Consider the following 57,671-nt stretch of genomic DNA (forward strand, 5'->3'; position numbering starts at 1 on the left):
GGAAGTATGCGTCCAGGTTACCCACACTTTATACTTTCCTTTTATGATAATCGGCGTGGTAAAGGTGATACTGGCTATTGATCCGGTACCGATGGTATTCCTGAAATTATGCATTGTGATCACATCGTTCCACCAATAATATGTGCCGTTACCTGTTGGCTGGCAGTCGTAAGTTACGGTACCCGCCGGGTCGGAGAACGTGATATTGGTCATCGGGCTATTCAAACCGACGCTGCTTTTACCAGCTACACGGAAAATGGATGTTTGCTTGCGGAACTCAGGCTGGTCGGCCAAATCCCAGTCAACTTCTGTTGGCGGGAATATTTTGATGTAGATATCGCCCAGCAATGAATGCAATACGCCGTTGGTCGACGGTATATTACTGTGCGGCCTGTCGACAGAGGCGCCGGGGTATTGTACCCCATTGATCAAATCATAATCCAATTGAATAGTGAGCCCCTGCAGCACGTCGGATATTACGTCTTGCCCCGGCGATATGGAAATATGCGATGGTTTACTAACGATATCGGTAAGGTAACTGTTCTCAGCCAGTATGTGGTAAGCCACGTAATCGTACAATCCGTCAGCTGGGTTGTGCAGCGGGTTGCTGCCCGGAGTTGAGTATTTGAGCTGCAAAGCGGCAAAATTGGGGATGCCTATGCTTTGATACACCGAGTCGGGTTCGGCAAATACGGTAAAATAGGCCCTGTTAGGGTTGGTGGCCACGTTAGCCGGTACGTTCAGGGTATCGTAAAAACCGGTGGCCTTTAGCGCCTGGTCAAAAATCGTATATTTCGCGTTCAAATCTATCAACTGGGCAATTGTGCTTGTGGCTGGCTGCAGTACATGATCTATCACGTGCATAACGCCGTTGCCCAACGATATGTTCGATTGCAAGATCAAGGCCTGCCCGTTGATTATATAACTGGACGTACCGTTAACGTTTATCACACCGCTTGTAAGGTACTGGCTAAACATTGTAGGGGTGCGCAGTTTACCGTCAATAAAATAGGTGGTATTGATGGTATCGTTTTGGATTACATGGTAACGCACGAGGTTTTTTAACGAATCGATATTGAACTGTGAAATAGCGGTTTTGCCCTTGCTTTTCATATACAAGGTTACGGCACTGTTATTGGGCACAAAGATGGTGTACTCGCCATAGGCTTGCAAAAAGCCGTCATAGCCCGTTGCTTGCAATATCTGATCGAAAAGCGAAAAATCATTAGGGTCGCTCTCAATATAGCTGGTAATATTGAGTTGCCCGTTTACCAACGCCGGGTAAACTGTTTTTTTGCAGCCTGTTAAATATAAACCGGCTGCAAAACACAAGGCAATAATCCACACCCACTTGTTTTTCGTCAACATCTTCTTCATAATTTGATATTCTATTTCTTTAATTGGCTCAAGTCTTTTTTCTAAAAATTCAATGCCGCATGACATAGGAACCATAGAACTGATGTAAAAAAAGCTCAGCTATGTACGCAAATTTTCATCGCTGTTAAAAAAAGTAACTATTGGTATTATATTGGTTTATAATGGCTGTACAATACTATAAAAATAAATTGTTTTAGTAAAAAAACTGTCCTGTACTGTCTATACATTGTCGTTAATAATTGTCAAATTGATAATTATTATTACATTTTTAAACAAAAATACTCAAATAAACATCCGTAAATTAAAAAAAAAGCAATTCAATTTTTCCTTTAATAGTTATGACTGACGGCAACTATTATAAAAAAAAACACTAAAAAACTATTTTTCATATCAGAAAGACTGTTGCGCTCATTAAAAATCTATAATATCCAAAAAAGTCATCCATTACTAATAGTATGTGTCATTCCTTTTAAATTCAATTTTTATCAAGCGCTTTTACCACAAAAAAAGCCCGTATAAAGCAAATTGCTTTATACGGGCTTTTGATTATGTTATTTATAAATTACCAGTTAAATGGCAAATACCAATTGCCTGCCATCAAGTTGGCTTGGGCTGTTGCTGCACCACCGTAACCATCTTTGGTTAGTTTAGCGCCTACAGCATTGGCCAATATGCCGTTATTGCCTTCGCGGATAGCTATACGCAACAGGTCTTCCCAGCGGTGTCCTTCATAAGCTGCGTCCAGGCCACCCTCCAACAACAATTCTTGTTCTTGTATATTGGGATCGGTAACGGTAAACGGCGCTTCGTTTGGCGAGTTGATCACACTATGCGGATAAGATGTTAGCCAGGCACGCCCACGTATACCCGGTGTTTGGTACCAACCATTACGGAAACGTGGCGTATCGCCGCTACGCGCGTCAATATCGTACGGAGGCGGGTAAAATGTTTGCTCAATATTAGTATAATCCGAATTTGGAGGTGTTGAGCTTGTACTTGGCGGCAATGGAGCCGGTCCGTTACCATTTTGCTGCGGATTGGTTGCGCTAAAAGTATAAGGGTTAAAGCTACTATTTAAACCATTGTTTAAAATAGCATAGGTCAACAAGCCGTAACCATCGCGGTTGGCGCATTCGGCATAGCGCAGGTTTAGCGTTACGTCGCGGTATAAAAACCAGCGCCCGTATTTATTAGTTTGCGAAACAGTAGCATCCTGATAGGTGTACAGGTACTTCATGATCACGTTTTGATTGTTAAACGCGTTGTAGTTACCTGTAGGGTCGTAAAAAGTTAAGCGCATACGGGCATCCGAGTGGAAAGTGGTCGTAAAGTTGGTGTTACCGTTACCGCCATTCGCCTGTATTTGCACTTGTGAGTTCCAGTTATCGATAGCTGTTTGCGATGGTTGCACCAGGTAACGGCCACCTTGTTGCGAAAACAAATCAACAAAGGGATCCACAGGGTTTGTAGCCTGCGGGAAAAACATTTGCCATATCCATACGGCATCGAGCTTGGTATCGTAGGTAGGATAAACAGTTCTGCCAAACATGGAGCGCCAACCGTGGTTGTTATCGCTGATGAGCGAGTTGATATTTTGCTCCGTGTACCTTACATAGTCGATGGCAAAATCGTTAAAACTTGCCGCTACTGTACTTTGCAATATAGAAGTTGTTTCCATACGGTAAGTATTGTTGGTAGCACCATCCTGTACGTACTCCAATACTTTACGGTATTGTGTTGCTGCCAGGGTATAATCCTCGGGGTGGCTATAAGCTGCTTGCCACAAATACAAATCGCCCAATACGAGGTGTTTGTCAACAAATTGGTGTGTAATTGGGAAACCGCTTATGGTAGCCGGTGTTGGGGTCGTTATGGTAGTAGATCCGTTGATCAGTGTGATAACACTTGGATATGGATCTAACCATGGCAAAGCAGCAGTAAAGGTGATCAGGTTCTGCAATAAAGTTGGGAAGTCGACTTTTTGGAATTTAGACGGGTCCTTCAAATCGTTGATGTTAGATAACGGCGAGGTAACATAAGGTACGCTACCAAAATGTATACCCAATTGCAGGTACAACCACGAGCGCAAAGCGCCAATATCCGAGTAGCGGTAGTTATAATCGGCCACGGTGATCTTGTTTTGGGCCAGCATGATGTTCAAATTGTACAAAACATCGTTACAGTTTAGTATAACTTTATAAAACGGCCGCGGATCGGCCCATGGGTTACCAATGGTAACATGGTGTTGGCTTATTTCCTGCAGGTACTTATCGGCATTTGGGGTTACGTCCATCAGGTCGGCCCGTAGTTCGTTCAACACTACATATTGTTCGGCAAGGCCCATAAACTGGCCGTATATGCCCAATATGGCCGAGTTAACATCGGTTACGTTGTTGTAGTTTTGAGTTATATCAACTTCCGACTGTGGTTTTATGTCCAAAGCTTTTTTGCACGAAAACAGCATGAAAAAACATGTCATCATCAGTGCTAACGTAAACTTCCTTTGCAAATTCCTTTTCATATTTGTATAAAATTTAAATATCCTTTTCTATTATAATCCCAAGCGCACGCCCAACTGAACCGACCTGAATTCAGGCTCCAAACCTGTATCGATACCCTGTGTCAACACGCCTTGTGTGGCGGCAAATTCGGGGTCGTAGCCTAAATATTTTGTTAAAGTGAATATGTTGTTGCCGGTTAGGTAAACTTTTAACGAGCGTATGCCTGTTTTAGCCTTTACCGGAACGTTATACACTAAGTTGGCTGTACGCAACCTAAAGTATGAGCCGTCTTCTATCCAACGGTCGGAGAAGCGTGAGTTTTTGATGGGATCGCCATACGATATTTGCGGAACGTTGGTAACTTGTCCGGGTGCCCTCCATCTGTTGAGCACTGCATCAGTTTGGTTGATAAACCCTGACTCGGCTTCTAATTGCTGCCTTACATAGTCAAATATCTGGTTGCCTTTGCTAAATGTAAACAAAGTACTTAACGAGAATCTTTTGTACGAAACCGATGACGATATGCCGCCTGTAAAATCGGGGTTAGGATTGCCAATCACCTGTTGGTCGTTGGCATCAACAACGCCATCATTGTTCACGTCAACAAACCTTACATCGCCGCCATGTGGCTGCAATAAAGTACCATTACTCAACGCGTATTTAACACCCGATGCCAAAGCTTCGGCATCCGAGGTATAAACGCCGTTGGTTTTGTAGCCATAAAACAAATTAGCTGCCGACCCTACCTGAGTAATAATTGTTGCCCCTGCGTACTGGGTAGTTATAGGGGTACCGTTTGGCAATTGGGTTACCTTGTTGCGGTATTTTGCGATGTTAAAGCCCATATCCCATTTCCATTTAACGGTATTGATGATACGACCGTTAACTGCAAGTTCGATACCTTGTGTGCGCATTGCACCGCTATTGTTTACCACATAGGTAAAACCTGTGGCGGCAGCCTGCGGCTGGTTGATGAGCATTTGCGAGGTAGAGTTTTGATAAACATCAACGGCAAATGTCAACCGTTCTTTCAACAAGGATGCATCAAGGCCAAGGTTTATTTTTTGGTTTTGCTCCCATTGCAAATTAGGGTTTCCAAAATCACCACGTACCAAACCTTCACTACCTAAGAAATTTTGCGTTACATAAAACTGCCTGGCGTTATAATTGCCGATATCGTCGTTACCGGTAAGGCCAAAGCTGGCGCGTAGTTTCAACAGGTCAACAAAATTAACATCCGACATGAATTTCTCCGACGATATCAGCCATCCTGCCGATATTGATGGTAACACAGCGTATTCCACACCGCCTATGCCCAAGGCACCCGCAATTTGGGTACCAAAACGCGACGATGCATCAATACCCATATTGTATGATAAAAAGTATTTGTTCAGCAACTGATAGTCGACACCTATATAATTGTTTATCCATAACCAGTTGCCCAATTCGCCGCCTGTACTTACGCCGGTATGGCCTTGGTCAACGCTCAAAAACTGATCGGTAGGCGAGTTATAGCTTCTGGCAAAATCATCCTGACTTTGGCTGCTTATCACGCGTGAACCCACCGTGGCAGAAACATGATGAATACGGCCGAAAACCCTGTCATAAGTAAAGTGAGTATCTTCGGACAAACTGTATAGCCTTTGTACCTGGCTACCCAAGCGGCTGTAAACAATCGAGTTTGTGGTACCACTTATGTATGGGTTCCTAATGGTATCGGGTTGGGTACCAGAGCGTGGTATAAAATAACTTTCCCTCACCTTATCGTATGTTACACCTAACAAGGTTTGCAATGAAGCATATTTGTTAAACTGGTATTTAAAGTTTAGCGCACCAAAAAAACGGTAGGCCTGGGCCAATTCTTTTGCAGTATCCAATATGGTTACAGGGTTGCCTATGTTAAAAATATCGAGGTTGGTAAAGTTTGGCGATTGTTGCCCCTGAGCGCCAACCTGATGTAATTGTATCAAAGGAGATTTTTCCTGCGCCAGAAATATGGGGTTTGTTTTTGGCGATACACCCTGATCAAACAATGTTTGTTGATTGTATGAGAAGGATAAATTGGCGTTGATGGTAAACTTTGGCGACAAGTTCAGGTCGGCATTAAAACGCGTATTATATTTCTTCGCATCCTCGTTTACCGTAACCGAGCCATTGTCGGCATAACCCATCGATAGCGTATATTTTGCAATGTTATCACCACCGGATACCCTTAAGTAATAGTTTTGGTTAACACTGTTATGAAAAACCTGGTTTTGCCAATCGGTATTATTATGGTAGGTATAGTATTGATTGGTGGCGCTGCTTGGGTTGTTCACGTCGTTCATATAGGGCTGGGCCTGTACTTGCGCATCGGTCAAACCGCTCGATTTCAACATATCTGACATGTACGACCTAAAATCGGATGCCCCAAGAACCGGCAACTCTTTAGGCTTGATATTATAACCTACATAAGCACCAAAATCAATTTTTGTTGCCAAATCGTTGGTATGGCCTGTTGTAATCAATATTACTCCATTGGCGGCTTTGGTACCATACATCGATGCCCCATCCTTAACAACGGTAATGTTGTCGATGTCGTTCATATCGATGTTGGCGAGCGGGTTGTTAAAGTGTCCGCCTATTAACGAACTGCCGTAGTGCGAATTATCGTATATCAACCCGTCAACTACAATTAAAGGCTGGTTGGTAGCGGTTATCGAAGAAAAGCCCCTTAAGCCAAGTTCGGCGCCTATAAGCGGCGTGCCCGAAAGCCGGATGGCATTTAAGCCGGCAACCTTACCCTGCACATAAGAATCAGGTGTTTCAGAGTTTGTTTCCCAAGCGCCACCAACGTTAATCGTTGAAACCGCGTTCGATACCGTATTGAGCGCTGCTTTGCCAAAAGGCATTTGTGCAACACTGTAAAACGAGTTGAATGTATCTTCGTATAAAGATGAAGTAACCGATTTACGGCCTTTCAACGGTATTTCTTTCGTTTCGTAGCCTGGTCCCGAAACCAATAACACGGCCGAATAGGAAGGTACGCTAACCGTAAAACTACCCTTATCGTCGGTAATGGCCGCCGAAAATTCGAAAACGCTGATACTGATACCAGATATTGGTTTACCGGTTGCCGCATCGGTTATCGTACCCGTTACCGGAACGCCCGCATCGCCCTTTTGGGCGGCATTCAATGAATCGGGCTGTTTAGCAGCTGTGGCTGTTTTTTGCGCCCAAACCACCATTGTAGCCAGCACAAATACAGTAACAAGCGACAATCCTCTCAATAATTTAGTAAATATATGCATGGTTAGGTTTTATATCTTTTTATTGTAATACAGGAACAAGTTTAATATAATCGAAAGTAATACTGTTTGTACCCGATGTTGTACTATTGGCCCCCACTACAAACATGGAGTTGTAGCCATAACTGGTATTGGTATAGCTGCCCACATACATCTCGGCAAAATTGTTGAGTGGTATGGTGTAGTAAGGTATATTGCCTAAAGTTTGCTTATTCCCCGTTAAAGGCGTGCAAAAACTAATCTCATCACTAAATACAGTTTTCGAATCGTTTATGGCCCTTACGTATACTTTATAGGTAACTGTATTTACATTTTGCAACGGATAGCCCACCCAATATTGTGCAGGCAGGCCAACACCGTTTTGTGAATTGGTTTCGATATAAATATCTTTCCATTGTACACCGTTAGGGTCGTTCTTTATCCTGTAGTAAACATTGTTTGCCCGCCCGCTATTGTCGGTAAGGTACCAGGCGCCGCTTGTGCCGTACACAGGTTCGCTTTCACCCTGGATAATAATGGTCGGTATTTTGGCAGCCAGTTTAAAAAACACATCTTTCATTACATATACCCTACCGTTACTGGCGTTGTATGAGCGTATCGTATCGTTCATGTTAATTGGAATTTTAACACCAAACAGCGATGGTATGGAATCGGGCATGGCTATGGTACCGGGCTCACCTTTAGTTGAGTATACTCCCGGCACTACCAAATCCTTAATGGTGTTAAAAGTAGAAAGCTTGCTTATACTGTCGGCCGTGCTTGCGTTAAAATACTTACTTACCTTGCTTATCTCGTTGTTTAAACCGGCATCGGACATTACAAAAAACGTATACTGTGCGCTCTCGTTAGATACATAAGCGGTTTGGTCTTCAAAATAATTTTGATGTACAATACCTGTCCCTTTTTTCAGTATCGGTTTACCATTGATTGGGTTAACTGCGGAATCGACAGCTAAAGCCGTATCGATAAAGCTATAATTTTGACCAACCAGATAAGCTTGTTCCAAAGCGCCATCGGTGGTTAAGCCGGGGCCTTGGGTATTGCCCGCGGCTGCCCCTGTATTGGTTACATAATCCCAAATATTTAACTTAGGCATGATAGCCTTGTTTATAATATGGAATATACCGTTAGAGCCATACTGATCGGCTGTTACAATGGTAGCCCGTTCTATTGTTGTGCTCGTAAATGTTTCGTATTTACCATTAATCATGGGCACCCTGAGTGTAGGCTGGGGTAAATTGGTAGTATAGCTTTGATAACTGATGTGATTGCCCACAAACTCATTCAACCTACCTGTATCGGTCAATATGGTCGCATCAACACTGGCCATTGCGGCATTGTTAGGTGCCCAAACGGTAAATGTTTTTGACGTAGCCAACGTATTACTGTATTTGCTTTTTGCCAAATACTGGTTAAACTTGCTCAAATTGGGGTTACTGCTTATTTGCTGCAGCAAGGTAACACCCAATGACGGATCATTTGTCAAGTCGTGCTGCGCCCATTGATCTTTACATGATGCAAAAACCGATGCTATCAGCATAAACACTATTAAATATTTATTACGTTGGTTACTCATTACCATACTTTTTTATTTACTACTTTTTAAACTTACTCGGTGTTCGATTATTATTGGCCTATCGAGCCGTCTCTTCTAAAATACCTTGGTTCTTCCTGGTTTTGTGCAAAAGGTAAAAACTGCACCATATCAAAAACAGTTGCGTTACCATTGGCCGCACCAATTGCCAACAATTCAAAATCGTGATGGTCTGTTGTTGGTATAACTACTACACCGCAATAAAACAAGCAAACCGTGTTGTAAAAATTATTGCTGGTTGCACTGTATGGCGCTTCGGTATAGCGTTTCCAACCTGCCGCTTCTTCTACCGGGCCCGACGCGTTGATAAGCGACGCGGTGGCGCCAAGGTATGTAGAGTTTAAATTTGGAATCACATTTTGCAAAGGATTGCCATCAACTAAAATCTGCGCACCGGCTGTTTCTGAACCGTGCCCGAAGCTGATCCAAACTTTATATTTACCCTTTATAATAATTGGGGTTGTAAAATGAATATCGGTTAACTGCGAAGACGGTCCGTTCCTGAAGTTGTTTAACGAAATCACATCGTTCCACCAGTAATAAGTACCATTGTTAGCGGGCTGGCAGGCATAATTTACAGTTGAGGCCGGGTTAACGAAGTTGATGTTTGTTAGCGGGCTGTTTAAACCTACGCTGCTTTTACCGGCTACACGGAATATGGATGCTTGTTTACGGAATTCGGGCTGATCGGCCAGATCCCAGTCCACTTCCGTAGGAGGAAATACTTTTATATAGATATCACCTAACAGGGAGTGCAATACACCATTGGTAGAGGGGATATTGCTATGCGGCCTGTCAACCGATGCACCGGGATATTGTACCCCGTTGATATAATCATAATCCAACTGGATAGTCAAGCCTTGCAAAGTAACAGATATCACGTCCAACCCTGGCGATATAGACAAGTGGGAAGGTTTACTGATGATATCAGAAAGGTAACTGTTCTCGGCCAGTATATGGTAGGCCATATAGTCGTACAAACCATCATTCGGGTTGTGCAGCGGATTGCTTCCCGGCGTGGAGTACTTGAGCTGTAATGCCGCAAAATTAGGGATGCCGATACTTTGATAAACCGAGTCAGGTTCGGCAAATACCGTAAAATATGCCCTATTCGGGTTGGTGGCTGAAGTGGCCGGTACGTTCAAGGTATCGTAAAAACCTGTGGCCTTTAGTGCCTGGTCAAAAATAGTGTATTTCGAGTTCAGGTCTATGAGCTGCGCCAGCGTACTGGTGGCCGGCTGTAGTACATGATCTATCACATGCATGATACCATTTCCCAGTGAAATATTTGATTGCAATACCAATGCCTGCCCGTTGATAATATAACTGGATACACCGTTAACATTTACCACGCCCGAAGTAAGGTACTGGCTGAACATGGTAGGTGTACGCATTTTACCGTCGATAAAATAGGTAGTGGAAATTGTGTCGTTCTGTATCACATGGTAGCGCACCAGGTTTTTCAACGAGTCGACATTAAACTGATCGACCGAGGTTTTGCCCTTGCTTTTCATGTATAGGGTTACCGCACTGTTGTTCGGCACAAATGCTGTATACTCACCGTAGGCTTGTAAAAAACCATCGTAGCCTGTCTTTTGCAGTATTTGATCCCAAAGCGAAAAATCGGCCGGGTCGCTCTCAATATAGCTGGTAATATTAAGTTGCCCATTTACCAGGGCCGGATAAACTGTTTTTTTACAGCCTGTCAGATATGCACCTGCCACTAAACTCAGGCTTACAATCCACAACCATTTTGTTTTTATCAATATATTTTTCATCACCTTATCTTTAAAGCTTAAATTATTTGTAAAAAGGATTTTGTATCAAGTTTGGATCTAATTGCAATTCGGTATAGTAAATTGGCAAATACAAACTATTTGGATCCTGATATTTTGTGAGAATGATTTGTTGTAAAGCCGGCGAAGCGTTTACCAAAATAGGTCCTGTTAAAATAGGTAGTGTGGTTGGGAAATTACGCCTTGCGTATCTAAGCAAATCATACCAACGTTTGCCTTCATAAATAAACTCACGGTCGCGCTCGTCTAAAACGTAATTTGATACGCCTACAGGATCGTTGGCGGCCGGAAGCGTTAAAGACGTGCCTGGTACAATAATTGCATTGGCACGGGTTTGTATTTGCTGAACCAAATTTAAGGCATCTTGCCCTGCACCGGTAAATGCCTCTGCTTCTGCTTTAAACAGTAATATCTCGGCATAGCGATATACAATCCAATGCCTGTACGAAGTGGCGGCGGTAAGGGTAGCAGTGGAGTTTGGCGTTCCTATCCATTTTGATATAGCCCCTGTTCCACCATTCGATGCAATTGCAGCTCTTACGTCAACGTTTTTGGGGTTGTTCGGATCGACCGGGAAAAGACTGCCTTGCACATTGATCTGCGCAGCCAACGAACCTGCGGTGTTGATATAGAACATTTGATAAAAAGGGTTGGTCTGCGTGGTCGACCCATCATACTGAAACTCGAATATGCTTTCGCTTGAGTTACCGTTTGAATACACGGTGCTAAAAAAGTTCCCGTCGCCTGCCACCAAGCCAAACTGACCCGAGTTTATGATTTTATTACAAGCGGTTATACAATCGGTATAGTCATAAGTCCATAAATAAATATCGGCCTGTAATGCATTGATAGTATATCTTGTTACCCTGCCTTTATCGTATGCAACAACACCGTAGGTATAAACAGCGTTACCTTCGGCTGTCGACAAATCGCTCAGTATTTGTTTTATTATAGTGGCTTGTGGCGTTGTTGGCAACAACACCAAATCATTGTCGGTAGAGGTTGGTGTTAATTTCATCGGCACATCACCGAATGTTCTTACCAGATAAAAATACATTAAAGCCCTAACCGTCAAAGCTTCGGCCATATAGGCATTTAATTGGGTCTGCGTCAATGTCGGGTCGATGCTGATAACACCAGGTGCATAAAGGAGCACCGTATTGCACAAATTTATAGTGCGATACAAAGAAGCCCATTGAACTTCGAGGTTAGTAGGTAAAATATTACCGTTCATAATGTTAAAATCATCCGTGTAGGATCCCGCGATGGGGGTTGTAACATTATCGGCACGGAGTTCGCCCCATTTAAACAGGGTTTCGGCCATTTGCCCGGTTGCACTATTACTGCCGTTGGTTGTTACACCTTGTATTAACGACGCATAAACACCTATAACCGCAGACTGCAACTGCTCTTTATTTTGCCAGAATTGTTGCCTGATGGTACCGTTTTGCGGGTATAGCGTTAGGTACTTATTACATGAGCAACTGAGCACAAGTGTTACTATAAGTACCGAGCGATAAATAATTCTTTTATGCATTTTATTTATTTTTATCTTTTAACAATGTTTAAAAAGTACCTGTTAAACCTATTGTATATGATTTAAACGGCGGCGTTGTTGACGAATCTATAGGCTGTTGATAAATATCGCCTGCCCTTGGCGAAATTTCGGGATCCTGACCTAAGTAATGGGTCCAGGTGTACAAATTCTGTCCGGTTACGTAAACGGAAGCACTTTTTATGCCCAATTTTTTTGCAAAAGTTTGATTTAGGTTATATCGAACTGTAGCCGAACTAAAACGCAGATAGCTACCGTCGGACACGTAACGCGACGAACCTAACCAATTATAGCCTGCACCGTAAAGTGCACGGGGTATTTGGGTAACATCGCCGGGTTTTTCCCAACGGCTTAAAACTGCTGTACTTTGGTTGTTAAAAGTGTACTCGTTGGTTGTTTGTATCTCCGTGCCATTGATGATATCGAAACCTGTTCTGTAGCTGAAAAATAAATTCAATTTCCAGTTGCGCATAAAGGTAACAGTTGGGCCAAAACCGCCGGTAAACTGGGGGTTACCGTTGCCTAAATACTGAACGTCTCTTGCATCGATAATACCATCGTGGTTTACATCCTGATACTTAGCATCGCCCGGTTGGAAATAATAATACTTTCCGTTACCTAAGCCAAATACTGTTTGTACGGGTACACCGTTAGGATCCTTTATCTGGTTACCATTTTTATCGGTAGCGATAGTTGAATTTGCATCAGGATAAACACCCTGATACACGTAACCATAGAACGAACCTAAAGGGTTGTTCAACAACAGCGTTGACTCGTACGAGCCATTAGCCAAGGGGCTACCGGTTGTAACTGAAACATAAGGTGAAAGTGCCCGGATTACGTTTTCGTTATGCGCGATATTGAAAGCAAAATCAATAATCCAGTTTTTTGTCTTCAATGGAGTAACGTTCAGGCTGATTTCAAAACCCTGATTATCTAAAGTACCAACGTTTAAGTTAACCGTAGAAAAACCAAGATTTGATGGAAGGTTGGTATTAAAAAACAAATCAGTTGTGGTGTTCCTATAAATCTCAGCGTCAAAGTTTACCCTGTTGTTAAACATGATCAGGTTAAAGCCGAGGTTTTTACCGGTAACTTTTTCCCAACGCAAGTTATCCAATTCGATATTTGACGGGTATACGCCGGTTTGACCCAAATAAGTATAAGTATATCCTGAGTAATTGTTGTAAAACGAATAATCGGTTGCGGGAGCGTTACCAATTACACCATAACTTGCACGTACGCTCAAATCGTTAATAAACTTAAAACCACTCATAAAAGGCTCGCCCGAAAGCCTGTAACGTGTGGAAACAGCCGGGAAAATACCATAACGGTGAGCGGGCCCAAACCTTGAGTTACCATCGCCACGCAGTGATATGTTGATAATGTACCTGTCTAACAAAGAGTATTGGCCGCTTACTAAAGCAGATACGCTACGGGTTTCTGTTAAACCCGAGGCAACGCCCAGGCCGGTTCCTACATCAAGCCCCTGCGCCGAAGGATCCTGCAATATTGCAGTTGCTGAGTTAGCTGTGAGCAACGATTGGTTAACAGACTTGGTATCATCGCTTGATAGCTGTATCAGCCCTTGAAAAGTTTGCTTTTCGCCTATTTTCGGGGTTATAATAAAGTTTGTTTTGGTATAAACATCAAATGCATCGGTATCAAATTCGTATGCTGTATTGGCGTTTAACAAAGTTGAGGCCAAGCCGGTAGCACTTGCCGGTAAAAACGAAGATACCCGGTTTGTATTGATGTCAAATTGAATATCCTCGTGCAAGGTTAGTAAACCGGGTACAATTTGGTAATTAACGGTAAAGTGCGGGGTTATCCTATCGGCATAGCCATTATTATTGCCCTGTTGTGCTAAGGCAACCGGGTTATATGTACCTGGATATTGACCTTGAACATTTGATGATGGGGTAAACAAAACAGGGGTTTGCTGCCCTAAGGTATTATACTGGTAAATGCTCATAGTAGGCATTTTATTTTGTGCCACCGACCTGATCGTTGTACCATAGTCGCCTTGTGTTACCGAGTGGGTATACGCTATATCGGTTGTAAAGTGTATTTTGTTTGACACGATATAATCAAGGTTAAGACGGGCATTAAGACGTGTTAAGCCTGTACCAACCGTTGTACCTAATTGACTTGTGTAACCTACCGAGGCAAAATACCTTGCTTTTTCGCCACCACCCGTTAAAGAGATATTATTTTGTATAAGGTAACCATTTTGGGTAATTGCTGCCAACCAATCTGTGTTTTGACCGTAGTTATAGTAGTAAAACGGATTGCTGATATCGTGTTGAAATTCAGGATATTTATAGATATTGATGGGTACTCCCTGCCCGTTCTGGTATTCTTCCGGAATCAGCTCGGAGTATTGGTTACCGTTTAAAAGGGGAATTGCAGTAGGTTGAATATCTAACGAACCCGTGAAAGAGTATGTTAAAACAGGAGCACTTTGAGCACCGCGCTTGGTATTGATGATCAACACTCCGTTTGCGGCACGCGAGCCCCAAACCGCTGTTGCGGCAGCATCCTTTAATACGGTAATGTCTTTAATATCCGATGGCGCTATACTTAATAAACTGGCATAACCTTGTTCATCGGCAGTAGCAAAGTTAAAATCGGTTGGTATGGAGGTTTCAAACGGCACACCATCAACAACAACCAATGGATTGCTTGCACCGTTAATGGTTGAAGTACCGCGTATCTTTATCGACATACCGGCGCCCGGGTCGCCTGAGCTTGCAACAATATCCACACCAGGCAAACGACCTTCTAATGCCTGATCTACCGATGTAACGGCAAGTTCTTCCAAATCTTTCATTTGGATGGTGGCAGATGCCGTTGTTAAATCGCGTGAGTCGATTTTGAGACCGGTACCGTTATCGCGTTGAACTTGCCCGGTAATATTTACCTGCACAAGTTCCCTTGCAGAAACCAATGAAACATTAAAAACCGTTGTTGAACCTATTGGAAAAGATTGCGCAGTATAGCCTATATAGGAAAAAACGATCTTATTAGCAGTTGATTTTACAGGGAGAGCAAAGTTACCATCAATATCGGTAACCGTACCTGTTACGGTACGTTTGTCGGCATCCTGCTCTTGTACACTCGCACCAATAAGCGGCTCTTTGGTTTTTGAATCTATCAATTTACCCTTAATCAGTATCTTATTCGCTGCAGTTTGTGCTTTTAGCGATTGGCTGAAAAAGCATGCCGATAGAGCAAAAATGCAACAGATATATGTAATTATTTTTCTCATATTCAATGTTGGGTTATTGATGATAATTAATATTTATTTGGATTAGGGTTATTAGGGCTCAACGCCGTACTATCAAGATATTGCAAGTAAGTATCAATCTGCTCAATCACAGCGTGGTCGGCCAGAACTATCGAACCAACCGGCAAAACATTGGCTATGCGGCCCTGGCCATCAATTACCTGCATGGCGTTAACGTTATTGTTTATTTTCAACAGCACACTGTTACCATCATTACTGAACAACTGGGTAACAAAATTGCCCGTTTTCTTACCATCGGGAACTACCTGGTTGGCATTCAAAATATGGTATTTGATAAAGTTTGTTACCAAATTCACGTCAGAAGGCGCTGTTGGGGTAAAGTTCGCCGCTTTAACCGCACCTGTGCCTGTACCGGGCAGCCAACCGTTGTTCACGGCATCTTGAATTGCGGCATTGGTTGGTATAAATACAGTGTAGTCGGTACCTACAGATACGCCTTGGATAGACCTTGTAGTGGCGTTCCACAACAAACTGTTGCTCAAAAACTTATAAAACATGTAGTACGGGTCGCCTCCAACACCGTTTACCGGTGCAATCTGACCTTTTGCATAGATATCCTGCCCAATAGTACTTGTAATTGGCGAAACAGGGGCTGTTGGGATCAATACAGTGTTATTGCCGCTTACAGGATAATAAACTATACCATTGCTGCAGGTAATATAATTGGGGTTAACGGTTACAACAGTATTGTTGTCCTGATTGCCGGAAGCATAAAACTGGTTGTTTGAAAACTTAACATACTCGGGCGCAAAGCTGGACAAACCTACCGTTGAATAAATACCGGGTTGCGAAACATTGCTCAACTCGTTAGCGGGGGTTTGGTAAATACCCAAGTTTATGGTACGTTCCAATTGGGCGTCACCACTTGTTATGCTGTTTGTGCCCGGCGCCTGATAGTTGATACCCGAGCCCGGTGTTGTGTTGTTGCCTGCCGTTGGGTTAAGGCTAAATCCTAATGCTTTAAGTGTAACATCAGGAATCATGATCATAGTGTATTTAAAATTCGGATTTGTGAGGGCAAGCCTAAACGAAGTGAAGAATGACAAGGCACGGTACATTATACTATAAGCAGGATCAAGGTAAGCCCTACCGTATACTGTTGCGAAAACATTGGTAGCCTGCACTTTATTTGTACCATAAAACATCCCGTTGCTGCAAATTGCCTGATCTACCACATCGCTGTTTGCATTGAACCTAAATGGCTCAGCATTATAGTTAGGATGGTTAATATTGCCAATTTGGCTCGGCCATACCGGGGCAGTAGCCATGTGTGCGTTTATAAAATCGACAACGACAGATTGCGGCAAACTACTAAGTGATGGATAATGCTCCAGTAACACACTGTTTACGTAGGCATCAAAGGCGCTGTTGGTTGGCGCCGCCAATGTCCAACCACCGTACTGAGGCGCATTACTGCCGCCTGTGCTCGGAAAGTTTTCGTTTTGTGGCGAAAAAGCCAATAAGTTAGAGTATTGTTTAACATAAACAGGTGCCGTTGAACCGGTGTTGTTGGTGTTAACACTGGTGGCATCGGGGCTTAATCCGTAGGTTATTAAACCACCATACTGTTGTATAAAGTTATAAAAGTGGCTGTAGTTTGATTTACTGGCCATATATTTTTCGAGGCTCAGCAATGGTTGCGGAACTGTGCTGATTTCTTGTACTACACCATTTTCGCAAATGATATTTCCATTGACTACACTTCCGTCGAGCACGTTGAAATTCAATGCTGAATTTGTGTAGGTGGAGGTAGGGTAAAAGAAATTGTAATCGTAAGACGATAAACCGTTGGCACTGAAATAGTAGGGGGTAAAATATGGGAGGTATTTAAAATTAAAATCGTTAGGGTCGTACAAAAGTGTTCCAGTTCCGCCCGTAACGGCAAATGGAGAATTGGTGTTTTGTGTTATCACTTTTATGTTTTGGCCGGCTAATGCACCATAAACAGGATAGTTGGGAACTGTAGTCGTGTCCACCCTGTCGTGGTAGGTGGTACGTCTTTTGTAAGCTGCATAGGGAGTAGTAACCCCGTTGACAATTGTGAAAAAACCCTGAGCAACCTCGATATTGGAGCCGGTAGGAATACTACCAGCAGCAGTTGATGTATAACCACTGGCAACCAAACAATAGGTCACAATTTTAGTGGCGGTTGCTGCGTCGAGTGTTGCCCCATTGATGTTGGCTTTTTTAAAGGCGGCATCATCAGGCGCAAACAAGGTCCAGTAACCACCGGTACTTAAAATATTGGTGTAGCCGGATTTATCGATACAGGCCAACATATTGGTAAAGTTAGTCTTTGCCTGCAAGGTTTGATAAATTGGCGGGGCCAATGTTGCCGGACGCCCGTAAAAAGCATCAAGCGCTTGTTTTCGGCACCCTGAAAAAGCAAGCACTATTAAAAACAAGTAAAATAAACTTTTAAGAAATTTATACATGGTGAAAAAACGTTTATGTTATTTAAGTTAATAATCTATTTTACATTTAAAACTATCCGGCACGCCACCCTGATCCGGAAAAACCGACCATGGCAAATACCTAATAATAAAAAACAACTGATAAACTATTTGGGAAATTAAAAGCCTTAACTATCTCAAATTGGCAAGAGACAATTGCAAACAAGACTAAAATTTAATTGATACGGCAATAGCGTACGCGAAATACGTAAAGGTTCCCTCATAATTTATTAGTTTTTGGTTAGTATTCAAATTGGCTATTACAAGTGCAAACGCCACCTTGTTATATTGTTTAAAAGTATAGTAAATAATCACATTAACTATCCTGCCCCATCCTGAATTTAAAATTTAATCGCAATTTATTCCCTCCGTTAAAATTATTGCATACAAACAAACTTTCTACTAAAAGAAATGTAAAAATTACAATTAATATTGATTGAAAACAGTATTGAAAACATGATAGTTGGTTTAAAAACGGCCCTCTTTTTTGGCCTATTTTGACGTTTTTTCTGCTAAAACGCTACTCTTTTTCTTAAATTCTATAAAATCCTTTTTTTGCTTTTTATAAATCCCACGATGTTTACTTACGGGTTTCTATTTGCAAAGACGCGGTTTGCAAGCCGTTTGATGTTGCCGTTACTGTTACAAAACCTGCCTTTTGCGTAGCCTGCACAATGGCCAAAGCCAGACCATGAAACGCCTTCCGCCAGTCGGCCTTGAAGGAATCGTGATTGACCGGGTCGCCATTGTCAACGCCTGCCAATGTTGCTTCGCCTTCTATTTTGAAGCTTACTTTATTGTCGGCATTTGGTACAACATTTCCGTCTTTGTCGAGTATCTTAACAGTGATGAACGAAAGGTCGCTCCCATCCGCATTGATTGTTTTCCTATCGGCGCTAATTTCAATTTTTGATGGTGGACCGGCAGTTTTAACCTCGCTGGTCAAAACAACTTCGCCTTTTTTGGTGCGCGATACTGCTTTTAATGTTCCGGGTTCATATTTCACGTGCCACATTACGTGCAGTTCTTCGCCGGTTTTGCTTTTCACGCCCAGCGATTTGCCATTTAAGAACAATTCCACGTTATCGGCATTGTTATAATACGCCCAAACATCCACCATTTTACCGGGCTCCCAATTCCAATGGGGCAACAGGTGCAACACCGGCGTATTGGTCCATTCGCTTTGGTACATATAATATACGTCTTTAGGGAAGCCTGCCAAATCAATTATCCCGAAATAAGAGCTTCGTGCAGGCCAGCTATACGGTGTTGGTTCGCCAAGATAATCAAAGCCTGTCCAGATGAACATCCCCGAAAGGAAAGGGTATTTTTTGATCTCCTTCCATGCTTCTTCGTGGGTTGAGCCCCAAGGTGCCGAAACGTTGTCGTAAGCCGACACGGTAAAATCGTCATTCATTTTCTTTCCGCTATTGCCCCTAACAGGCCACCGCCTGATCGAATCGGACGGCATATCGTACACGCCGCGGGTTTCGAGGGCCGAAGTGGTTTCGCTACCTATAAATATTTTGCCGGGATAACGGTCGTGAAAGTTTTTGAGGTCGTTTGAGTGATAGTTGTAGCCTACCAGATCGACAGCGCCCGATTTGATGATTTCGTTACGCGTACTGGGGTCGTTGTTAGCGGCTGTAATAGGCCTGGTGGTATCAAGGCTGTGCACGATGCCCGCAAGCTCTAAAGCTATCCTATAGCCGCTTGTATCGGCTTGTTGTGGTATCTCGTTACCTATACTCCACATAATTACGCTGGGGTGGTTGCGGTCGCGCAATATTTGGTCCTCCAAATCGCGTTTATGCCATTCATCAAAAAACAGATGATAGTCGAATTTCTTTTTGCCTTTTTGCCAGCAATCAAAGGCTTCGTCCATTACGATAAAGCCCATCTTGTCGGTAAGGTCGAGTAACTCGGGCGCAGGCGGATTGTGCGACGTGCGGATAGCGTTGCAACCCATGGCTTTTAAAATTTCCAGTTGGCGCTGTAAAGCGCGATAATTAACAGCGGCACCTAAACTGCCAAGGTCGTGGTGGTCGCAAACGCCCAATATTTTTAAGGGCCGGCCATTTAGCGAGAAGCCTTTATCGGCATCAAAATTGAAATATCTTACACCTAAGGTTGTTTCGTAGGTATCAACTACAGTGCCGGCACTTTCCACTTTTGTATAAACCTTATACAGGTAGGGCTTATCTACCGACCACAACACAGGGTTTTTAATGGTCAAGGTTTGGTTTACTCCGGCAATGGTGTCTTGCAGTGCTACATTGCTTAATGTAGCCGCAGTGATCAATAAACCGGCCTGATTATAGATACTGGTGGTAATATTGACCTGTTGTGGTTTACCTGTTAAGTTTTTGAGGCTTGTTTTTAGGTTTACGGCTGCGGCTTGTTTGGTGATGGTTGGCGTGGTTACAAAGGTACCCCAATGATCCACAGCTATCTTATTGACGGTTACCAACCAAACGTTACGGTAAATACCCGAGCCCGAATACCAACGGGAGTTCGGCTGCGATGAATTATCGACCTTAACGGCAATAACATTTTTTTGCCCGCCATAATTTAAATATGGTGTAAGATTATATTGAAACGAGATATAGCCATTGGGCCTAAAACCCAAATGGTGCCCGTTTATCCAAACATCGCTTTTTTGGTATACGCCATCAAAGTTGATGTACACCATTTTGCTTCTATCGCCTGCAGGCAAGGTAAAGGTTTTACGATACCAGCCTATTCCGCCCGGCAGTGCGCCCCCTTCGGGCGAAGCGGGGTTATCTTTGCTAAACTCACCTTCGATGCTCCAATCGTGCGGTAAACTCAATTTACGCCATTTGGTATCGTCAAAGGCATTGTCCTGCCCGTTATTTACGTCTCCTAAATTAAAAGTCCAATCCTTATCGAAATTTAAAACAACCCGAACAGGCTTTTGCTGTGCGCTTACAGGCAACAGATAGGCCACTAAAAGGCATAGCAGCAAATAGTTGAATTTCATTTTTAGCGGTTAATTTGGTTAATAAAGAGCCGCTAATTTATCAATTAATGTATTAAGTGTACGTGCAACAAATAAAAAAATTATTAAGTGTGGATATAACAATAAACAGGGCAGCATTTTTATATGCCGCCCTGTTTGATGGGTTGTTATGATAGGTTTTTATTAGTAGCCCGGGTTTTGTGTGTAAAGACCGGGTTGTGCATCCAATTGCGTTTGCGGTACCGGGTATATCACATAATTTGCCACTACAGGGTTTATCCTATGAGGGAGCGCAGCATCATCAATGGCGGCCCATGCGTTCATTATAGTAATAAGGTTGCCGCTGCGTTGCAAATCGAACCAGCGTGAACCTTCGTCGGCAAACTCGCGCCTGCGTTCATCATACAGTTGCGCCAACGTAACGTTTGTTTTGCTTGGCAAGCCTGCACGTGTACGCACCTGGTTTACTATGGCATCAACATCGGTTTGCGTACCGCCTGTAGCACCGTTTAAAATGCATTCGGCTTTTTGCATTAATACATCGGTATACCTTACTGCTATAAAGTTCTCGCCCCAATCAAAACGGCTGGCTGCAGGCAGCTTTGTGATGTCGAGATACTTTTTAAAGAAAGGGCGCGACTCGGTACTGCCTAAATAGGTATAGCCCGCGCTGTAAATTGTTGCTGCTTTGCGCAAATCGCCGGTTTCGTATGAGGTAAACAGGTTGTTTGATACGGGGATAATCTCGAGCGATCCATTCGCGTTGGCACCCAAACCAAGCGAGTTAAAGTAGTTAGCCGGGGTAAGGTCCCAAACATAGGTGGCACCAAGCGTAGGGTTTTGGCCGCTGATATACATCACATCAAACACAGCCTCTTTGTTTGTTGTTGGGCTTTGGTTGGTGTACGAGAATATGTTGGAATAGTTGGGATTAAATACAAAGCCACCATTGGTAATGATGTCCTGTAATAAGGGCATTGCTAAATTCCATTCGTTTGAAGCCATGCCGGGGCCCGAAATACCATAAGTTGGGCCCGAACGTGCCATGTACACTTGAGCCAATATGGCTTCGGCGGCGTATTTGGTAGCGCGGCCAACATCGGTAGCGGTATAGTTAGGAAATGTACCACTGTAGTTAGCCGGTAAATTTGCAATGGCGTATTGCAAGTCGGCGATGATGAACTTGTAAACATCGCTTACCGAACTGCGACTAATTGTGCTGGCCTGCAGCGCGGTTACCGGCGTACTGATGATAGGCAAGCCTCCATAATACCTGATCAAATCGAAATAAAAGAAAGCCCTCAGGAACCTTGATTCGGCGGTTAGACGGGTAGCCAATGGTACCGAACCGATATAACTCCCGTTACGGCTTATTTGATCGAGTACGGTATTGGCCCTGAACACGCCTGTAAAATCCTGCGACCAAACGCCTTCAACATAAGTATTAGGTGCTATGCCGGTAGAAAAATCGTTGATAGGGTCCCAATCGCGGCCTGCGACCGAAACACCATAAATATTGTCGGACCGTATTTCGGAAAGAAATAGTAAGTTATCCGGATAACCGCGCAAAGAGTTATAAACTGCATTAACGCCTTGTATAAAATCGCTGGGTTGCTGGTAAAATGTTGATGTGGTTGCCGATGATAGCGGCACCTGATTTAAATCCTTGCTACACGATGATAACAGGATAGAAAATGCTATAGTTGCTATAAAAAATATCTTCTTCATGTTTCTTAAAATTAAAATGTAAAGTTTACACCGAATATTAATGATTTAGGCAATGGTAAACCGCCATAATCGCCGGCCTCAGGGTAACTCGCATTAGAGCTTACCGTTGTATTGGCTGCATCGGGGTTTAAACCGCCTGAATATTTATCAGCCCCAAAAAAGTTCTCGAGTGTGAAATACACACGGGCACCCTGTATCAATGGGGTTTTAATTAAGTTTTTAAGATTGTATCCTAATGTGATGTCCCTTACACGTATATAATCGGTTGAGTACACGGCATCTTGCGTAGCGGCAATGGGTGAGTTATAGGTTGCATAAGCTTTACCAAAACGACCGGCACCGGTGTTACTTTCGGAGTACCAACGGTTAACAAAAGTTTCGGGGGTATTGTCGGTAAAACCTTGTCCCGGTCGGGAAATAGCCCGAGCCAACTCTGAATAAAGCGAGCCACCTGTTTGCCCCTGTACTAAAATACTCAAGTCGAAATTTTTGTAGTGGAAGGTATTGGTAACTCCAAACGTATAATCGGGGTTAGGATGGCCCACAATTTGCTTATCGGCTTCTGTTATCACACCATCGCCATTGGCATCTTCGAATTTTGGATCGCCGGGCGATTCGGTACCATACATAGCAACGTGGTTAGCAATATCGGCAGCGGTTAAAAAGCCATTGTATTTGAGTACATATATACTATTTAAAGGGGAGCCTACACGGAGGATCTGATCGCTTACGTTAAACCCATTGGGAATGATGATTTGCGATTGGCCCGGTGCCAAGGCTATTACTTTATTTGTATTGTGGCTGATATTGAAGTTAGTGCTCCATTGCAATTTACCAACCAGGTTGCGTGTGGTGATTTCGAGTTCTTCGCCTACGTTACGCACCGAACCCACATTGGTTAGATAAGTTTGGAAGCCTGTAACTTCGGGTACCTGCACGTTAAGCAGCAAGTTAGTGCTCAATTTATTGTAATAGTCTATCGAACCAACGATACGGTTGTTCAACACACCGAAATCAATGCCGGCATCGTACGTTTGCGATTTCTCCCATTTCAAATCGGGGTTAGCCAACAAGTTAGGTGCCTGGCCTATAGCTGCAGCCGCCGTTGAACCGAATACATATCCGTTTGAACCCAGGGTTGCAATGGTATTGTAATCGCCGATGTTGTTGTTTCCGTTAACACCATACGAACCCCTCACCTTCAAATCGCTTATGGCAGGTACTGCTTTCATAAAGCTCTCCTGACTAACCCGCCATGCTATTGATGCTGACGGGAATACACCGTACTGATTATCGGAACCAAAGCGGGAAGAACCGTCTTCACGTATACTTGCGGAAAGGAGGTATTTATCTTTATAGCCATACTGTACACGCGCAAAATACGATTCGAGCACGTTTTGTGTAGAGGTGGTGCTACCGGTAATGGCTGCGGCAGCATTTAGCGTTTGAATTGACGCGTTGGTATAACCACCGCTGGATTTTAATGATTGCGAATCGAAACGATCGTAGTTATACGACTGGCCCAACAACACATCCAAACTATGTACCGATTTGAAGGTGGTGCTGTAATTCAGCGTATTTTCGTTTACAAAGGTTTGCCTTGTATAACTACTATACGAACCGGATGTGGCCGACAATATATTGTTGGCCCCGGTAAATGTACGGCTGGCAAGCGAACCGGTTGTTATATAAGGTACATAGGTGTTTGAAGCACTGTTGGTATTATCTAAATTGAGCGAGGTCCTGAATGTTAAACCTTTGATGATCTGGTATTCGCCATAGGTAGTTGCCAGTGTGCGGTACCTTTTAGTAGTGCCCACGTTATCCTGTAATTTACCTAACAAACCGTTGGTACTATTGCTCCAGGCATAGGTTGCATTTTTGCCGATATTGGGATAAAGGCCGACGGTATCTTCCTGCACAGGGCTCATGCTTAAAGCCTGGTGAAAGATATTGTCTTTACCTTCGGTACCCGGATCCTGAGTAATAGAGTATGACGGTGCAAGGTTAACGCCGAATTTTAATTTTTTTGTAAGGTTTACTTCCACATTGGCCCTTACACCATATTGTTTGTAGCCAACACCAATTAAAAAGCCATCCTGATTTTGATACGCACCCGAAACCATGTAGTTTACCATATCGGTAGCGCCACTGGCCGATACTTCGGAGTTTTGCATTACGCCACGGCGTTCTATCACATCCTGCCAATCTTCATACTCCAAACCCGGATGCCCGGGCATTGCCCAACGCGGATCGATCATATAGGTTGTGTTAAGGCCTGTTGGAGGTAAACCTATAAATGACTGGCGGGTTGCGGGATTATCGTTTGCTGTTGCACCTAGGCTGCCATATTTAGCTACGTAAGTAGCATTAATAATTTCGGTAGCACGGGCAATCCATTCGTCGCCGCTCAACATATCCAAATGTTTGCTGGCTTCGTTTACACCAATCGAGTTATTGAACTCAATTTTTGGCTTGCCTGTTTTACCTCGTTTGGTAGTGATGAGCACTACACCGTTTGACGCACGCGAGCCGTAGATAGCCGCGGCTGCCGCATCTTTTAATACCTCGATGTTTTCGATATCGGCCGGGTTGATATTATCTAAAGGGTTACCGGTAGAAAAAGAACCGCTGGCCACGTTGGATGAGTTATTGGTTAAGGGGAAACCATCGATAACGTATAAAGGCTCGTTACCAGCGCTTATGGAGCCGCTGCCACGTACCTGTATACTAAATGCCTTGCCCGGTAAACCTGTGGTTTGTTTAACGGTTACACCCGCCAACTGGCCAACAAGGGCCTGATCAACGCGGGTTATGGGGCGCTCGTCAAGGTTTTCGTTTTTCATAGAGGATAAGGCCCCGGTAACATTGCCTTTCTTTTGGGTACCGTAACCAATTACCACTACTTCACTTAGCTGCTTGTTGCTTTCTTCGAGGGTTACATTGAGTACATTTTTGCCGTTTATGGGTACAACTTTAGTGATGTAACCGATAAAAGAGAACTCCAATGAGCCGGTGCCATCCGGGATGTTTAAAGTATAGTTTCCATTGGCATCGGTAGCGGCAACCAGTTTTGAACCTAAAAGCTTTACGGTTACGCCCGGTAATGTGAGGCCGTTTTCGTCGGTTACTTTGCCTTTTATGGCAAACACGTTAATGGCCGCGTCTTCCTGCGCTTTCTTTATTTCTTCGGCTTTCTTTATTTCGACATATTCGGGCCCTACGTTCAAAACAATATGATCGTTGATGACACGGTAAACTATGCCATGCACCGTGAGCAGTTGGTTAAGCACGTCTTTTAATTCCTTACCCGACAAGTTCAGGGTTATTTTTTGGTCGGTTTTAACAATGTTTTTGCTGTATACAAACTTAACGTCGGCGTCTTTTTCCAGCTTGCGCAAGGTGCTTTCGAGGCTCGAATTATTTACAGCTATATTGACCGTTCGCAAAAGCACGTCCTGTGCCTTTATACTTTTTGCGAATGAAACACCACATAATGTCAGTGCTATCAAAAGGTGGGTACAGGTGATTCTCATAATTTTCCACCAAGTATTTGAGGATAGTAAATAAATTTTCATAAATTAGTTCGTTTTATTTTAGGCTTAAAATGAGACAATTAATCCCCTATCGTCTGTTTACACGGACGTTGTTACCAACGGGGCTTTAGATTTAGCCGGGAGTGGTGATGACACTTCCGGTTTTTTTATGACTGCTTTTTTATTTCTCCATGTTTATTTGGTTTTTAGGTTTGTTAATTGGTTTGAGGTTTTCTATACAATTCAACTTCGATATCGTCCATATTATAGCCCACGTTTAGCGAGCCTTCGAGCATATCCAATATTGAAGCAAGGTTTTGATCGGTAAAATCAGCGTGAAACATCAATTTGCCTAATTCTTTATCATTGGTGTAAATACGTGTACCAAATTTTTTATTCAGGATGGTTAATACCTGGTCTAAAGGTATGTCATCAAATTGCACCGAGGTTTTTTGCCAAATACGCATGCTTGAATGCAGTGTTTCCGTTCCGCGGGTTAAAAAGCCTGTGGCCCGGCTATATACCACCCTTTGCGTTGGGAACAACATCACCTCCGAGCCATCTTTTTCGGGCAGCTTAACGGAAACTTTCCCGGTTACCACCGAAACTTCGGTAGTTGGAATATTGTTATAAGCGCGGATGCGGAAACTTGTGCCCCAAACCCGCGTGATTACCCCCCCGCTATAGATGATGAAGGGGTGGGCATGGTCTTTACTGACTTCGAAAAATGCTTCACCGGTCATTTTAACCTGACGGTAAGCCCCCATAAACTTTTTAGGGTATTCCAATTGGCTTTTTGGGCTCAACCAAACCACGCTCCCGTCGGACAGTACCTGTTTGTAAATGCTGTTGGTTTGATTATCGAGCTTCATCTGCTCGGACGCGGTAGTGACAATAGTGTTGGGGTTTTCGGCCTTGGCTTTGCGATTAAAATACAGGCCAAAGGCAATCAAAAACAATGCAGCCATGCCCGAAAGCACATACATCATTTTTACCGCGAAACGTTTTTGGCGGATCGGGGTGGTTTCTGAAACCATACCATGCCCAACTGAGTTTTTGAATTTATCGAGCATCAGCATTCGTAAAACTTCCTGCTCATCATCGCTCAATGTTTCGAAAGGGTCATCCTCACCTTCAAATGAAGCATACCATTGATGGATCATCAATACTTCATCGTCGGTACAATGGCCATCCATGTACTTGTGCAGCAGCTGGGGTGTTACGCGATAATTCATCAATGCGGTTACGGTTTATAACGGGCTTGTATTAGTAATGACATACAACTGAGCCCTAACCCTTACTCCGGATTGAAATTATTTTGTGTTTTTTATTTACCGACTTTTGCAGCGCCCCTAAGTTTTTTTGATAATAATTGTTAAAATTACATTTATTAATTATTATTGTATCTAATTAACCAATTATGAACAAGACCTTTACTAAACAGTGTGGCATGGCCATGCTCCTTATTTTCTTGCTGAACATGGTTTACGCGCAAAAGAAGCCGAATGCGCCTAAGGAAAAGGACATGGGCGCTTACCTGATGGTTTATTTTAAAGATGCTGACCATAGTCTGCATTTTGCGATGAGCAAGGACGGGTATAGCTTTACCGATGTTAATAACGGCGACCCTGTTATTAAAGGTGATACCATCGCGGAGCAAAAGGGTATTCGCGACCCGTACATATACCGTGCGCCGGATGGCATGTTATATATGGTTTTGACCGACCTGCATATTTATGCGCAAAAAGAAGGCTACCGCAATACTTTATGGGAGCGCGAGGTTGAAAAATATGGATGGGGCAATAACCGGGGTATTGTTTTGATGAAATCGGCCGACCTGGTGCATTGGTCGCATACGGTATTAAGGGTTGATAAGGCTTTCCCTGAACTGGCTGACATTGGTTGCGCCTGGGCACCGGAGTTGATTTATGACGAAGCGAAGAAAAAGACGATGATGTACTTTACGATGCGTTTTGGTAAAGAAAAATGCAAAGTTTACTATACCTATATGAACAAGGATTTTACGGCGATGGAAACGCTGCCCAAACCCATTTTTGAATATCCTAACGGGGCCGAATATATTGATGCTGACATTACTAAAGTGGGTACAAAATACCATATGATGTATGCTTCGCACAACGGCGGCTCACATATTGAGCAGGCTGTTTCCGACTCGATAAATACAGGTTACGTATATGACCCGAAAAGAGTGGATGCTGAAAAGGTAGGTGATGAAGCGCCTACCGTTTATAAATTGATTGGGCAGGATAAATGGATTTTGGTTTATGATATCTATCGCATTACGCCGCACAATTTCGGGTTTAGCGAAACCAGCGATTTTGTGAACTTTACCAATCTGGGCCATTTTAACGAGGGCGTGATGAAAGCTACCAATTTCTCGATACCGAAGCACCCGGGGATTATACAAATCACCAAAAAAGAGGCGCAGCGCATTGCCGATAATTGGAAAATGGGCGAGAAATTTTAATAAGCAATCGATACCTTTTCAGTCGTGCCAGGCTAAAAGAACAATGAATTCAAATTTACCCGGAGCCTGCGGATGGCTTTGGTAAGGTGGCTTTCGACGGTTTTTTCGGAAATGCCGAGTTCGTCGGCTATTTGTTTGTTTGATTTGTTTTCCTGGCGGCTCATTTCGAATACCGAGCGGCATTTGGCGGGCAGATAATTGAGTTCTTTTTGCAGGTTGAAATAGAAATCGCGAACGTTGACGGTTTCTTCGGTCGAATTATCTTCTTCGGTTTTAAACAACTGTAAAAACTGGGTGTAGGCGTTGCGGCGGGTTTCTTTAGCGATGCAATTGAGCACCAGGTTACGTACCGCGGTATAAATATATCCCTCGAAAGAGGTTTTAATGACCAGGTTTTTGCGCCCCGCCCACAAATTGGCCAAAAAATCCTGGATGATTTCTTCGGTTATTTCGCGTGAGCGGATACGTTTATAGGCAAAAGCGTAGAGTTTTTTCCAATAACGATTGTATAGTTCTTCAAATGCCTCCATACTGTCGTCCTTCACCATGGCCAACAGTTCGATGTCGGATAGGTTAAACAGGTTTGAACGACTATTCTTTGAAGCCATATCGGTCAGGGTCTAAGTTAAAATTATAAAAATCCTATGATTAGCTACAGCGTATGTGCACGTTATAGTATCGGGATATCAGATCCCGCATCATATTATTGCTATAAAATTAACCTTAGGGGTTAGGGATTACAATTGGTATGTAACAAATATAATACTTTTGATAGTTTACAACTGTCCTGAACAATCCTGTTTTTATCCACAAAAAAAGCCACCAAAGTGGCTTTTTGAGATTGAATATCCGGAATGTAGCTCATGCGGGCACTTAGCTGCAGTAAATAAACTATCCAAACCCATTGAATCAGGTTTTTTAGATAGCTGATTTATACCAGCTGTTTTATTGGGTCTTGGCTATTTCAACAGCATAAATCTGCTCTACTCCTTCAAAATTGGCGCGGAAGATGATCCACTTTTCGTCGGGCGAGAAATGCACGTTTGGCTCCAAATGGTATTGATGGTGTTTCATGTTGACCAGTTTTTCTGACTTGAACCTGTCCCCTACGGGTTTGAACAGGTATATCCATTCGCCATCGGGTGCTTTAGCTACCTGGCCGGGGTCGCCGCCATCGCCGCAAAAGGTTTGCTCGTCTTTTGATACGTTAAAGTGGATAGACCATTCGTTGCGGTCCATTTCGTACTTACGGTCCTCTTTGCCGGTCTTCATATCAAAAGCTGCCAAAAAGAAAGTTTTGCTTTTGGGTTGCTGCAAGTCGAACCACTCGCGGGTGCCGCTCACACCAAAAAACTCGTGTCCGGCAATTTCGTTGGGCATGGTGCGCACGTGCATCAGGGTATTTTTACCGGTTTGGATGTTGATGTTCCAGATACGGTCGTTCTTTTCCCAGGGGCCTTCGTGGCAATAGGACAGGATTTCCGGGTCGGTTGGTGAAAAGAGCAGGTGGTTGGTCCATTCGTTTTCGCGGTGTATTTCTTTTATCTCTTTGGTTTTGATGTTGACGGCGTACAGGATATGTTCGATATGCGCGTCGTATATCCTGTTAAAGAACTGGCTCTTGGCCGGGTATTTGGCCAATATCTCGCGTTCCTGGTCGCCGGTGGCTTTTACACAGGCTAAGTAGGTGCCGTCGGCATTGATGGTGCCCGCGCGGCCCTTAAAGCTCGGGTCGAACACAAAAATAACCTTGTTCACTTTGGTATCCACATTCACCGCAAAAACGGTATCGCCGCTTTGATAGTAGGCCGAGCGTGTTTTTGGGCAAACCATTTCGCCGGCCATTTTGCCGTGATGGTTGGTCAATTGCTCCACCTTTTTTGTTTTAAGGTTGATGGTGAACAGCTGGTTACCGATTGCCGTGTTGCTATAAAACACCATCAGGTCGCCTTCGTTTTTACGTTGGGGCACAAAGCAATTATTGTTAAAATAAAAGCTTGAGGCGCTGTCGCGGCCATTGACCAGGCGAATGACCTTGTGGCCGGTATCTTTGTCGATCCACTCGGCGGGCATAGGTTTTACCGACCCTGTTTCCATAACGGGTAATTGCTGCGCCTTGGCGGCGAAGGTTAAAAAGGCGATGCAAAGGGTGCAAATGCCGGTGAAGTTTACTTTAGCTGATCTTCTCATGGATCTATTTTTTAAATAGGGGTTTAATGGTTAGTGCTTTATCAATGTCAATATATGTGTTCAAATCGCGCATGGCGATTACTTCATAATGGTTGTCTTTGAGGTATTTGAGGTATTCTTCGAACAATGCGGGCGAAGTGTTTACCCATGGATGCGCTGTGTCGGGCACACCATGGATAGTGAGCACCAATATTTTGCCCGCCTTTGCCTGTTTTAGGGCTCCATATATCAGCACTTTATTGGTATCGAGCATGGTATAGCCGGGCATCACCAATGGGTTATCCTTTTCGGGATCGTACACACGGTCGAAACCGGCACGCGCGTATTGGTAGCCCGCGGCTTTAAGTACGGGCAATGCCTTCGGACTTGTATCATATCCCGGATAGGCAAAACTGATTGGTTTTGGGATATGGTATTCGGCACATTTATCTTCGATGTATTTTAGCTCGGCCATCAGGTGCACGCTATCCAATTTGTTTACATGGGTATGGTTTTGGGTATGGTTACCAATTTCGAAACCCATTTTATTGAGTTGGGCAATCTGTTCCCATGTCATGTATTTGGTTTTATCGGTAAAGGGCGGAGTAACAAATTCGCAAATAAAAAAAGTAGCACCAAAACCGTATTTTTTCAATAATGGCGCCACTATAGTGGCATGGCTTACCACCGCGTCATCAAAAGTCAATACCACCAATTTATCGGGGATGGGTTTTTTGAGGACTTGTCCGTTAGTTATGAGTGGCAGTAGCAGGGCCAGTAGCAGGGCCAGTTTGAGTGGCAGTGGCAGTTTTATTTTTAATATTTTCATTTTAAGTTTTTCCTTTTTTCCTATAACAACTTAAAGCTACTGCTACTCAAAACTGCCACTTAATTGCCGGCCGGTTTAGCAAAGGCTGCGCCTTTCAATACCGGGCTTGGCGGGGAAACAGGCAGGCTGAATGTTTCGGGCGCATCGGGGTGCGAAGGGTCGAAATGCGGCGTATCAACCAGAAATTTCTCCAAACCTAAATGGTTTGATTTTATCCCTTCAATCACCATTTTGGCTATCTCATAAGCTCCGTACGAGTTAAAGTGCGTATTGTCGGCCAGTGGCTTGTCGCCTTGCCCCGGCCAGGTATTGCCGGGGTAGTGTACAAATGCTTTGGTGGAATTGTCTTTTCCCAAGGCATTGTAAAAATCGGCGGTCATGGCGTTTACGTCTATCATAGCTACACCTTCGTCCTGCGCAACTTTGCGGGCCGCGGCCGGGAAATCGCCCAGGGTATTCACCACTTTACCGCTATCGTTAAATGCACGGCGGCTGGTGGAGGTAACCACAACAGGTATCATGCCCTTTGCCTTAGCCTGTTCAATAAAGTATTTAAAGCTTTCGGTGTATGATTTCCAGGCACCATCATTGGGGCCTTTCTCTTTCTGGTCGTTATGGCCAAACTCGATAAACAGGTAATCGCCGGCTTTGGCGGTGCTGAGTACTTTATCCAAACGGTGTGAACCTTTAAAGCTGGCTAAAGTTAAACCTGATTCGGCCTGGTCAGAAATAGCCACGCCCGGTTTAAAAAAGCGGGGTATCATTTGTCCCCACGAGCACCAAGGCTCATCGTCCTGGTCAACCACGGTTGAGTTTCCCGCAAGGTAAACGGTGATCTGGTCCTCAACTTTATCAATTTGTACGCTCGAAACAGCAGGGCGTTTGCCGTTAAACTCCAGCGTCAACTTATCGTCCCAATCCAGTTTATTGACTTCGCGGGTGTTGGTATGTACTTCGCCGCCGGTGCTGATGGGCCTTTTGCGGATATTGACGATAAATGTTTTGGTTACAAACTCGCCGGGTTTGGTTACCACTTTCTCCAGCATCAGCCTGCGCGATTCGGCGCGAACGGTGGTTATCGAACTGTCCTTGGCATCGCCCAACGTAACGGTAACTTTATAATTGCCTTCGGGTACGTTTACCGAGAAGAAAAAGGGTTTGTCGCCGGTGATAAGGCTGGCTTTTAGCGGGTCTTTACCCCCACGGTCGACAGCATTGGCGGTTGAGCCGAAATCGAGACCATAGCCCAACTGGCTGGTAAAGGCTGTTGCAGGTGTTATGGCTGTATAGCCATCTTTTACTTTGCCCGAGCCAAATTCAAACTTAAAGCCGGTGGTTTGTGCAGATACCGTGCCGGCACTTAATACCAGTAAAGCGGCAGCCGATAGTTTTATTATCCTATTCATATACAATTGTTTCATCTTATTATTGTTCCTTTTTTGCCGGTGGCGCTACAGCCGTTACCTTTTCGCCTTCTTTTACGGTTATGTTCAGACCACTGTAATCGACATTATTGACATAGGTGGTGCGCAGGCCGGTTTGAGCTTCGATATTACAATCGACAAATTTTACATTGCTGATGGGGCTGCCGTCCAAACCTATCAAAATACCACCCGATTTTGCGGTGCCGCTTACGTTGATGAGTTGTACATCCCTCACAATGGGCAGCGGGTTTGATGGTGGCGACAACACGCCGTGTGAGCTGGTCCAGTTCATGTTGAACTCGAAGGCACGGTTCACACCGTTCAGCTTAAAATTACGGAAGACGATGTGCTGCACGATGCCTCCCCTGCTTTGTTGCGATTTAAAACGCACCGGCGCCCAGTTACCGGCTTCGGCAACGCAATCGCGTACCTCCACGTTCCGGATTCCGCCGGATGTTTCGCTGCCCATGGCTACACCGCCGTGGCCATAGCCGAAGCGGGTGTTTTCGATGATGATATTCTGGCAAACGCGGTTGGGCACGGTATTAGTTTCGCGACCGGCTTTGATGGAGATGCAATCGTCGTTCACATCAATATCGCAATGGTTAATGTCTATACCATCGCAGGCATCAATATCGATACCATCGCTGCTTGGGATATTGTGTTCGGCGGTGATGGTTACGCCATCCACCTTAACGCCTTTGCAGTATAGCAGGTGCATACACCAAACGGCCTCGTTATGCAGCTTTAGGTTGCTTACCGACACATTATGGCAACCTTCCAGGCACATTAAACGTGGCTTACCGGGGCGGGGCGTAGTTTTCAAATCGCGGTAAACAGCAATCAGGTCTTCGCCCGAGCCATCAATGGTGCCGGGACCGGTGATGTTGAAATCAGTTAAATATTGGGCATTAACAAAAGCCGCCGTGTACATTTTTTCGACGCCTTCAAAACTGGTGTGTATCTGCGGGTAATCGTCGGGGTTAAGGGAGCCTTTTAATATGCCTTTGTCGTTGATGGTTAAATCGACACCCTTTTTAAGGAAGATGGAGCCGCTAATGAAGGTACCTTCGGGTATTTCAACAACCCCACCCCCATCGGCGGAAGCCTGGTCGATGGTTTTTTGGATGGCAATGGTGTTCAATGTTTTGCCATCGCCAATGGCGCCGTTATCGGTGATGAGGTAGTGACGCCTGATATTATTTGACACTTTATTTTTAGAAAAAGCAATAGGGGCAAATAATAGCATAACGGCCAGTAAAAAATAACCCAACAGCTTTTCGCCCTGAATTACATTATCGATTTGCATGTGCAGAGGTTGCTTCGCTATCGCTCGCAATGACGCATTGATTTTATTTTTCATGTTAATGATATAATACCGTAATTACATTTACCGAACGCGGTTTCAAATTAGCTGATAACTTCCCGGCATTAAATGTTACAGGTTTATCGGTCGGAAATATCTTTTTGGGTTCGTTCAGTGTGTTAAAGTCAAGGTCATTGGCTGATGTGAGCTCGGTCCATGTTCCGTTATCCGTTCCGGCAATTCCGCTTACGTTGAAGTTAAGCGAGGCCTCTTTAGTTGAAGTATTTATCAGTTTAATTATCAGCTGATGTTTGTTTTTATCGATAGCTGCGCTGCTGTACAAACTGTCCTGGCCCTCGATGGCTTTACCATTTATTAAAGCGGGAACCACATCGGTGCCTTTGTTGTTGGCGTAAAGTTTTTGGACGTAGTAGTTGGGGGTACCTACCGAGCGCAGGTTATCGAACCAAATGAGGTCGGGGCGCCATTGCCAGGCATCAACGTGGGCCAGGAGCGGCGCGTAGCTGGCCATTTGTACCACATCGGCGTTACGCTCAAGGCCGGTCATAAAGGCGGCTTCGGCGAGGGCGCTTATCCAGGTGTTCATCACCTCGCTTTCTTTGGCATTTTTTGGCTCTTTGATGTGGGCGGCATATTCGCCGGCGAATATTTTTGAGCTGTTGCGGTCGTAATTATCATAGCGGCCGGCATTTTGCAGGAACCAGTCGGGCGATTGGTAATAATGTTCGTCCAAAAAGTTAGCCTTTTGGGCGCGCAGCTCGGTTTGCAGGTAATCGAATTTATCCCCGGAAGGTGATGGCCCGGAGCTGGTTACCAGTTTGATGGTTGGATATTTGGTATTGATGGCTTTCGCGAAAAGCTTATAGCGGTCGAGGTATTGAACGTCCCATTGCTCGTTACCTACACCCATCATTTTGAGGTTGAATGGTTTTGGATGCCCCATTTTTGCACGGAGCGCCCCCCATTTGGTGGTTACGGCGCCATTGGCAAACTCGATCAGGTCGAGCGCGTCCTGGATAAAGGGGTCAAGCTGGTCGAGCGGGGCAACTTCGCCGGTATTGTACTGGCAGGCCATACCACAATTGAGGATAGGTAGCGGCTCGGCGCCGATGTCTTCGGCTAACTGGAAGTACTCGTAAAAACCCAGACCGTAGGATTGAAAGTAATCGGGTGCCGAGCGGAAGGGGAACTCGGTGTTCCAGCGGTTGATGATGAGTTCGCGGTCCTCGACATTACCCACGGTTTTTTTCCATTGGTAGCGGTTGGCCAGATCGCGGCCCTCCACAATACAACCACCGGGGAAACGGATGAAGCCCGGGTGCAGGTCGGCGAGTTTTTCGGCCAAGTCGACACGCAGGCCGTTAGGACGGTTTTTAAAAGTTTCCTGCGGGAAGAGCGATACCATGTCGATATCCAAAACACCTTGGTTAGAGAAGGCTACACTCAATTGTCCCTTTGCTTCGGTAGCTGTTGCCGTTACCGGGACGGTATACTTTGCCCATTGCGTAGTAAAACCCTGGAGGTCGGCTTCGCCGAGGCTGGTTTTGCCATCGGCGGAAAGCAGTTTAATGTGTATTTTGGTATTGCCTGCAACTTTGCGTGCCAGCACCGAAAAGTTATAAGTTTTGCCTTGTTGGACGCCCATGCCACGGAAACCTTCGTTGATGATGGCATAGTAGCCGCTGTTGCTTTTAACAGTTACCCTATCGAAACGGGGGTTATTGATATTCTCGATACCGCGGTTGATGATGAGCGAATTGCCGTTGCCGCCCTCCATCTGTACTTCTTTCCACCCCATTAAAGGTTTGGCAAACTCGAAGGAACGATTTTTTACCAGTTCGGCATAGAGGCCGCCATCGGCAGCGAAGTTGATGTCCTCAAAAAAAATACCCCACATGGTGGGCTGTATTTTTACGGTGGGTTTATCGACTTGTATATTAATGGTTTTAACGTCCTGGGCTTTTAGTGATAGTTGCAGTAGCAGGGGCAGTAGCAGTATTGTTAGCGGCAGTCGCTTTATCTTTAGTGGCAGTGGCAGTTGCAGTAGCAGTCTCTTCATCTTTAGTAGCAGTGGCAGTTGCAGTAGCAGTCGTTTCATAATTGGTTTATAATTATGCTTCAATATTACTCCATTTTGTTCGTGTGTGTTCATTGTTATTTACAAAGGTTTCATCTTGGTTTTCGAGATGATGATGAATTTGGTCTCCTGCGGTTTTAAGTTCAGATTAACCGGGATAAAACCGTTTGCCGCTTTACCGTTTTGCATAGTCAGTTCGTTGGTTGTCGGGTTCCATTCGTTGATGATGCCATCGCCTTTTAGGGTGGCCTGGGTATTGGTTTCGTCTTTTACACTTTCGTTGAAGAAGAAGTAGATATCGGCGTCTTTGGTAACGCGGTGGATGTATTTTACCATCGGATTGGCGGTGGCCAATTTAACATCGGATGCCGACATTTTACTGATGGCCGAAGACGTTACATCGCCGGAAGGTTCAACTGTTGCCCATGAAAAATCGGCGGTTGTTGCGGGTTTGCCGTTCAATACGGTTTTATCGGAAATGAGCGCAGGTGTACCGCCAATAAATACCACATGACCACCCTGCGCGGCGAAAGCTTTCAACTTGTCCAATACAGGCTGGGCTATTACGCTGATGGCCGGAAGTACCACAGTAGTATAAGCTGTACCGCCTGCGGTAACAAAGGCTCCTTTTGTAAGTTTCAAATCGGTACTTAGTGCCTGGTCGCTTACAAAATCAAAATCGTGCTGACTATCTAATAATTGTTCGCCAACGTGGATGAGGCTTTTGTTAGCATTCATATCGCCCAAAAACAGGCTGGTGGTAGGCATATAAAAAGCCACTTGCGTTGCGGGCCTGCCTTGGGTCAGTAAGTAACATACCTGGTTGGTGTATTTTACCAATGTGGGGAAGCCGTCTTCGGCCATGTAACCGCGTAAGCGAAGTTGCCCGCTGTTGGCGGATGAGGGTACAAACATCAATTCGAAAATGTTGATGCCGCGTACCATTTCCTGGTTCAGTACCCATTTGGCCTGCTCGTCGTTTGGCGCGGGGCGGTATGCCGCGAAGGTTTCGCTAAAGGCGCGAGGCTTGTTGTACACATGCGATACCGATGAAGCGAATTTCGGGAAGTTGGATACCGTGTCTGACCATATCTGGTGCCATATCGCATCCACTCCGGGTATCTGCAAGTCCTTCATATCCTTGAAAAAGTCGCCGCCCGAACGTACGAACTGCCCCATGTTATCGTCCTTGTCGAGGTGGACAATGTACTCGATGCCGTTTGCTTTGCACCAATCGCCTTCCTGTTTAAAGTAATTCTCGCCAAACAGGTCCGACCAAACGTCATAATAATCGGCTTTAGCTTTGGCCTGCTCGGGCGTTGGGTTTGGGATGGAGAAGGTGGCTAAATAGGGTGTGATGTCGTAACCTTTTTTTGCTTTGAATATTTCGGGCAAATTGGTTGTCCAGGGTGTGTAGCTGAAAGCCGGTTCATCGCCACGGAAACCGAGAACGGTTTTGCCAAACTCATCGCCGATGTATTTTTTGTATTGTTCTTCGGTCCAGTCTAAAAATTGTTTGGTGGCGGCCGGGTTGAGGTAGTCCATTAACGAGGCACTGCCGTCCTTACCTTTGGTGGGGTTGTTTGCCGAGCGTGTTGGCGAGGTGCGGAACTGGTGCTGCGCGATATAGATATCCCAATTGCCCGGGGGACTTACAAAATGCAGTTTGCCGCTGCTGATGTCGATATTTTGCTCAGTTTTATCGGCGGGGTTAACCGCTATGGCACTTAAAACGTCGGGTGTAAGGGTTTGGTCGGTAACCTGGCCTGCGGTAGTATGTATGGGCCTGCCTCCGGTTAAGGCCTTCATTTTGAGGTCGGGGCGCTCTTCGCTGAATTTGCCGCCGGCAAAACCGCTGGGGTATTTGCCTTCGTCGATGATCCAGATGTGCATACCGCGCTTTTTGGCTTCTTCCACGGCCGTTTTGATGGACTGGAACCAGGCTTCGGACAGGTATTTGCCTGCCATGCCGTAGCCCGGCTCGATGGTTACGGCGCGGAAACCAACGGAGTATAGTTTATCCAGGTCGCGGGCAATAACCTCGCGGGTCATGTTGCCATCCCAACCCCAGGTAACGGTGGTGCTGTATTGCGAGGGCGGGTTTTTTAGGTTGGCCCAAACCTCGTTAAGGGTGGGCATGGTGGTTTTTTGCCATGCCGACTGGGCGGAAAGCTGTTGAACCCAAAGGGTGCAAAAAGCCAATAGGAGAAATGGTTTAGCTGTTATACGATACCGCGGGGCTATGTTGTATGAACTATACATTGAAAAGGATTAAACATCGGTTGAATTGCCGGCTCGCGGGGGAACACACAACCCCCGCGATGGCAATTTTAATCGGGAAAAAGTTGAAACCTATCACAATACCACCTTTTTTTAAACCCCGAAAAAAGACATTAAAAATTATTACTAAAAAGCTTAAGCTGCTAAATTCCTATTAGTTATATAGACAATATGTCCATAACGAATGTACAGGGGTGCAGGTTTATGTTTGTTGGTATCCCGATAGCTATCGGGATGGTTTATAAACAACATGATAAAATTAGGTTAACGGAAAGTTTTACGCATCCTGTACCGTCCTGATTGGCGGGTGTGTAACTTGAATTTTACGGAGGAGGCACGGGGTTTGTTGTTGGTGATAACATTGGCAACTGTAGTAATTTGTTGCCACTAAGGCACGAAGACACTAAGTTTGAATTGTGTGAGTTATTTAAATATTCCTCTCGCCTTTAGGTAACCGTTCTTTTCTATTTCAAACAAGTCGTCAACATAAGCACCCATTACGGCGATGGCCTTGTTATTTTCAATTTTATAGTATGGTTCGGGGTACAACTTTTTGACGCGAATTGCAGGTAAATCTGTTATATCAAATATAAGTGGCTCCTTAAACTGAATGGGGACAGCTTTAACCGGTTTGCTTGATGGGTTACCAAAGCGGTTGGGGTCTCCGGGACTTGCCCATTTTCCATCACTGGTTAGATAGACATCACAATAAAGATATTTCTGATGGTACATTTTTCCGTTTATTTCGGATACAAAAATCAAAACATACTTAAACTTTGAAAACGGAGGTGTCCCTAAATTTTCATGATCGAAAACTATAAATTCAATTGTATCCTTGTTGAAATGATTGAAGACGTTTTGGATTACCTTATATCTGGCATTAAAGCCATCGTCCATATTTATTCTCATTTTCCTAATTCCATGTTGCGATGTGGAATCAATTTCAAAAGGTTTGATATAAAATTGTTTTACCTCAATTTTTTCTCCGACAAATACGTACAAACTATCCTTTGCCGTTTGCGCCAGAATATTTTGGAATAATAACAGCAAGACGATGGTAGTAAAGAGCCTTAATTTCATGGTGATGAAGTGGTCAAAGATAGATTCAAATATATGGTTATACTTGCTAATTGGGATATAAATTTGTATATTGCATAGTATAATCACATATCGAAAACATGCCTTGAAAACTGTTTTCACTTTATTATTTATCGCGTTTAGTTTAGCGGCCATAGCGCAGGATGCACCGGAAACGCCGCAGGAAAAAAAGGCCGCAGAATTGATAGCGGCTTTGCCCGAGGTTATCAGTTTTAACAAACACATGAAGGAAATTCATGAACGGCCATTGGTTATAGCTATTGATACAGACCCGACACCGGCAGACCCTTACTATACTGTAGCAGTTGAAGAAGATTTGGGCGACCATGCTTTTACATACTGGCGTTTTTGTGTGGGCGAAAAAACGCAGACTATCTTTTATTTTGATATCATCGCTAATAAAAAGATACCATTGGATGTTTGGCGGAAGAATGGGAGGAGGCCGTGATGCATGAGTCAAGAGTCGTGAGTCTATAGTCATGAGTCAAGAGAGGGATTGACAAAGAATAATATTCTTTCATTCCAGCCGGTATAGCCAATGATTGAATTAAAATTAAAAATACCCATAATTACCCAAAGTGCGCGATAGATAGTTCGGGACATTGCGAGTGGGGTGCCGAAATAAATTCGGCATGACCGGTAGGTTAGCATACCCATAAATACCCATGTGGTTTTTGAGCAGGAAGCTTGAAGCACGAAGCGAAAAATGAATAGTTGAGGATACCCATAACCCGCCATTCAAATTCGAAATTGAACATCCGAAATCCGAAATCAAAGCCGTATATTTGCACCTCGAAAAAATCACGATTGTATGTGATTTTGTATTAACAAATTTTAAAACGTTTAAATCATAGTTGTAGATGATTCATATTACACTTCCTGATGGTTCCGTTCGTGAGTACGACAAGGGAATCACCGCAATGCAAATCGCATTATCCATTTCAGAAGGTTTGGCACGCAATGTTTTGGCCGCCGAAGTTAACGGCCAGGTTTGGGATGCCAGCCGCCCTATTGAGGAAGATAGCAGCGTTAAACTGCTTACCTGGAACGATACACAAGGCAAAGCTACTTACTGGCACTCGTCGGCTCACTTAATGGCCGAGGCTTTGGAAGCGCTGTATCCGGGTACTAAGTTTGGCATCGGTCCGGCTATTGAGACCGGTTTTTATTATGATGTTGATTTTGGCGAGAGGGAGTTTTCGAGTGATGAGTTTAAGAAGATTGAGGATAAAATTATTGAGCTGGCCAAAACCAAGGAGGAATATATCCGTAAACCTATCAGCAAAGCCGACGCGATAGCGTACTTCACCGAAAAGGGTGATGAATATAAGCTTGATCTGTTGAAGGACCTGCCCGATGGCGCCATTACTTTTTATACCCAAGGCAACTTTACCGATTTATGCCGCGGGCCGCATATCCCCAATACGGGCTTTATTAAGGCTGTAAAGCTGATGAGCGTTGCCGGTGCTTACTGGCGCGGTGATGAGAGCAGGAAACAGTTGACCCGTATTTACGCGGTTACGTTCCCGAAAGCAAGCGAGCTGACCGAATACCTGACCTTGCTGGAAGAAGCCAAAAAACGCGACCACCGTAAATTAGGCAAGGAGTTGGAATTGTTCGCTTTTAGCGAAAAGGTGGGCATGGGTTTACCGCTATGGTTGCCCAAAGGCACCGCTTTGCGCGAACGTTTGGTGAACTTTTTGCAGAAAGCACAAGTGAAGGCCGGTTATGAGCAGGTAATTACCCCGCACATTGGCCATAAAAACCTGTACGTAACATCGGGACACTATGAAAAATACGGTGCGGATTCGTTCCAACCGATAAAAACCCCGCAAGAGGGCGAAGAGTTCTTTTTAAAACCGATGAACTGTCCGCACCATTGCGAAATATACAAAACCAAACCACGTAGTTATAAGGACCTGCCGGTGCGTTATGCCGAGTTTGGTACCGTGTACCGCTACGAACAAAGCGGCGAGCTGCACGGCCTGACACGTGTACGTGGCTTTACACAGGACGACGCGCACTTGTTTTGTCGCCCGGACCAGGTAAAGGAAGAATTTAAAAAGGTGATTGACCTGGTGCTGTATGTTTTCGGCGCATTGGGTTTTGAGGATTATACCGCGCAAATATCCCTGCGCGATCCGAACAATAAAGCCAAGTATATCGGCACTGATGAGAATTGGGCACTGGCAGAATCGGCTATTATTGAAGCAGCGGAAGAAAAGGGCTTAAAAACCGTGATCGAGTTTGGTGAGGCCGCGTTTTACGGACCGAAGCTGGACTTTATGGTGAAGGATGCACTGGGCCGTAAATGGCAGTTAGGCACCATTCAGGTTGATTATAACCTGCCCGAACGCTTTGAACTGGAGTATACCGGTGCCGATAACCAAAAGCACCGCCCGGTAATGATACACCGCGCGCCCTTTGGCTCGCTGGAAAGGTTTGTGGCCGTGCTGATTGAGCATTGCGCAGGTAATTTCCCGTTGTGGTTATCGCCGGAGCAATTTACCATTTTGCCTATCTCGGAGAAATATGAAGATTATGCAAAAAAACTTTCAGAATCGTTAAAAGATTCCGATATTTGCGGGCTTATTGATTTTAGGGACGAGAAAATAGGGAGAAAGATCCGGGACGCTGAAGTCAAAAAAATACCATACATGCTTATTGTTGGTGAAAAAGAAGCAGCTGAAGGCATGGTTTCGGTAAGAAAACATGGCGAAGGCGACTTAGGAAGCATGACGATTGAAGAATTTAAACAAAAAATAATAAAAGAAATAACCGTATAACTTGGCTTTAAATAAACCTAATTTTAACAGAGGACCGAGGCTCCCTTTCAAAAAGAAAGAAGCCGAACACAACATCAATCAATTTATACGCGCCCAAGAGGTACGCCTTGTGGGTGATAATGTAGAAGTTGGCGTGTATCCGTTAAAGGAAGCTTTAGCGATAGCTGATGAGTTGGAATTAGACCTGGTTGAAATATCCCCGAACGCGGTTCCTCCTGTTTGTAAGGTGGTGGATTATAACAAATTCATCTACGAGCAAAAGAAGAAGCTGAAAGAGATAAAAAGCAACGCCAAGCAAACGGTTATAAAAGAAATACGCTTTGGACCGAACACCGATGACCATGACTTTGAATTTAAGTTGAAGCATGCCATTAAGTTTTTGGAAGCAGGCGAAAAGGTGAGGGCTTACGTGCATTTTAAAGGCCGTGCTATTGTGTACAAAGAGCAGGGCGAGATATTGCTGCTGCGTTTTGCACAGGCACTGGAAGATGTAGGCAAGGTGGAGCAGTTACCAAAGTTGGAAGGTAAACGGATGTTTTTAACCGTTACGCCTAAAGGAAGCAAAAAATAATGTGCAAATAAGTAGATGTGCGGATGTGCAAATACTTTAAATGTGCAAATGAGTAGATGTGCAGATGAGCAAATACTTTAAATGTGCAAATAAGTAAATGTGCAGATGTGCAAATACTTTAAATGTGCAAATGACTAAATGTGCAGATGTGCAAATACTTTAAATGTGCAAATGAGTAGATGTGCAGATGTGCAAATACTTTAAATGTGCAAATGAGTAAATGTGCAGATGTGCAAATACTTATTAAATGTGCGTATTTGCTAGTGTGTAAATGTGCAAATGCTAAAAAGAGTTTTCTAATTATATAATAATAAATCAATTTGCAGATTTGCACATCCCGATAGCTATCGGGAGCACATTTGCACATTAAAACAAAAACAGAGTTATGCCAAAAATGAAAACCAATTCCAGCGCTAAAAAACGCTTTAGCATTACTGGAACCGGTAAAATTACCAGGAAAAACGCATACAAAAGCCACATCTTGACCAAGATGTCGACCAAACGTAAGCGTAACCTAACCCACACCAGCTTAGTAAGCGATGCGGATTTAGGTAACGTAAAACGTATGCTTTGTATCGGCAAGTAATTAATTAAATTTTTAACCAGGTATTAGAGTATTAAAGTCCGCAAGGCACTCACTACCAAAATCGCAAGAAAATGCCACGTTCAGTTAACGCAGTAGCGTCGAGAAGACGCAGAAAAAAGATCATGAACCTAGCCAAAGGCTATTGGGGATCGAGAAGCAAGGTTTACACCGTTGCTAAAAACACAGTTGAAAAAGGTTTACAATACGCTTACCGCGACCGTAAAGCTAAAAAAAGGGAGTTTAGGGCTTTGTGGATACAACGTATCAACGCAGGTGCCCGCCAGTATGGTATTTCTTACTCACAATTAATGGGTAAATTAACCGCTAAAGAAGTTGGTTTGAACCGTAAGGTATTAGCCGATTTGGCCATGAATCACCCAACAGCTTTTAAAGCCATTGTTGATTCGGTAAAGTAAGCGTTAGCTTATAAAATCAGAAGCCTCCCGACTTATCGTCGGGAGGCTTTTTTTGTTGGACCAATACAAGCTAAACAAAAAGGGCATCCGTTAGCTAACGGATGCCCTACTCTATTGGTTGATTATAAGCTTAGTTATAGATAAAGCTACCATCGCCGCGGCGTTGCATTTGCTTGCCGTTACGTGTTGGTGTACCACTCCATTTTTGCAGGTTTAAGCGTACCCCAAACAGGAAGTATCTGCTCAGCGAGTTGGATAAGGTATTGGTAACACCTGTTGGCGTTACGGTTTGCTGTATGAAGTTGTTTTGGTGCAATAAGTCGAAAATATTGAAGGTGATGACGAGGTTCTTCTTCTTTAAAAACTCCTGCTCAAAACCGGCGTTTATTACCAAGGGGTTAGTACTTAAACCTGTTAAGCCTGTCACATAGCTTTTGGTTGCGCTGTAGGTAAATTTAGACAGCTTTAAAATGTACCAGTACCCATCAACAGCCAATGAGGTTGTTTGCAGCACACTTGCAGAGCCTACGGCGCCCGGAAGGGATGTGAAGCTTCTTGACAGATCGTAACCTATGTATGGATTGATTTCAAAGTCTTCAACCGGGTCGATGCGTGGCCCGAAACGTTCGTCGAAGCGCCAGTTGGTATTATGGTAAAGGATATCGGTAAGCGCATTGGTAGTAAAATCGCGGGTGCCGCTCATTGCCACACTGTAACCATAAGTGATGTTGCCGTTTAACGATAGGTTGTACCGGCGGTCGTCTAATTGTTTGGCGATGTTATAGCGCAAAACATAAGCGTGCGCGCCATTTAAATTAACGTAGAAGGTGGTATCAACCGTCTTGGTTTTGCCGCCTCCTATTGGCCTCTGTATCTGTATCACGTTTGACGATATTTGGTTATCGGTAAACGAGCCATTGCCATTTAAAGAGAAGTTAAGCTTTGAATTTGCTATATAATTATTGTATTGTGCAGTTATGGAGTTATTGAACGATTGAACCAGGTTAGGGTTACCAACGATGATGTTGTTTTGATTCGTTTTATCGATAAACGGCTGAATTTGCGTAAAGTTTGGTTCATTGTTGGTTCCCGAATAGGTTAAAGTGAACCTTTCGGTGCGCGACCATGAATAAGCAAAACGAAATACCGGGATAATCTTGAAGTCGGAACGTGAAGTTGACACATCGGCACCGGCGCCGTTATCTAATTTTGTACCGGCCAAAACCGTTGGCACTAATGTAGTTCCCAAGGACCAGTTCCATTTAGTACCCTCGAACCTATAGTTAAATGTTAAACGGGTTTCGGTAAAGGAGTAGTTATAGATGTTACTTAGGTAATCGAGGTGTTTTGTGGTACCGTTGGCCAGGATACTATCAACAGTTGCCGTGTTATCGTATGACGAACGCCTGGTTTGACCGTTAAATTCAAACCTTGAAAACTGCCCTATCGGTTCGGAGTAAGTCATGCTACCGCGCAAGGTTGTATTGATACTGGTACGATAAGTAAACTCGTGCACCAACGAATCGTTTATCACTGTATTTTCTGTCGTATCGGCATAGTACAGGTAATTTTTATTCGTCTCGCCGTTGGCGTTGCTGGTGGATTTATTTATACTTCCCTGAAAAGATATGTTCCTTTTGGGTTTTTTGAATATATGCTGATAAAGTACGATCATGCCGTAGTTTGGCGAGCTGCTTATATTGCTGTTTAAACCTGTAGTTACCGGGTGTTGAAAATTGGTGTAGCTTGATGGCGTAGTACCATTTTGCTGACCAAAAAGATCGACGGTATTGTTGAAGGAATTGCTCGAATTGGTTGAGTTGGAGTAGCTAAATGATGGATTAATTTGAACATAGTTTGAGCTATCCGCATCAATATCCATCTCGAAGGTTACGTTGTGATTGCGGCTATCGTTTTCGGATGTACCATTGCTGACAAAGTTACTTTGGCCCAAGCTGGTATAATTGCTTCCATAACTACTATTGATGGCGTAATTATCGCTAAAATTAAAGCCATAACCCATTATCACCTGTACTTTTTTACCCCATTGGTCGCGGTAGTTGATGTTTGGACCACCCGATTTTGTTGTGCCCGGGCTACTGCTACCCCTGGCCCCTGCGCCAACACCAGTACCGCCGCCACCGCCATTGGTTGCACCACCTGCTATACCCGATGAGGCCACACCGTTAACCGTGTTGCTTAAATTGCCAATTAAACCCAATTGCTGGTTGGCGTTTATACGCTGAACAAACAAGTTGGCATAGTAGCGGTCGTCGTTACCATAGCGTGCTATGGCGCGACCAGTTTCGCCGACCGACCTATCAGCACGGGTGGTAATGTTTAATACTTTTTGGGGATCGCCATCTTTTATACCGGTACGGGCAGCCTGATCGCCGTAATCGTCGACAACCTGTATTTTTTCGACTATATCGGCAGGTAAATTTTGGATTGCCGTTGCCACATCGCCGCTGGCATAGGTTTTACCGTTTAGTTTGGCTTTGGTTATTTGTTGCCCCTGGTGGGTAACGGAGCCGTCGCTGCCTACTTCAAAGCCCTCCATTTTTTTGAGGAGCTCATCAACGGTGGAGTTTTCGCGCACTTTGTAATCGCTGGCTTTATACTCAACCGTATCTACCTTATAAGTGATACTTGGCACACCATTAATGGTAACAGTTTTTAGTTGTGTCGAGTTTTCCTTTAGGATGATGGGGTCGAGCACGAGCTTTTTCAGTACGTCGTTTTGTTTGTACTTATTTACCTTTGGTATATAGCCTATTGAGTTAATAGACAATGTAAAAACAGCCAATTTTACATTCTTCAATACAAAAATACCATCCACGTTGGTACTTGTCCGTACGGTATCTTTAGCTGATGTTAAGGTGATGGTTGCGCCGATAATGGGGTTATCGCTCGAGTCGCGCACTACGCCGCTCACTTCTCTGAGCGGTGCCGGGGGCAAAACCGGAGCCTGTGCCCTGGTGCGGCCGCCGTTGCCAAAGCCGCCGCCACCACCGCCACCGCCACCTTGGGCGAAGACCTGGCCGGCAAAAAGAATTGCACCGAGTATAAATAGAATTTTTTTCATCAGTAGTTTGGTTTAGGTTTTAATTTATTTATTACTACGTGTGTTTATTTTTTTGCTAATGTGTATTTGCCCCAAAAGTCGGTTGGGCTGAGTAATTCTTCGGTACCATTGTCAGGACCACGTGCACCGCCGCCACCGCCAAAACCACCACCGCCGCCTGCGCCGCCGCCGCCTCCACCACGGCCGCCGCCACCGCCCCCTGCACCACCGAAACCACCGCCACCACCACCTACGCGTACAGCGTCGCCGCCACCGCGGTTACCGCCGCCAAAGTTTCCGTTTCCCATTTGTATCGGGTTAACGCGGATATTATAGGCAAACTCTTTAGGGTTGTCGGCCGATATATTCAACAGGCTTAAGGGGATAGACAATTCGAAAAGCAGGTTTGCCTGATCGTCATAATTGGCGGCCGCTTTGATGCCATATTCGTTGTAGATAGAGATAACAGAATCAGTGATATCCTTAAATCCGGATACGCCAATTGTTTTGATAGAGGATATGACTGTTTTACGGGCAGCTGCCGCGTCGGCAAGCGAAGCGGAATCTTGCACCGTATTTTGATTTGCACCACGCGGGCGGCGCAAACCACGCATGTTGGCGCGGGCAACTATCGGGAAAGTAACGCTGTATGCACCCTCTTCCTTCTTTTTACCGGCGGTATTGATGGTTAGCGTAACGCCGCCACCCATTATTTTTGTATTGTTGATGGCATCGGTACATTTAACAACCAGGTAAAGGTTTTTACCATCGTTTGATAGCGTATAAAACAATTTGGTGGTTTTGTTAAAGGCGGCGAAAGTATCTTCCCACTCGCCGAACTTACCGTCTATTTTTACTTTTTCGGGTGCAACTACACTGCCTTGCTGTACGTTTTCGAGTTTCTTTTGTGCTTGCGCTGCAAAGCAAACAAACAAGAATATTGCTGTTAAGTTAAATAAGGGTAAAAATTTGTTCTTCATAAATTGTTTTTTTCTACTTTTAACTATAAATGAACCAGTTTCAATTCAGTTTTTTTGATATAGTTTTGTATCGGATGTTTCCATTTATAAATAGCCTAATCGACCGGTGAAAGATATAAAGCCTTTTAGGTTTTGGTTACTGGATGTGAATTTACAACGTTAGTTGCACTAAAAACTGAATGTATTATAATTGTTGCGTGTCTGTCATACAATTGTTGCAAAGGCAGTAAGTAATACTTTTTTAACACACTGATTTTGTGATATTTACTGAAATTATTCCATTCGATTAGATAATGTAACTAATTTGATAGTTTTTACTTCATCAGCTTGCGGAGCGGCATACCATAACAATAGCTATTTATTTTAATCGGGGGCGAAAATATAAAATATAACACGAAAAAAACTAATATGGGCAAAGATCAAACCTATAAACACATCAGCTATTCGGAAACTACCATTACCGAACTGATGATCCCCTCCTACTCCAATTTTGGGGGCAAAATACACGGGGGCATCCTGCTATCGTTAATGGACAAAGTAGCCTATGTATGCGCTGCCAAACATGCCGGCAATTATTGCGTAACGGCATCGATAGATACGGTGAACTTTTTGGAACCCATTGAGGTGGGCGAACTGGTATCGGTAATGGCCTCGGTAAATTATGTGGGCAACACGTCTATTGTGGTGGGGATACGCATCATATCGCAAAACGTAAAGACCAATACGTTAAAACACACCAATACCAGTTATTTTACCATGGTGGCAAAAGACGAAAGCAACAAACCCGTACAGGTGCCCGGACTGATACTGGAGACCCCGCAACAGATACGCCGGTTTGCCGAAGCGATAAAGCGCAAAGAACTGAGGCAAAACTACCGCGAAGAAGTTGAACACATGAAAACATCGGTAGATTATGAGCAGTACCTGGAGTTGCTAAAAAGCGAAAGGTGCCTTGTAACTTTAAGAAACTAAACCTTTATTAATAAAATTACGTAAAAGAGTGGATTAATAATGCAAGTTTAATTTGTTATAATAATTATTTATTTCTTTTTATCGTGCTGAAACATAACCTAAGCAGCCTGATAATTTGCACATATACCCTGTATTAATGAGGAAGTGGCGGTGGTTAATTTTTATATGTTTTTTAACACAAAAGACATTTTGTTCGGCATCGATATTTGCTGATACTGTGTTGTTAAAAAACGATGCTGCTTCGGCCGCCGACATAGACAATATCAACACGGTTGCTTACGATACTTTTTTAACAGACCCTGCAGGTGCACGCAAACTTGCCGAAAAGGCCCTGCTTAAATCGAAAACAGCCAGCTACGCAAAGGGTACAGGACAAAGCTTTTTGAACATCGGTGCCAGTTACTGGGCACAATCGTATCATCAGCTCAGTTTGTTATACCTCGATACGGCTTTGCAATATTTTGAAAGCACCGATCATGTAGACTTATCGATATGCTACCGGCATATTGCCCGCAATTATATAGACCTGAAAGACTATAGTGCCGCCAATACTTTTTTAAACAAAGCGGAATTTGAGGCCGGCGCAAACAGTTTTTTACTGGAGGAGGTTATTGCCGAAAGATCGCTGATATTTAGCAGGCAGCAACAATTTGACCTGGCTATAAACGAAGTTAACAAAGCCCTCAAAATTACCAAGCAGATAAACAAAACGGCATCCCAATCGATACTGTACGGCCGTTTATGCGGTATATACAGCGACAACACGGACCATAAAAATTACGGGCTGGCATTGGCTTACGCCGATTCGGCCATTAATTTAAGCTATGTTACAAAAAACAAACGCTTAAGGGCAAGTTGCTGGGTTACCAAAGCCAACGTCCTTTTAAATGAGCGTAAACCTGATGAAGGGTTGTTTTTTGCCAACAGCGCGCTTTTATTAGCTGATAGCCTTGGTTTAGCCGATATTGAATCGGGAGCCTATCTCTCCATTATCCGCATTTATGAAAGTAAAGGGGATATGAAAAACCAAATGGCTTATCAAAATCGTTATATCGCCTTTGAGCAAAATTTGAGCAAAGCCAATCAGCAAAACAGTTCGCAAATCATTGCCGATTACTTCGCATTAAACGACAAGCTGAGAACTATAGACCAAGCCAACCATAAAGGCGATGTTTATAACCTTATCGTAAAATCGCAAAAGAAAATCATTGTGATACTGTCGCTTTCGCTGCTATTGCTGATGGTAGCGCTTTATATTGTTTACCGTTACTACCGGCAAAAAAGAATATTGGCGCAAACCCTGAACGAGCAAAACATGGCCACGATAGCTCAATCGCAACTGATTGAGGTACAGGCGCAGCACCTGGAAGAACTGAATAACCTGAAAAACAAATTACTTTTAGTGATTGGGCACGACCTGCGCGGCCCTATTGGCAACCTGAGCAGCTTAACCGGTATGTTTGAGGATGGGCACCTTAAAGAAGAGGAAGTGAAAGAAGTGATGCGCTCGATCGGGCCGGTTGTAAGGGGGGCCGAACTTACCTTAAAAAACTTGCTGGAATGGGCCGAAAGCCAAATTAAAGGCAACAATTTGGAAGCGACCTATGTTAATTTGGCCCCTATTGTTGAGGAAATTGAGAGTATCTTTAAGTATTCGTTCGATCAAAAAAACATCACTTTTTCAAACCAGGTTTTGCCGGAGCATATTGTGTTGATGGATCTGAACCACCTGAAGGTTATTTTACGCAACCTGATTAGCAACGCCATAAAATTTACCCCGGCCAAAGGGCGCGTTACGGTAACATCGCACATAAACGATGGCAAAATAACGATTGGTATAAGCGATACGGGCCGTGGCATGAACAACGAGGAAATTGAACGCCTTTTATCGGTAAAAACGCATTTTACCAAACCCGGTACGCAAGGCGAAAAAGGAACCGGTATCGGCCTGTTGTTATGCCGCGAACTGATAGAATTAAACGGCGGCGAAATGTGGCTGACATCGGAAGTAGATAAAGGCACAACATTTTACTTTAGCTTGCCAAGCCATTAAATCATTGTTTTTTTTGACCGGCTTCTTTTTGCGCTTCTTCGAGGCTGGCCTCTATCCCAACTTTTTTCAGGTCGACCCTGATCAAAGCAAATAAACTCATATAAATATTGGCAATAAATACCAACGCGAAGCCAGCAATAAGGTAACCACGCCAATCATCGAGCAATAGCTTGTAGCCGGTTATGATCAACATCAATGCGGTAACGTAATGGCTAAAGCAGTATTCGCAGGTAAAAAGGTAGAAGAACTTACGTTCGGCAATGGTTTTGCCCTTGTGGCAGCGGTTGAGGCAGTACTCGCGTGGTTCGCGAAAAACTTCTTCGTGGGTAACGGTCCATGCGATGCAGGCAATGGGTATTGCCAGTGTAAATAGCCACGTAATTTGTGTACCAAGTTCCATGCTGTAGTAAAGCGATAACAATCGAAATAGTTTTATACAAATAATTTTTGAAAACAGCGTTATGCAGATGGTTTTTAGCTAAATGGTTTAAAAACTTGTTATTTAAGTTTATTTTTGGTCATCAAAATATACCGTTATTTACGCGGTAGTTTAAACCATTCCATTTATTATGACAGTTGGACTGTTAATACCTTGTTACGTCGACCAGTTTTACCCCAATGCGGCCATTGCTTGTTTAGAGTTGCTTGAAAAATTGGGCGTTACCGTTGTGTACCCCAAAAACCAAACCTGCTGCGGGCAACCCATGGCAAACTCGGGTTTTGAGCATTTAACGCATGGCTGCGATGAGCTTTTTGTGAAGAATTTCGCGGAGTTTGATTATATCGTAGCGCCATCGGGCAGTTGTGTGCTGCACATACGCGACCACTTGCACGATGAAGCCAATCCCGAAAAGGCGGCCCACATCAGCAGCAGGATATATGAATTTACGAGCTTTTTAACGGATGTGTTGAAAGTACAGAGCTTGCCGGCCAAATTTCCGCATAAGGTTGGCGTGCACCAGAGTTGCCACGGGCAAAGGGGCTTACACTTATCGTCGATGAGTGAGCTTGTTGCGCCGGAGTTTTCGAAACCGGGCAGCTTGTTGAAGATGGTGGAAGGAATAGAAATTGTACACCTGGGCCGGACGGACGAATGCTGCGGGTTTGGCGGTACGTTTTGTGTGGTGGAAGAAGCAGTATCCTCGAAAATGGGCAAAGACCGTGTTGCCGACCATTTGGAACACGGGGCAGAATACATTACCGGTGTTGACATGAGTTGCCTGATGCACATGGAAGGCATATTGCGCCGCGAGGGCAGCAAAGTGAAAGTGTTGCATATTGCGGAGATATTGAACGGAGTAAGATAGAATCAAGAGTCGAGAATCAAGAGTCAAGACTTTCATTTTTTTGGGGTCGGACTAATAAACTAATGAACCAATGACTAATGAACTAAAGGACCACGCTGAATTAGCGGAGATATTTAACAAAGACGAGGAACGGGTTGACTGGCACGATGAGACGTTGTGGTGGATACGTGCCAAACGCGACAAATCGGTGCACCAGATACCGGAGTGGGAGGCTTTGCGCGAAACTGCATCGCAGATAAAGAATAATGTGCTGTCGAATTTGGATAAGTATCTGGTGCAATTTGAGGCCAATGCCAAAGCCAATGGCATCATTATCCATTGGGCGGCCGATGGCAAGGAGCATAACAAAATTGTGCACGATATTTTGACGCAACACGGTGTAAACCGGATGGTGAAAAGCAAATCGATGCTGACAGAAGAGCTGCACCTGAACGAATATTTGATGGAGAATGGCATTGATGTGATCGACTCGGACCTGGGCGAACGCATTGTTCAGTTAGCTAAAGAACCGCCAAGCCATATTGTGTTGCCCTGCATCCATAAAAAGAAAGAAGAGATAGGCGAGTTGTTCCACCAATATTTGGGTACACCGGCAGGCAACGCCGACCCGCAGTTTTTGACCGAGACCGCGCGCCATCACCTGCGCGAGACCTTTTTGACCCGCAAGGTGGCCTTGACCGGCGTAAACTTCGCGATAGCTGAAACAGGCGAATTTGTAGTGTGTACGAACGAGGGCAATGCCGATATGGGCGCGCACCTGGCCGATGTTCATATTGCCAGTATGGGTTTTGAGAAAATCATCCCCGAAAGGAAGCATTTGGGGGTATTTTTACGATTGTTGACGCGCAGCGCTACCGGCCAACCCATCACCACCTATAGCAGCCACTTTAGCAAACCACGCGAAGGCGAGGAAATGCACATTATTATTGTAGATAACGGGCGCAGTGTTCAATTGGGACGTGAAGAGTTTAGGAACTCGCTGAAATGCATACGCTGCGGGGCTTGTATGAATACTTGTCCGGTATATAGACGCAGTGGCGGGCATAGTTACCATAATGCGATATCGGGGCCTATAGGGGCTATATTGGCGCCTAACCTGGATATGGAAAAATATGCCGACCTGCCCTTTGCCTCTACCCTTTGCGGATCGTGCAGTAATGTGTGCCCGGTGAAGATTGACATACACGATCAGTTATACAAATGGCGCCAGGTTATCGTTAAAAACGGTTATGCCACCACGGCCAAAAAAGCGGGGATGCAGGTGATGACCTTTACGCTATCGAACCCGGCAGTTTACCATACCGGTGGCAAAATTGGCCGCTGGGTAATGAAACACGCACCTTTTGCCGTGAACAATAAACTAAACCCCTGGTACAAACATCGGGATATGCCGACGCCGCCTAAGGAATCGTTTGGGGAGTGGTATGCGAAGAACAGGAAGGGTTGATTTCGGAAGTCGGATGTCAGAGGTCTGACTTCAGAGGTCGGATTGGTGGTTGGGTTGAAGTTTTAATTTGAGCGTTTTTGGAACGTGCGTATGTGCGCAGTGGGCTGTAGTCGGAGAAACAGGCGTAGACTTACGTGAATCGCGTCAACGGATAGCTCGGCATAACGCATAGACAGCCACGGCACGCGTGCGCCAGCACGGAGGGGTTATTTGTTTAGTACGTAAATACTAAAATTTAATAGCGTGGCAAAACTAACCCATGCCAAATAGGGCACCAATAACCAAGCCGCCGCTTTGCTTATTTTGCCAAATGCCACTATGTTGATGATAATGCAAACCAAAAGCGCCATAATAACTGCTAATGCCGCCCCTATTTGGTGCATACCAAAAAACACAATGGACCAGGAAAAATTCAATACCAACTGAAGCACATAAATGCGACAGGCAGTTGTAAAGTGTGCAGCCTGTTGCCTGCGCTGCCATACCAAGGCGGCTGCAATGCCTATAGCGATGTAAAGCGCTGTCCATACCGGACCAAAAAGCCAGTTGGGCGGGTTAAATGATGGTTTGTGCAAGTAAATATACCAGCTGCTGATTTGTGATATCGTAAAAAAGCTGGCCACCCCACCTATGGCTAAGGTTATACCTATACTAATTATGAACGGGACGTTATCAGAACCAGACTTTTGCATGTTACTTTGTTTTAGGGTTTAACCGGCACAAAGTTAGATTGTTTTGTCTAAGTAAGTTAAAGCCGGGTTAGCTTTGACAACTTTGGAAAGTTGTCAAAGGTTTGCGAGCATCGTTACTTTTTGGTAGTTATTATCAGTACACCGTTTTTCCCTTTATCACCATATTGGACTTTGGCAGGCTGTCCGCTTAAATTGTCGATGCTTTGTATTTGTTGGAGCGAAAGCTTTTTTAGTTGCTTTGGTGTTGCTTCTTTGCCATCGATGATGATCAGTTTATCGGTAAAGTTTATCGGGCCTGCTGATAAACTATTACGAGGAAAAGTGTAAACTTTGTTAACACTAAGTCCGGTCAATGGTGAAGCACGATGCAAGGTCTTAGTTAAGCCATATACCGGCCTGTTATCTTTGACCCCAACTACACCCAAGCCATATACTGTATCTATCCTTGTTACGCTTCCGTCAGCATTTACAGTTAGCCCCCTCTTCGCCGCCAATAACGAATCCGTCCTTAATATTGTGCCATCGGCTTTAACTATAAGCCTACTCATCGCACGCACCAATGAATCCCGGTTGTGCTGAGTTACGCGTATGGTATGTCCGTCGACAAAAACCCTTTTAATGCCATATAGTGAGTCTGATTTTATCATGTAATCTAAGGACCCTGGCGCTCCGGTTCTCCATACGGTATCACCATTTATCCTGACATTGATTATTTTTTTCCCGCTAACGGTAATATCACTTAATTCGGAAGTATTAACATTAAGTGTAAGCGGTTGAATAGTCATGCCGTTAACTTTAACGCTGGTTACCCCTATTGGCTTGCCCACCGCCCAAACTGAGTTGTTAAGGGTATTAAGCACCATTACGCCGAACTGTTTGCGCATTTTTTCGTTCAGGGCAGTTACTGCTTCCGAATTTTCATTGCCCTTGGTTACTACCGATATGTAACCGGCCTTTTCCGGGTCATCCGTTTTAGCTTTGCTATCGCGATAGACTATCATTTTGGCTATGTCTTCGGGGTTTATATTGGCCAAACCTTTTTGGTCTGCTTTTACCCCGTTAATGTAGAGCGGCAAGTCGGGCTGGTTCTTTTTTACCGTATCGATAAGTGTAAGCAAAGCCTGATGCGATGTATCGGGTTGAATGGAATACCCGCTAACCGCATTTAGCAAGGGGGCATCTTTGTGTACCGGAGAAGCATTCATGCTCATTTTACTTACCTCGAGCTTTAGCGCATTTAACATTTTTACGCCGCCTTTTTTAACGCTATTTAGTTCTGCTTTCGAAACAGTGAAAACCAACAGCAGCGCTATAACGGCGGGAACCAACAACATATAGCGCGACAAGTTTATAGCAGAAGATCTTTTAGCATTCATCATGATGATCCGTTTTTTAATGGTTGATAAATTAAAGTGGTTTACCAGGCCTTGCGGCGATGTGGGGAAGATGACGTTCAACAAGCTGTATTGGTATTGCCTGCTATCGATACCGTTACGCAATATTTTACGGTCGGTAATAAACTCGATGTTTTCGCGCACGGCGCGCTTCATCAACCATACGCCGGGGTTAAACCAGTAGAATATGGTGCTTAGTTCGGCCAGCAATATATCCAGGGTATGCCATTCGTTTACGTGTACCTGTTCGTGCAATAAAATGGCTTTGATATCGCCCGGAGGGTGGTTGGCCGGATTGATGAAGATGCTTTTCCAGAAAGAAAATGGGCCGGAATCGCCATCGATAACGCGTACCTGATGGTTGTGAATGTTTGCCGGGGTTGATTTGCGGTACATTTTGTACAGCGAAAACAATTGCATCAACAGGCGCATGGCCAGCAGGGCCGCCCCTACCCAAAACACCACTTCTATCCAATACCAATAATCGGGGGGGGGCTATGGGCTTAACCACCTGTACCACGGGTGTTTCTAGGTTGAGTATCACCTGTACGGGTTGTGCAATCTGCTCGTGCCGTTGTGCAAAGCCATCGAGGTTGATGAGCGGATAAACCGAAGCGAACAAAATTGCCGCAATTAAGTAAACGCGGTTGAGCGTGTAAAAAGTAAGATGCCTCAGCACCGCGTAATAACCCGCGCAAAACAGTAACAGCGCGATATTTACTTTCAGTAAAAAAACGAATAAAGCTGGCATGGTTTTAGGTTTTAAGGTTTTTCGATGAGTTTGATGATCTCCTGCAGTTCGGCCGCGCTTATCTTTTTCTCGTTGGCAAAAAAGGTAACGAGGTCTTTATAGGAGTTTTGGAAATAGTCGTTCACAAAACCGCTCATAAACTGCTTTTTGTATTCTTCTTCTTTTATTACCGGCGCGTAGCGGTACGTATTGCCAATTTTTTCGCTGCTTAAAAAGCCTTTGCGCTCGAGGTTTTTTATGGTTGATGCCAGGGTAGTGTAGGGCGGCTTGGGCTCGTTCAATATTTCGAGGAAATCTTTGATAAAACCTTTACCGTTTTGCCATACAGCCTGCATGGCTTCTTCTTCCTGTATTGATAATTTTTCCATTTCAATTACGATTATTTCGTAAATCTACGAACAATTCGTAATTATCCAAATTATTTAACAGATTTTAACGTAATAAATTTGTGAGCAGTTAGCAAAGCGCTTATAGCGGGGCGCATAGCGCTAAGAAGAGAAAGTTTATATGCACGCTTACTGGTCGAAGGTTGCACCTCCGTCCTAAAATGTTTTAACCTTTCAGCTTAAAGCGCAAGCAGAATACGTGCTACATTTTAGGACGATTTATACTGTCGCTAAACTTCGACCGGGGTTTGGCTTCATATATAGCGATGGGTTTGAAACCCATCGCTATGGAAAAATCTTTTGTTTTTATATCACTTATGTTATTTTTGTAATAATAAATTATTCTTTGTATATTGCAGATAATTTGCGAGAAAACACCTTTTTGTGCTTGTTAACGCTGTTGAGGCGTTGGGCGTGGCTGTGATTTAGGGTAGCCCCTACGGGGCAAAAAACGTCT

The 57,671-nt window shown here is 44.2% G+C and carries 36 protein-coding genes; 10 read left to right on the forward strand and 26 right to left on the reverse strand.

The window, feature by feature from the left end:
* The 12 genes from QZX97_RS00225 to QZX97_RS00280 form a co-directional block, all read right to left on the reverse strand.
* Positions 1 to 1,377 (reverse strand): fasciclin domain-containing protein (locus tag QZX97_RS00225; RefSeq protein WP_295654315.1); only part of this gene is annotated, 1,377 nt, incomplete at its 3' end.
* 562 nt (positions 1,378 to 1,939) lie between these two features.
* Entirely contained in the window at positions 1,940 to 3,898 is a 1,959-nt protein-coding gene (locus QZX97_RS00230) for a RagB/SusD family protein (RefSeq protein WP_295663960.1), read from the reverse strand.
* A gap of 30 nt (positions 3,899 to 3,928) precedes the next feature.
* Entirely contained in the window at positions 3,929 to 7,168 is a 3,240-nt protein-coding gene (locus QZX97_RS00235) for a SusC/RagA family TonB-linked outer membrane protein (protein WP_295663964.1), read from the reverse strand.
* A 19-nt stretch (positions 7,169 to 7,187) separates the two neighbouring features.
* Positions 7,188 to 8,741: a fasciclin domain-containing protein gene (locus QZX97_RS00240; RefSeq protein WP_295663967.1), complete on the reverse strand. Its 1,554-nt coding sequence runs from the start codon at positions 8,739 to 8,741 to the stop codon at positions 7,188 to 7,190.
* Positions 8,742 to 8,791: 50 nt separating this feature from the next.
* Entirely contained in the window at positions 8,792 to 10,537 is a 1,746-nt protein-coding gene (locus tag QZX97_RS00245; protein ID WP_295654306.1) for a fasciclin domain-containing protein, read from the reverse strand.
* A 22-nt stretch (positions 10,538 to 10,559) separates the two neighbouring features.
* Positions 10,560 to 12,092 carry a RagB/SusD family nutrient uptake outer membrane protein gene (locus tag QZX97_RS00250; RefSeq protein ID WP_295654305.1) on the reverse strand — a complete coding sequence of 511 codons (1,533 nt, stop codon included), beginning with the start codon at positions 12,090 to 12,092 and terminating at the stop codon, positions 10,560 to 10,562.
* A gap of 28 nt (positions 12,093 to 12,120) precedes the next feature.
* Entirely contained in the window at positions 12,121 to 15,381 is a 3,261-nt protein-coding gene (locus QZX97_RS00255; protein WP_295654303.1) for a SusC/RagA family TonB-linked outer membrane protein, read from the reverse strand.
* A 26-nt stretch (positions 15,382 to 15,407) separates the two neighbouring features.
* Positions 15,408 to 17,726 (reverse strand): fasciclin domain-containing protein, encoded by a 2,319-nt coding sequence (locus tag QZX97_RS00260; RefSeq protein WP_295663970.1) that lies wholly within the window; start codon positions 17,724 to 17,726, stop codon positions 15,408 to 15,410.
* A gap of 727 nt (positions 17,727 to 18,453) precedes the next feature.
* Positions 18,454 to 20,874, reverse strand: coding sequence for a beta-galactosidase GalB (galB, locus tag QZX97_RS00265; protein WP_295654299.1), 2,421 nt, complete (start codon positions 20,872 to 20,874; stop codon positions 18,454 to 18,456).
* Between the two features lie 162 nt (positions 20,875 to 21,036).
* On the reverse strand, positions 21,037 to 22,581 hold the full coding sequence (locus tag QZX97_RS00270) for a RagB/SusD family nutrient uptake outer membrane protein (protein ID WP_295654297.1): 1,545 nt from the start codon (positions 22,579 to 22,581) through the stop codon (positions 21,037 to 21,039).
* Positions 22,582 to 22,592: 11 nt separating this feature from the next.
* Positions 22,593 to 26,093, reverse strand: a complete 3,501-nt coding sequence (locus QZX97_RS00275; protein ID WP_295654295.1) for a TonB-dependent receptor — start codon at positions 26,091 to 26,093, stop codon at positions 22,593 to 22,595.
* 239 nt (positions 26,094 to 26,332) lie between these two features.
* On the reverse strand, positions 26,333 to 27,352 hold the full coding sequence (locus tag QZX97_RS00280) for a FecR domain-containing protein (RefSeq protein WP_295654294.1): 1,020 nt from the start codon (positions 27,350 to 27,352) through the stop codon (positions 26,333 to 26,335).
* A 185-nt stretch (positions 27,353 to 27,537) separates the two neighbouring features.
* On the opposite strand from QZX97_RS00280, the gene QZX97_RS00285 reads away from it, so the two are divergent.
* Positions 27,538 to 28,605 carry a glycoside hydrolase family 43 protein gene (locus QZX97_RS00285; RefSeq protein WP_295654292.1) on the forward strand — a complete coding sequence of 356 codons (1,068 nt, stop codon included), beginning with the start codon at positions 27,538 to 27,540 and terminating at the stop codon, positions 28,603 to 28,605.
* A 32-nt stretch (positions 28,606 to 28,637) separates the two neighbouring features.
* Here the strand turns inward: QZX97_RS00285 and QZX97_RS00290 are convergent, their stop codons facing one another.
* From QZX97_RS00290 to QZX97_RS00325, 8 genes are all read right to left on the reverse strand, one after another.
* Positions 28,638 to 29,213, reverse strand: a complete 576-nt coding sequence (locus tag QZX97_RS00290) for an RNA polymerase sigma-70 factor (protein ID WP_295654290.1) — start codon at positions 29,211 to 29,213, stop codon at positions 28,638 to 28,640.
* Positions 29,214 to 29,550: 337 nt separating this feature from the next.
* Positions 29,551 to 30,795 (reverse strand): oligogalacturonate lyase family protein, encoded by a 1,245-nt coding sequence (locus tag QZX97_RS00295; RefSeq protein WP_295654288.1) that lies wholly within the window; start codon positions 30,793 to 30,795, stop codon positions 29,551 to 29,553.
* Between the two features lie 4 nt (positions 30,796 to 30,799).
* Positions 30,800 to 31,603 carry a polysaccharide deacetylase family protein gene (locus tag QZX97_RS00300; RefSeq protein WP_295654287.1) on the reverse strand — a complete coding sequence of 268 codons (804 nt, stop codon included), beginning with the start codon at positions 31,601 to 31,603 and terminating at the stop codon, positions 30,800 to 30,802.
* A 59-nt stretch (positions 31,604 to 31,662) separates the two neighbouring features.
* Positions 31,663 to 33,009 carry a rhamnogalacturonan acetylesterase gene (locus tag QZX97_RS00305; RefSeq protein ID WP_295654286.1) on the reverse strand — a complete coding sequence of 449 codons (1,347 nt, stop codon included), beginning with the start codon at positions 33,007 to 33,009 and terminating at the stop codon, positions 31,663 to 31,665.
* Between the two features lie 19 nt (positions 33,010 to 33,028).
* Positions 33,029 to 34,390 carry a glycosyl hydrolase family 28 protein gene (locus QZX97_RS00310; protein WP_295654284.1) on the reverse strand — a complete coding sequence of 454 codons (1,362 nt, stop codon included), beginning with the start codon at positions 34,388 to 34,390 and terminating at the stop codon, positions 33,029 to 33,031.
* Position 34,391: 1 nt separating this feature from the next.
* A complete protein-coding gene (locus QZX97_RS00315; RefSeq protein ID WP_295654282.1) occupies positions 34,392 to 36,413 on the reverse strand; it encodes an alpha-L-arabinofuranosidase C-terminal domain-containing protein in 2,022 nt (673 codons plus the stop codon).
* Between the two features lie 99 nt (positions 36,414 to 36,512).
* Positions 36,513 to 38,693, reverse strand: a complete 2,181-nt coding sequence (locus tag QZX97_RS00320) for a glycosyl hydrolase (RefSeq protein ID WP_295654280.1) — start codon at positions 38,691 to 38,693, stop codon at positions 36,513 to 36,515.
* A 441-nt stretch (positions 38,694 to 39,134) separates the two neighbouring features.
* Entirely contained in the window at positions 39,135 to 39,791 is a 657-nt protein-coding gene (locus QZX97_RS00325; RefSeq protein ID WP_295654278.1) for a hypothetical protein, read from the reverse strand.
* A gap of 103 nt (positions 39,792 to 39,894) precedes the next feature.
* Here QZX97_RS00325 and QZX97_RS00330 point away from each other — a divergent pair, with 103 nt between their 5' ends.
* The 5 genes from QZX97_RS00330 to rplT all read left to right on the forward strand — a co-directional run bounded on the left by QZX97_RS00330 (position 39,895) and on the right by rplT (position 44,168).
* Positions 39,895 to 40,257, forward strand: a complete 363-nt coding sequence (locus tag QZX97_RS00330) for a hypothetical protein (RefSeq protein WP_295654276.1) — start codon at positions 39,895 to 39,897, stop codon at positions 40,255 to 40,257.
* Between the two features lie 412 nt (positions 40,258 to 40,669).
* On the forward strand, positions 40,670 to 42,595 hold the full coding sequence (gene thrS / locus QZX97_RS00335) for a threonine--tRNA ligase (protein ID WP_295654275.1): 1,926 nt from the start codon (positions 40,670 to 40,672) through the stop codon (positions 42,593 to 42,595).
* Position 42,596: 1 nt separating this feature from the next.
* Positions 42,597 to 43,166, forward strand: a complete 570-nt coding sequence (gene infC, locus QZX97_RS00340; RefSeq protein ID WP_295654273.1) for a translation initiation factor IF-3 — start codon at positions 42,597 to 42,599, stop codon at positions 43,164 to 43,166.
* Between the two features lie 385 nt (positions 43,167 to 43,551).
* Entirely contained in the window at positions 43,552 to 43,752 is a 201-nt protein-coding gene (gene rpmI, locus QZX97_RS00345) for a 50S ribosomal protein L35 (protein ID WP_295654960.1), read from the forward strand.
* 71 nt (positions 43,753 to 43,823) lie between these two features.
* Positions 43,824 to 44,168 carry a 50S ribosomal protein L20 gene (gene rplT, locus QZX97_RS00350; RefSeq protein WP_295654958.1) on the forward strand — a complete coding sequence of 115 codons (345 nt, stop codon included), beginning with the start codon at positions 43,824 to 43,826 and terminating at the stop codon, positions 44,166 to 44,168.
* Positions 44,169 to 44,298: 130 nt separating this feature from the next.
* Here rplT and QZX97_RS00355 read toward each other — a convergent pair whose 3' ends face one another.
* Entirely contained in the window at positions 44,299 to 47,253 is a 2,955-nt protein-coding gene (locus QZX97_RS00355) for an outer membrane beta-barrel protein (protein ID WP_295654956.1), read from the reverse strand.
* 44 nt (positions 47,254 to 47,297) lie between these two features.
* The gene (locus QZX97_RS00360; RefSeq protein ID WP_295654954.1) at positions 47,298 to 48,212 is read right to left on the reverse strand and encodes a hypothetical protein; all 915 of its coding nucleotides are present in this window, start codon (positions 48,210 to 48,212) and stop codon (positions 47,298 to 47,300) included.
* A gap of 408 nt (positions 48,213 to 48,620) precedes the next feature.
* Here QZX97_RS00360 and QZX97_RS00365 point away from each other — a divergent pair, with 408 nt between their 5' ends.
* Both QZX97_RS00365 and QZX97_RS00370 read left to right on the forward strand, forming a co-directional pair.
* Positions 48,621 to 49,184 (forward strand): acyl-CoA thioesterase, encoded by a 564-nt coding sequence (locus tag QZX97_RS00365; RefSeq protein ID WP_295654952.1) that lies wholly within the window; start codon positions 48,621 to 48,623, stop codon positions 49,182 to 49,184.
* A gap of 217 nt (positions 49,185 to 49,401) precedes the next feature.
* Positions 49,402 to 51,237 carry a tetratricopeptide repeat-containing sensor histidine kinase gene (locus QZX97_RS00370; RefSeq protein ID WP_295654950.1) on the forward strand — a complete coding sequence of 612 codons (1,836 nt, stop codon included), beginning with the start codon at positions 49,402 to 49,404 and terminating at the stop codon, positions 51,235 to 51,237.
* A 1-nt stretch (position 51,238) separates the two neighbouring features.
* On the opposite strand, the gene QZX97_RS00375 is transcribed toward QZX97_RS00370, so the two are convergent.
* Positions 51,239 to 51,637 carry a hypothetical protein gene (locus tag QZX97_RS00375; protein ID WP_295654948.1) on the reverse strand — a complete coding sequence of 133 codons (399 nt, stop codon included), beginning with the start codon at positions 51,635 to 51,637 and terminating at the stop codon, positions 51,239 to 51,241.
* Positions 51,638 to 51,806: 169 nt separating this feature from the next.
* Between QZX97_RS00375 and QZX97_RS00380 the strand changes: the two genes are divergently transcribed.
* Both QZX97_RS00380 and QZX97_RS00385 read left to right on the forward strand, forming a co-directional pair.
* Complete coding sequence (locus QZX97_RS00380) at positions 51,807 to 52,544, forward strand: (Fe-S)-binding protein (protein WP_295654946.1); 738 nt, start codon at positions 51,807 to 51,809, stop codon at positions 52,542 to 52,544.
* 70 nt (positions 52,545 to 52,614) lie between these two features.
* Positions 52,615 to 53,991: a lactate utilization protein B gene (locus tag QZX97_RS00385; protein WP_295654944.1), complete on the forward strand. Its 1,377-nt coding sequence runs from the start codon at positions 52,615 to 52,617 to the stop codon at positions 53,989 to 53,991.
* A gap of 206 nt (positions 53,992 to 54,197) precedes the next feature.
* On the opposite strand, the gene QZX97_RS00390 is transcribed toward QZX97_RS00385, so the two are convergent.
* The 3 genes from QZX97_RS00390 to QZX97_RS00400 all read right to left on the reverse strand — a co-directional run bounded on the left by QZX97_RS00390 (position 54,198) and on the right by QZX97_RS00400 (position 57,196).
* Positions 54,198 to 54,683 carry a TspO/MBR family protein gene (locus QZX97_RS00390; protein WP_295654942.1) on the reverse strand — a complete coding sequence of 162 codons (486 nt, stop codon included), beginning with the start codon at positions 54,681 to 54,683 and terminating at the stop codon, positions 54,198 to 54,200.
* Positions 54,684 to 54,796: 113 nt separating this feature from the next.
* Positions 54,797 to 56,539, reverse strand: coding sequence for a M56 family peptidase (locus QZX97_RS00395; RefSeq protein WP_295663975.1), 1,743 nt, complete (start codon positions 56,537 to 56,539; stop codon positions 54,797 to 54,799).
* A gap of 300 nt (positions 56,540 to 56,839) precedes the next feature.
* Positions 56,840 to 57,196, reverse strand: a complete 357-nt coding sequence (locus tag QZX97_RS00400) for a BlaI/MecI/CopY family transcriptional regulator (protein WP_295654937.1) — start codon at positions 57,194 to 57,196, stop codon at positions 56,840 to 56,842.
* Positions 57,197 to 57,671: the final 475 nt, after the last annotated feature.

It is taken from the genome of uncultured Mucilaginibacter sp., from assembly GCF_903893715.1.
GTDB lineage: Bacteria > Bacteroidota > Bacteroidia > Sphingobacteriales > Sphingobacteriaceae > Mucilaginibacter.

Excerpts from the sequence above, each read along its gene's own strand:
- QZX97_RS00310 (WP_295654284.1), bottom strand. The coding sequence starts at position 34,390 with ATGAAAAATAAAATCAATGCGTCATTGCGAGCGATAGCGAAGCAACCT.
- QZX97_RS00285 (WP_295654292.1), top strand. The coding sequence starts at position 27,538 with ATGAACAAGACCTTTACTAAACAGTGTGGCATGGCCATGCTCCTTATT.
- QZX97_RS00315 (WP_295654282.1), bottom strand. The coding sequence starts at position 36,413 with ATGAAGAGACTGCTACTGCAACTGCCACTGCCACTAAAGATAAAGCGA.
- QZX97_RS00290 (WP_295654290.1), bottom strand. The coding sequence starts at position 29,213 with ATGGCTTCAAAGAATAGTCGTTCAAACCTGTTTAACCTATCCGACATC.
- QZX97_RS00230 (WP_295663960.1), bottom strand. The coding sequence starts at position 3,898 with ATGAAAAGGAATTTGCAAAGGAAGTTTACGTTAGCACTGATGATGACA.
- galB (WP_295654299.1), bottom strand. The coding sequence starts at position 20,874 with ATGAAATTCAACTATTTGCTGCTATGCCTTTTAGTGGCCTATCTGTTG.
- QZX97_RS00245 (WP_295654306.1), bottom strand. The coding sequence starts at position 10,537 with ATGAAAAATATATTGATAAAAACAAAATGGTTGTGGATTGTAAGCCTG.
- QZX97_RS00300 (WP_295654287.1), bottom strand. The coding sequence starts at position 31,603 with ATGAAAATATTAAAAATAAAACTGCCACTGCCACTCAAACTGGCCCTG.
- QZX97_RS00270 (WP_295654297.1), bottom strand. The coding sequence starts at position 22,581 with ATGAAGAAGATATTTTTTATAGCAACTATAGCATTTTCTATCCTGTTA.
- thrS (WP_295654275.1), top strand. The coding sequence starts at position 40,670 with ATGATTCATATTACACTTCCTGATGGTTCCGTTCGTGAGTACGACAAG.
- QZX97_RS00320 (WP_295654280.1), bottom strand. The coding sequence starts at position 38,693 with ATGTATAGTTCATACAACATAGCCCCGCGGTATCGTATAACAGCTAAA.
- QZX97_RS00255 (WP_295654303.1), bottom strand. The coding sequence starts at position 15,381 with ATGAGAAAAATAATTACATATATCTGTTGCATTTTTGCTCTATCGGCA.
- QZX97_RS00375 (WP_295654948.1), bottom strand. The coding sequence starts at position 51,637 with ATGGAACTTGGTACACAAATTACGTGGCTATTTACACTGGCAATACCC.
- rpmI (WP_295654960.1), top strand. The coding sequence starts at position 43,552 with ATGCCAAAAATGAAAACCAATTCCAGCGCTAAAAAACGCTTTAGCATT.
- QZX97_RS00250 (WP_295654305.1), bottom strand. The coding sequence starts at position 12,092 with ATGCATAAAAGAATTATTTATCGCTCGGTACTTATAGTAACACTTGTG.
- QZX97_RS00385 (WP_295654944.1), top strand. The coding sequence starts at position 52,615 with ATGACTAATGAACTAAAGGACCACGCTGAATTAGCGGAGATATTTAAC.
- QZX97_RS00360 (WP_295654954.1), bottom strand. The coding sequence starts at position 48,212 with ATGAAGAACAAATTTTTACCCTTATTTAACTTAACAGCAATATTCTTG.
- QZX97_RS00390 (WP_295654942.1), bottom strand. The coding sequence starts at position 54,683 with ATGCAAAAGTCTGGTTCTGATAACGTCCCGTTCATAATTAGTATAGGT.
- QZX97_RS00235 (WP_295663964.1), bottom strand. The coding sequence starts at position 7,168 with ATGCATATATTTACTAAATTATTGAGAGGATTGTCGCTTGTTACTGTA.
- QZX97_RS00365 (WP_295654952.1), top strand. The coding sequence starts at position 48,621 with ATGGGCAAAGATCAAACCTATAAACACATCAGCTATTCGGAAACTACC.
- QZX97_RS00240 (WP_295663967.1), bottom strand. The coding sequence starts at position 8,741 with ATGAGTAACCAACGTAATAAATATTTAATAGTGTTTATGCTGATAGCA.
- QZX97_RS00305 (WP_295654286.1), bottom strand. The coding sequence starts at position 33,009 with ATGAATAGGATAATAAAACTATCGGCTGCCGCTTTACTGGTATTAAGT.
- rplT (WP_295654958.1), top strand. The coding sequence starts at position 43,824 with ATGCCACGTTCAGTTAACGCAGTAGCGTCGAGAAGACGCAGAAAAAAG.
- QZX97_RS00400 (WP_295654937.1), bottom strand. The coding sequence starts at position 57,196 with ATGGAAAAATTATCAATACAGGAAGAAGAAGCCATGCAGGCTGTATGG.
- QZX97_RS00295 (WP_295654288.1), bottom strand. The coding sequence starts at position 30,795 with ATGAGAAGATCAGCTAAAGTAAACTTCACCGGCATTTGCACCCTTTGC.
- QZX97_RS00325 (WP_295654278.1), bottom strand. The coding sequence starts at position 39,791 with ATGAAATTAAGGCTCTTTACTACCATCGTCTTGCTGTTATTATTCCAA.
- QZX97_RS00280 (WP_295654294.1), bottom strand. The coding sequence starts at position 27,352 with ATGAATTATCGCGTAACACCCCAGCTGCTGCACAAGTACATGGATGGC.
- QZX97_RS00380 (WP_295654946.1), top strand. The coding sequence starts at position 51,807 with ATGACAGTTGGACTGTTAATACCTTGTTACGTCGACCAGTTTTACCCC.
- QZX97_RS00355 (WP_295654956.1), bottom strand. The coding sequence starts at position 47,253 with ATGAAAAAAATTCTATTTATACTCGGTGCAATTCTTTTTGCCGGCCAG.